The organism is Janthinobacterium sp. GW458P (assembly GCF_002127585.1).
In the GTDB taxonomy this organism is placed as follows: Bacteria; Pseudomonadota; Gammaproteobacteria; order Burkholderiales; family Burkholderiaceae_D; genus Janthinobacterium.
The window spans coordinates 1-57,671 of sequence record NZ_NEGZ01000033.1; the positions used below are offsets into that span (position 1 = coordinate 1).

Consider the following 57,671-nt stretch of genomic DNA (forward strand, 5'->3'; position numbering starts at 1 on the left):
CGGCGGCTGGCGCAGCGCGCGTTCGGCCTGCACGCCGCGCATCTGGCGCGGACCGCGCGTCGGGCGTGCTTCGGCCGGCTTGTCAGCGACAGCTTCCGGCGCAGCTTGCGCCTCGGCAACGGCGGCCTTGGCGGCGGCGCGGGCGCGCGGCGGACGAGGCGCAGGGGCGCTGGCAACTTCGGCAACCGCCTCGGCAGCCGCTTCGGCGGCATCGGCGACAGCCTTCAGGGCCGGCTTGGCGCGGGTTTTCTTGACGGCTGGCGCAGCTTCTACAGCAGAATCGGCAGCGGCGACGGGCGCGTCGGCGGCCACGTCGGCTTTCGTGCGGCGCTTCGGCTTGGCGGCGACAGCGTCGCCAGCAGTGCCTGCAGCCGCCGCGTCGGCTTCGATCTGGGCCTTGGTGCGGCGCTTGGGCTTGGCAACGATGGCTTCGTCGCTGGCGGTTACTGTCTCGGGTGTGTTCGGATTATTCATTGTTCGTTTCTTGGCTGTGCTGACCTGGCGCAGCGTCAACCGTTAGTTCTGGCGCAGGGTCGTGAGTGTAGGCTTCGTCCATGGGCGAAGCATCGGGGCCGGCATCAAGGCTTGCTGTCACATCTGTCACAGCCGTATTGCTACCTGCACCAAGCTGGGGGGCAAGCTCATTGCTTGCCTTGTCAAAATTTTCCTGCAGGGCCGCTTCCAGGGCTTCGAGCCCATTGCCCTGCATTTCGCTGATTTGCTGCAAAGGCGGCAGCTGGGACAGCGAATGCAAACCCAGGTCATCCAAAAATTGCTTGGTGGTGGCCAGCAAGGCCGGCCGTCCCACCACGTCGCGGTAGCCGATGGCATCGACCCAGCCGCGGTCTTCGAGCATCTTGATCGTCTGCGAATTGACGGCAACGCCGCGAATCTCCTCGATATCGCCGCGCGTCACCGGCTGGCGGTAGGCGATGATGGCCAGGGTTTCCAGGGTCGCCCGCGAATACTTGGGCGGCCGCTCGGGCGTCAGGCGATCCAGATACATCTTCATTTCCGGCCGGCTTTGAAAGCGCCAGCCCGAGGCGAGGCTGACGATCTCGATGCCGCGCCCCTCCCACTCATCGCGCAACTCTTCCAGCAGTTGCTTGATCGTGTCGGCGCCAACGCCGACGCCGCGCACGCGACCGTTCTCGTCCGCATCGACGAACAGCTTTTTCAGGCTGTGGATCGTCAGCGACTCACGAGCGCACAGCAACGCGGTTTCGAGGACTTTTTTAGCCTCAATTGTATTCATAGCAATTCTGTGCGGATGTGTGTTGCAATTCGTATGCAGAGAAAGAAATCAAAACGTTCATTTCAACGTAACGGATGGCAGACATCGGTGACGACGCCATGCTGGTGTTACAAGTTGAGGCTGTTTTTCCGACGCCTTGGCCGATGCGCGCAAAGCGGGACTGATGCGGATGCAGTGAAAGTCCTGCGATCCATGGTGCTGGCCTTAAATAACCAGCAATGAAACGATATCCGGAGCAGCTGCTTCTCCCGTGGCGGCGGACCAGCCAGACAGGTGAGCGACAGTCGTCGTTTCATCCAACGATGCCAATTGTACCTGATAAAAAGAGGAAAAGCGCAAAACCGGGCAAAACACGCGTTTTACCCGGTCCTGTAGCGACACATCGCCCTGCCTGCGCATCACAGGGAGGCGAGTTTCTCCGAGAGAATGGCCGATGCCCCCAGGAAAGCTGGGTATTGGGCCGTAATCACGAAAGTCGGCACTTGCGACACATAATTGGCAAAACGCCCCTTGCGCTCGAAGCGGGCGCGGAAACCGGAGCGGTCGAAGCGCTGGCCCAGGCGCGGCACGATGCCGCCGCCTATATAGATACCGCCCAGGGCGCCCAGGGTGACGGCGACGTTGCCCGCCACGGTGCCCAGCATGCAGCAGAACGCTTCGATGACGTCGTCGCACAGCGGGCATTCGCCGGCCAGCGCGCGGCGCGTGATTTCCGCCGCCGGCAAGGCTTCGGCCGGCACGCCCGCGCGGTCGGCCAGGGCGCGGTAGATCAGTTCCAGGCCATCGCCGGAAATCAGGCGCTCGGCCGAGACGTGTTCGTATTCGCGCCAGGCAAATTGCAGGATGCTCACTTCCGTTTCATTGAACGGCGCAAAGCTGACATGGCCGCCTTCGCTTTGCAGGGCGATCCAGCCGCCGTGCGACGGGATCAGGCCCGACACGCCCAGGCCCGTGCCCGCGCCGATCAGGCCGATGGCCGTGTTCGGACGGGCCGTGCCCGCGCCCACCTGGTGCTTTTGCTCGCTCGACAGCTGCGGCAAGGCGCGCGCCAGGGCCGTGAAATCGTTGACCACGTCCAGGGTCGTGAAGCCGCACTCTTCGCGCATGGCGCGGATCGAGAACGACCAGTGGTGGTTCGTCATGCTGAGGAAATCGCCGTCGACGGGGTTGGCGATGGCGATCATGGCATGGCGCACGGCTTGCCCGCCTGCGGCCGCCACGTGCGGCAGGGCCAGGTAGGCTTGCAGGGCGGCGGACAGGCTCGGGTAATCGGCACAGGGCAACACTTCCACCAGGGTGATGTGGCCGGCGGCCACTTCCAGGGCGAAACGGGCATTGGTGCCGCCCACGTCGGCCAGCAGGCGCGGTCCATCGGCGAAGGCGGAAGTCGGCAGTACGGGAGAAGACGAAGCGCTCATGATTTTAAATGATGAAGTGGGACGCATGGGACGCCAAGCTTAAAGGATGAATGCGCCCGGAGGCAAGCAAAGTTTGTAGTTTAAGTACATCAAAACAAGCCTTTATTGGTAGTTCCACTCCAAATGCAACAGGCAAGGCTAAAGTTGCTCGCAAACAATTATTTATAGTAAGTACTTGCACTCAGCAGGCACGCGAGAAGCATGCTGCATAGCAGCAGGAATCGCCCGAAAAGAAGAGTATGCCGCAGTTTGCGCAAAGCCGCTTTGTAAGGGGCGGCACAGGCGTGGCGCTGCCGTCCCGATGGCACGGCGACGGTGTTTTCGTATTATTACTACCGGTTTTTTACTGATCAGGAAGGCAAGCCTTCGCCCAGCAGGCTGGCGGGCGAAGGCTGGTCCGAGCGGTAGGCGGCGTTCCATGCGTCAAGGCCGCCATGCAGGGGCTTGGCGCGGTGAAAGCCGTGCTGGTGCAGCAGCTTGGCCACCTGCGCGGCCGTGACGTCGTTGGGACAGCTGCAATACACGATGATGTGGCGGTCCTTGTCCATGGCGATCATGGCAGGCACCGGTTCCTTGCCATTGAAGAACAARGCGCCCGGCACGGCCGGCTCCAGCGCCTGCGCCGTGGCGCTGCGCGCGTCGACCATCAGCGGCTCCTCGCCCAGCTCTATGAGTTCGAGCAATTCATCGATGCCGATGCGCTCGATCTGCAGGGCCTGGCGGAAGCGCCGGCGCTCCAGGTATTTATACAGCAGGAACAGGCCCAGCAAGGTGGCCAGCATCAGCAAGGCCGTGCTGCCCATGGTGCTGAGCAAGTCCAGCACCTGCTGCACGCTGGAATGGAAAATCACGCCGACGACGATGCCCGTGCCGCTCCACAGCAAGGCGCCCAGGCCCGCATACAGGAAGAACAGGCGCGGCGGCGTGCCCAGCGCGCCCGACATGGGCGCGGCCACCGTATTGAATCCCGGCACGAACTTGGAAACGATCAGGGCTTTCGGGCCCCAGCGCTTGAACTTGTCTTCCGTCTGGCTGACGCAGTAATCGGGCGACAGCGAGATGCGGCACAGCAGGCGCAGGATGCGCTTGCCGAAATGGCGGCCCGCGCGAAACCACGTAAAGTCGCTGATCAGGCAGGCGCCCAAGGCGGCGGCCAGCACCAGCCCCCCGTTCATGTCGCCATCGACGGCCAGCGCCCCCGCCACCACGAGGATGGGAAAGGCGGGAATCGGCAGGCCGAGCTGCTCCACCAGCACGATGCCGAAGACAATCAGGACACCGTAATGTTCGAGCAGGTAAATGAGGTTGGGCATGGCCGCTATCTTACCGTAAAAATGCCCCTACACCTGGACGCCCTTCGGTATGGCGCTCAGTAGGGTGCGCGTGTACGGATGCACGGGATTGCGGTACAGTTCGTCCGAATCGGCCAGCTCCACCACCTGTCCCTTGTGCATCACCATCACCTGGTCGGCGATGTATTTGACGACGGACAAATCGTGTGAGATGAAGATATACGACAATCCAAATTCATCCTGCAAGTCCTGCAACAGGTTCAGTACCTGCGCCTGCACCGACACGTCCAGCGCCGAGACGGACTCGTCGCAGACCAGAATTTCCGGCTGCATGGTCAGGCAGCGGGCAATGGCGATGCGCTGGCGTTGGCCGCCGGAAAACTCGTGCGGGTAGCGGTGAAAAGCCTGTTCCGGCAAGCCGACTTTATCGAGCAGCCAGTAGGCCTTGGCGATGCGTTCCTTGTCATCGGCGCCGATTTTGTGGATGCGCATCGGTTCGAGCAAAATCTGCCCCACCGTAAAGCGGGGATTCAAGGAGGCGTACGGATTCTGGAAGATGATCTGGATGCGGCGCTTGTACGGCAAATACTCCTTGTCCGGCATGGCAATCAGGTCCTTGCCGTGGAACATGGCCGTGCCGCCCGTGGCCTGATGCAGGCGCAGCAGGGTCAGGCCCACCGTCGTCTTGCCGGAACCGGATTCGCCCACCACGCCCAGCGTTTTTCCGCGTGGCAAGGTAAACGATACATCCTTGACGGCCTGGAATTCGCGCTTGCCGAACAGGCCCTCGCGCGTATAAAAGCTTTTACTGAGGTTGTTGACCACCAGCACGGGTTCGTCGCCCGGCGTGTAGCCGCGCGTGCGCTGTTTCATTTCGATACCGGGGCCCGCCTTGCCGTCCATGTAATCAGCGATCACCGGCAGGCGCCACGGGCGCTCGTCCAGCGAAGGGCGACAATGTAGCAATGCTTTGGTATACGGGTCTTGGGGGCTGTCGAACACTTGCCGCACCTCGCCCGTCTCGCGCACTTCGCCGTGGCGCATGACGATCACCTGGTCGGCGATCTCGCCCACCAGGCCCAGGTCGTGGGTAATGAAGAGCACGGACATCTGGTGCTTCTTTTGCAGCGCCGCGATCAGGTCCATGATCTGCTTCTGGATCGTCACGTCCAGCGCCGTCGTCGGTTCGTCCGCGATCAGCAGTTTCGGTTCGCAGGCAATCGCCATGGCGATCATCACGCGCTGCTGCTGGCCGCCCGACATCTGGCTCGGGTAGGCGTCGATCTTGGTGGCGGGGTCGGGTATGCCCACTTCTTCCAGCAGCGCCAAGGTGCGCGCGCGCGCCTGCTTGCGGTTCATGCCCATGTGCTGGCGCAACACTTCGGCGATCTGAAAGCCGACGGTAAACACGGGATTCAGCGACGACATCGGCTCCTGGAAGATCATCGAGATATCCTTGCCGCACATGGTGCGCCGCTCGGCGATCGACAATTTGAGTAAATCTCGCCCGCCAAAATGGATGCTCGATTGCTTGTCGATGATGGTGTTATCCGGAGGCAACAAGCCCATCACGGCCAGCGAGCTGACGGACTTGCCGCTGCCCGACTCGCCCACCAGGGCGACGGTGCTGTTGCGCGGCACGTTGAACGAGATGCCCTTGACGGCTTCGAACGTGGTCTTCTTGTCCAGGCGGAAGGTGACGCGCAGGTCGCGCACTTCCAACAGGTTATTCTGGTCCATGAGCAACTCCTATTTCACTTTGGGGTCGAGCGCATCGCGCAAGGCATCGGTAAACAGCGAGAACGCCGTCACCAGCACGGCCATCGCCGTGGCGGCGGCCGTCAGCTGCCACCATTTGCCCAGGATCAGTTCATTTTGTGCCTCGTTGAGCATGCTTCCCCACGAAACGGTGCCCACCGGCACGCCAAAGCCGAGAAAACTCAATATCACTTCCGCCTTGATGAAGCCCACGACCAGAATCGACATTTGCACCAGAGCAACGTGACTGACGTTCGGGAAGATGTGCGAAAACATCTTGCGCCAGTGCGAGGCGCCGATGGCGTCGGCCGCCATCACGTATTCGCGCGCCTTGTGCTTGATGTATTCGGCGCGGATCAGGCGGTACGGCCCCGTCCAGCCCGTCAAGCCGAGGATCAGCACGATGGTCAGCACGCCCTTCTGCTGCAGCACGGCCGCGACCGTCAAGATCATCAGAATCGATGGAATTGAGGTAAAAATGCTGTAGAACCAGTTAAAAAAGTCATCGACGATGCCGCCGAAGTAGCCGGACACGGCGCCGAACAGGGTGCCCAGCACCACGGCCAGCAAGGCCGCCACCAGGCCGACGACGATCGACGTTTCGCCGCCCTTGATGGTTTTCTGGATAATGTCGTGGCCCCACTTGTCGGCGCCGAACGGCAAGGTCGCCGCCTTGTGCGCGATCAGCTTCTTCGTCTTGCCCATGCCGGCGCGCAAGGCCGTCAAGTCCTCGGCCAGCGGGTCGGTGACGCCGTACATCTCCACGCCGGCAGAGGGGTTGCTGCCCATCTGCGCGCGCAGTTCCGCAATATCGTCGGCCAGCGGGTCGAGCACGTTGACCGGTGTCGGCGCGCTGCGCTCGTCGGACTGGGGAATGGCGCCGTCGACTGGCGCGTCGTTGTCGGCGCCGACAAAGGTGGGCGGCGCATAGCTGACGGCCACTTCGTCTTCCCAGTTCGCCGCCACCAGGCCGCTGGCCGAGGCCAGCACCAGCAGGAAAAAGGCGCCGACCACGGCCAGCGATACCATTGCAATCTTGTCGCCGCGCAAACGGCGCCACGCCAGGGCCCACAGGCCGGGCGATGTATGAGGTTTCGACATCGTCTCTTTCTACTTCAGTTGTACGCGAGGATCGACCGCCTGGTACAGCAGGTCGGTGAGCAGGTTGAAGAGCATGGTGGCGGCGGCAACATACACGGTGATCGCCTTGATCACCGGAAAGTCGCTGCGCTCGACGGCCAGGATCACTTCACGCCCGATGCCGGGGATGCCGAAGAAGCGCTCGAGCAGGAAAGCGCCGATCAGCAAGGCCGGCAAGTTCGACATCACATAGGTAATGATGGGAATGGCGGCATTGCGCAGCACGTGCACCCACATGATGCGGCCTTCCTTCAAGCCCTTGGCGCGCGCCGTGCGCACGTAATCCTGGTTGGCCTCGTCCAGCACGAAGGTGCGGAACAGGCGCAGGGTCGGCGCGATCGACACGGCCAGGCCGATCAGAATCGGCAGGGTCGAATAGCGCAAGAGGTTTTCCCAGAAGCTGTCGCCCCAGCCCTGCACGGGGAACAGGCCCAGCTTGTAGGCGAAGCCGTACTGGAAAACGATAATGTAGACGAGGATGGAAATCGACATGCCCACCGTGCAGGCGATCATCACCATGCGGTCCGTCAGCGAGCCGCGGACAAACGCGATGGCCAGCGCCAGCGCCACGCCGAAAAACGTTTCGAGCACGGTCAGCGGGATCAAGACCATCATCGACGGGCCCAGGCGCGAGGTGATGATGTGCGACACGGTTTCGCCCGTGGCCCAGCTTTGACCGAAATCAAAGGTGACGATCTGCTTGATGAAGATCCACAGCTGTACATAGTATGGCTGGTCGACGCCGAGCTGGCGGCGGATGTTGGCGATGCTTTCCGCACTGGACATCTTGCCGGCCAGGATGTAGGCAGGGTCGCCGCCCACCCAGTTAAACAAGATAAACACCAGCAGGACCACGCCCAGCATGGTGGGCAGCATCTGCCACAGGCGGCGCAGGATATAAGCAAACATAATGATTCCTTGTTTTTATAAGCGTCGCTTATTTATTCGCCGAGGCCGCAGGGGCTGGCGCCACTGGCGCGCCCGTGCTGTCGATATCCATATACGCCCATTCCTGGAACAGGATGGGGTGTTTCTTGTAGCCCAGCACCGACTTTTGCGCCAGCATGTTGCGGTAGCGCGCATAGCCGATCAGGGCGCCCGCATTGACTTCCAGGCGGCGCGCCATCTTGTGGAACAGCTCGTCGCGCTCGGGGCTGGCCGGCATGGCCTGGCTGGCCGCGTACCATTTGTCGTACTCGGGGTCCTGGTAACAGCCGTTGTTGTTCTGGTGCGTGTTCGGGCCATAGAACAGCTGCATGAAGTTGTCGCCGTCCGGATAGTCGGCCAGCCACGGCGCCGTGCGCGTCTGCATCTTGCACTGCTTTTCCGTCTTCAAAATGTCGGAAAAGATCATGCGGTCGTTTTCCATGCGGATGCCCAGCGAGTTGTACGTCTTGCGCCACATTTCCGCCTGCAGCACGCCATTGGCTTCGTTGCGCGAAGCGTAGCGGATCAGCAGCGGCTTGCCGTCCGGCAAGGTACGCCAGCCGTCGGCGCCCTTCTTGTAGCCGAACTTGTCCAGCAATTTGTTTGCCAGCACGGGATCGTATTGCAGCAGGGATTTATAGTGCGGGTCATAGCCGACGACACCAGGCGGTATCGGATAGTCGAGGCGCTTGGCCTGGCCATTCCAGATGATGCGGATTTCCTCGTCGATATTGTGCGCCATGGCAATGGCGCGGCGCAGGGCGATCTTTTCCTTGCTGAAGCCGCCCAGGGTCGGATCTTCCATGTTCCAGTAGTAATAGCTGATTTCCGGGTCCAGCAAGCGCGACAGTTGCACGCCCTTCTCCGCCAGCTCGGGCCGCAGTTTGCCGTTCAGCAATGCCTTCGGCGCCAGCGGGCCGTCGAGCCAGAACACGTCCGTGCCGCCGCTCTGGAAGGACAGCCAGCGCGACTGGTCTTCGATCATCACGGAAATTTCGATGCGGTCGATGGCGGGAATGCGTTTACCCTGCATCTGGCGCACGATGCGCTGGTCGTCCGGGTCGTCGCCGGCCATGAAGTTCCACGTTTCCGGCAAGTGCTGCGGGTTGCGGTTGAGGACGATGCGGTTGCCGCGCGTCCATTCACCGAGTGTGTAGTAGCCGGTGCCGACGGGATTCGAGCCCACTTCGCCCTTCACGTCGCCGTATTTGTCCACCACTTCGCGCGCCACGGCGGCCGTCGGCACGTAGGCGAGGATCATGGGGAAATTGAAATCGGTCTTGGTCAGCGTGATGCGCAGGGTGTAGGGGTCGAGGATTTCCAGGCCGGCCACCTTCTTGCCGTAATCGAGCTTGTTCGACTTGGCCGCCTCCTTGGCCAGCTCGTCCAGGCCCACCACCTTGCCTTCGAACAGCCAGCTGTGCGGCGACGCCAGGCGCGGGTCGAACAGCCGCTTCCACGAATACACGTAGTCGGCCATCGTCAGTTCGCGGCGCTTGCCGCCAAACGCGGCGTCGGGCGTGTACAGGATGCCTTTTTTCAGGCGGATGGTGTAGGTCTTGCCGTCGGCGGACACTTCCGGCATGGCGGCCGCCGCGCCGGGCACCACCTTCACGGGGCGCGCCAGGTAGTCATAGGTGTACAGGGTGTCGAAGACGGCCTGCGTGATGTGGTTCGAATACAGGTCGCGCGCGGTGGCCGGGTCAAAACCCGTCTCGGCGGCCGGCAGGATATAGCGCAAGGTTTTGACCGGCGCGGCCGCGGGGCCAGCGTCAACGGCAGTGGCGGCCAGCGGCAGGGCGGCCAGGCAGGCGAGCAGCGCCACGCGCCGCATCCATGGTGACTTCATGTAATACCCTTCATCTCGATTATCCGTCGCACCGTATTGGTGCGCTTGTACTGGCTTCCTCCTGGGGTACAGGAGTCCACCGCCAAAACCAGTCCATCCTCGCAAGATCTATGCCTTGTTAGCAGCCAGCCGCGCCTGTGCTTTGACGTGCTGGAAAACGCGTAACGATAACGCATATTTTGCATGCCGGGCGAAAAGCCGCAGCACTTCTGGCGTGCGCAGCAACAAGCACCCGCGCCACCTGAGAAATTTTCCGCACCGCAACATAGCGGCGCCGATGCCACGCAAAAGCGCATTGGTAGAAACCCTTACGTCCACGAATGAGCGCATTTTTTAGCGGCGGGAGGAAAACGCATAGCGCAGCGCAACATTGAAATAATTACCAATATGAAAACATCGCAACATTATAAAAAACACTGTTGTTTCCATGCTGAAAGTCCAGATGTGCGCGTTGACAAGGCTTCTCGGCAAATGATCTTATCGGTTGCGGCCACACAAAATGTGCCGGAGTACCCACAGCGATTGCCGACGCAGCAATCTTATTCAGACTAGCGACGTTGTGCCTTAAAACGGCCAACCTGGCTTTTTTCGGAGTTTCGAGAATGATGATGGAAACAGTTATATCCCGCTCCGTACGCCTGATTTTTTCGGGTAGCGTAGCAGCGCTCAGCCTTGGCATGATGGCTGCGCCGGCAATGGCGCAGGACGCCAATGTGCAGCGCGTGGAAATTACAGGATCGAGCATCAAACGGGCCACGGCCGAGACCGCATCGCCGGTACAGCTCATCACCCGGGACGACCTGATGAAATCGGGCAAGGCCACCGTCGCCGAATACCTGCAAACCCTCACCGCGGATGGCGCCGGCTCCCTGCCGACGGGCTTCGGCAACGGTTTTGCCGCCGGTTCGACCGCCATCTCGCTGCGCGGCCTGGGCGCCACCTCGACCCTGGTCTTGCTCAATGGCCGCCGCATGGCGCCGTTCGCGCGCGCCGATGACGGCCAGAAGAGCTTTACCGACCTGTCCACAGTGCCGATGCAGATCGTCGAGCGCATCGAAATCCTCAAGGACGGCGCTTCGTCGACCTACGGCGCGGACGCCATCGCCGGCGTCGTCAACATCATCCTGCGCAAGGACTTCGAAGGCCTGACCCTGAAAGCCGACACGGGCATGTCCGGCGACCGCGACGCCAAACAGCACCGCGCCTCGCTGACCTTCGGCAAGGGCAACCTGGATACGGACAAATTCAACGTCGTCGTCAATGCCGAGTACAGCAAATCGGACATGCTGATGAACAGTGACCGCGCCGGCCGCAAATGGATAGGCAAGGCCGACCTGCGTCCGTACGGCTATGCGATCAACACCCAGTTCGCCGGCGGCTACATCAACAGCAACAACGACGCCAATCCCTCGCCGACGGGCCTGATCCGCGACCCCGTCACCAACAACTATGTGTCCCTGCCCGGCTGCTCCAACTTGTCCGTGTCTTCACCGCAAGATCCGAAAGGCGGCTGCCTGTGGCACCATGACCAGTTCCGCTCGATGCAGCCGAAGATCGAATCGATCAACCTGTACACGCGCGGCACCTGGCAAGTCAATGCCGATACCCAGGTGTATGCGGAAGCGGGCTACTCGAAACGCGATACGGCCTTCACCATGATCCCGCCATCGGTCACGCCCACCGTCGCCTTCCCGCCGAACGCCGGCAACAAGGCCGGTGTCATCAACTACGCCAGCGGCACCGGCACCAGCATCGTGCTGGCGGCCAACCATCCGCAAAATCCCTATGGCGTGCCGGTGCGCGTGCGCTACCAGGCTTTCGACGTCGGCCCCAGCACGCGCCAGGCCAACAACGAGTTCAACCGCATCGTGCTCGGCGTCAAGGGCAATGCCATGGGCTGGGACTACGATGCCGGCTACACGCATTCGGAATCGAAACTGCACCTCGATTACAGCAACATGCTGAACATGGCCGTCGTCAGGGATGCCCTGGGCGATTCCAGCCCACAGAGCAAATATTTCCCCTACTACATCGGTGCACAGGCAAGCAAGAATCCCGCCTCGCTGTACGCGGCCATGGTCACCAACGCCACTTCCGATTCGACGACCAAACTCGACATTATCGACGTCAAGGCGACGCGCGAGCTGATGCAGTTGCCAGGCGGCGCCCTGGGCCTGGCCGTGGGCGCGGAACACCGTCGCGACAAGCTCGACAATCCTTCGCTGTCGGGCACGCAAGACGGCTCCATCAACGCCAGTTACGTGGCGGCCAAGGGCGACAGCAAGGTCTCGGCCGTGTTCCTGGAAGTGCTGGCGCCCGTCATCAAGACGGTGGAACTGTCGGGCGCCCTGCGTTACGACAAATACGACCGTTTCTCGTCGACCACGCCGAAACTGGGCGCCAAATGGACGCCGCTGAAAACCTTCGCCGTGCGCGGCACGTACTCGGAAGGCTTCCGCGCGCCGGGCCCGGCCGAAAGCAATGCCGATTCGCAATCAACGGGCACCTCGACCGTGACCGACCCCGTGCGCTGCCCGGGCGGCACCCGTTTGCCGGGCGCCAATGCCAGCGACTGCGAACTGCAGGTGGCGGCCGTCAAGGTAGGCGACCCGAGCCTCAAGCCGGAAAAGTCCAAGGGCTACACCCTGGGCATCGTGTGGGATCCGTTCAACGATACCAGCCTGTCGCTCGATGGCTGGAAAATCAAGCGCGAAAACGAGATCAATCCGCTGCCGTACAACGAAGCGGCCGCCCTGCCGACGGCCATCCGTTCCGACAACAACCTGACCATCAATGGCGTGGTGGTGCCGAACACGGGCACCTTGCTGATCACCAAGGCGCCGTACCGCAACTCCAGCTACACGGAGATCAAGGGTATCGACCTGGACGTCAAGCAGCGCGTGCGCCTGGGCGAATACGGCCGCGCCACGTTCGGCCTGACGTGGACGCATATCGCCTCGTGGGTGCGCGCCGAATCGGCCGCCGTGCGCTACCAGTTCGCCGGCACGCACGGCAATTGCGATACGTCAAACTGCGCCGGCACGCCGAAGGACAAGATCAATCTGACCGGCTCGTGGGACCTGGGCAACTGGAACGTCAGCGGCGTTGTGAACTACCGTTCGGACATGAAAAATATCAAGTTTGAGGGCGACCCGTGCGCCTCCAAGCTGGCCAACGGCACGCCGGCGCCGAACGGCTGCAAGCTGGCCTCGTTCACCACGCTCGACCTGTCGACCCGCTGGAACGTCAGCAAGCAGCTGCAGCTGTTTGCCTCGATCAACAACGTGACCGACAAGATCGCGCCGCTCGACCCCCTGACCTACGGCGGCATGAGCTACAACCCGATGGACGCCAGCGGCGCCATCGGCCGCTACTTCAAACTGGGCGCCAGCTACAAGTTCTTCTAAGCCGACACCCGCATCCTGACGCCAGGCGGTGAGCAATCACCGCCTTTTTTTTCGTCGGCGACTGTGGCCCAACGTCGCTCATCCGCACGTCTATTGCGCCAGCGCAAACCTGACCTCCCGCCCGCCTGTAAAACTCCCTTGCAGGCCATTTGGCCGTGACCACGCCACAGGAGTGTCAGATGACGCACACCCGCAGTCCCTCCCCTACCTTGCGCCTGCTGTGCGCAGCCCTGCTCGGCGCGTATGGCCATGCGGCCATGGCGCAGGATACCGGCGCCGCCGGCGCGCCGCCCGCCATGCAGCGGGTCGAAGTCACCGGTTCCTCCATCAAGCGCCTCGTGTCGGAAACGGCCACGCCGCTGTCCGTCTTCAAGGCCGAAGATTTTGCCAAACAGGGCCTGACGACGGCCCAGGAAGTACTCAGCAAGATACCCGCGAATGCCTCCAGCATGGGCAGCGGCAATGCCGTCGGCGGCAACACCAGCGGCTTGCCCACGGGCGGCCAGGCCAGCGCCGACCTGCGCGGCCTGGGCGGTGACAAGACCCTGGTGCTGCTCAATGGCCGGCGCATCGCCAACCACCCGTATGACGGCGCCAGCGTCGACCTGAACATCATCCCCATCGCCGCCCTGGAGCGCGTCGAAGTGCTGCGCGACGGCGCCTCGGCCATCTACGGCACGGACGCCATCGGCGGCGTCATCAACTTCATCACCAAGCGCTCCGTCAACGTCACGAACATCACGGCCGAAGTCATCGCTCCCCAGCACAAGGGCGCGGGCGAGCACCGCCTCAACCTGTCGACGGGCTTCGGCAAGCTCGACGCGGATGGCTACAATCTGTTCGGCGTGCTCGACTACCACAAGCAAAATATGCTGACTTCGCAAGACCGCGACTTCTCGGCAACCGGCATCATCCCCTCGCGCGGCCTGTCCATTACCAGCGGCACTACCTTCCCTGGCAACTATTTTGATGCGGCAGCCAACGGCGGCAAGGGCCTGGCCGGCAATCCGTATGCGGCCAGCGGCTGCCTGCCGCCGCTGTCGGTGCCGGCCGTGCCGGCGAACGGCACCTGCCGCCAGGACTACACGCGGCAGATCGACGACTTGCCGGCGCAGGAGCAAGTCGCCTTCTTCGGCAAGGGCGCTTTCAAACTGGGCGGCGGCCACCTGGCCACCGTGGAATACCTGCATTCGGAAAACAAGGTCAAGGCACGCACGGCGCCGCCGCCGCAAACGGGATTGATCTTGCCCAATACCAGCAAATACTATCCGGGCAATGCGGGCGGCGTGCCGGCCCAGCCGGGGCTGTCGGGGCAGCCCCTGAGCGTCAACTGGCGCCCCGTGGAGGCGGGCCAGCGACAGATCGATTCCGACGGCAAGGCCGACCGCCAGGTGCTGGCGCTGGAGGGGGAGCTGGCGGGCTGGGATTACAAGACTGGGCTGAGTCATGCCATCAGCAAATCGTCGGAAAAATTTACCAACGGTTACGTGCAGGACGCCTCGTTTGCCGCCGGCGTGCTCAACGGCGTCCTGAACCCGTTTGGCGAGCAGGATGCGGCCGGCAAGACCTACCTGGCCAGCACGGCGCTGCGCGGCGAAGTCCAGAACGCCAGGGTCACCACCACGGGTTTCGACGTCAAGGGCAGCCGCGACCTGACGCAGCTGGCCGGCGGCCCGCTGGCCATCGCTTTGGGCGGCGAAGTACGGCGCGAAAAGGCCGACTTCAACGTGAACCGCGACATCGCCGGCCAGGCTGCCAGTTCCGGCCTGTCCGGTTCGCTCTCGAAGAGCGGCGGGCGCACGATCCAGGCCGTCTTCGGCGAAGTCAACTTGCCGCTGATCAAGGACCTGGAAGTGCAGCTGGCGGCCCGCTTCGACCATTACAGCGACGTGGGCAGCACCACCAATCCGAAGCTGGCCCTGCGCTACCAGGCCAGCAGCGCGCTGGTGCTGCGCGGCTCGGCCAGCACGGGCTTCCGCGCCCCGACCCTGTTTGAAAAGAACGCGCCGCCATCGAAGAATGATACCAACGATACCTACAACGACCCCATCCTGTGCCCGGGCGGCGTGCCCCAGCCGGGCGCCAATCCCCTGCGCGACTGCGACCTGCAGCAGTTCAAGCTGCAAGGCGGCAACGAGAAGCTGAAACCGGAAAAATCCACCACGTTTGCCGTGGGCGTGGTGCTCGAACCGGTCAAGGAAGTCACCGTCGCCATCGACTACTGGAACATCCATTTGAAGGACAAGATTTCTTCCCTGCCCGAACAATCGATCTACGGCAACTACGAGAAATACAAGGCCTTGTTCCTGCGCAATCCCGACGGTTCGCCATTCGCCATTCTCGACATGAACGACAACATCGGCGAAGTGAAGACGGACGGCATCGACGTCAGCCTGAATGCCCGCCTGGGACGCGGCGCCTACGGCGACTTCAGCGTGTCGGCGGACGGCACCTGGACCCACAAGTACGACTACCAGAACGAGCGCGACGGCCCGTTCATCGCCAACGTGGGCCGCTATGCGGACAACAATCCCGTGTTCCGCTGGAAGCATACGGCCGCGCTGAACTGGCGCATGGGCAACTGGGGCGCCACCGTGTCGCAATCGTTCAAGTCCGGCTATACGGACCAGAACAATGTTGCTGACCAATACAAGCACGATGTGCCGTCATACAGCCTGCTCAATGTGTCGGGCAGCTACGCATGGAAGGGCCTGCTGCTGACGGCCGGCGTGAAGAACCTGCTGGACAAGGAGCCGCCGTTCTCGAACCAGGGCACCTTGTTCCAGAAAGGCTATGACCCACGCTACACGGACCCGGTCGGGCGCGCCTGGTACTTGCGCGGCAGCTATACGTTTTAAGGGGGGTTTTCAGATCACTAGATAAAACAGGCAGCGCTGGCAACAGCGTGCCAGCAACAGAAGAGCGGCGCCATCAGCGATGATGTGCGCCGTTTTATTTTACGCATCTGAGCACGGCTGACAAGGGTCCACGATATTTTATTCCTGAAGCAATGCAAAAAAAATAGCAATATGTTGCATTTCGTCCAAAAAGTCTGCACGAAATTGACAATCTGAATCATGAATGTTTTGATGAGGGCCCGGAAAATTTACAGAATTTTCATTGGTGGATTTTCAAAAAGGCAAATAAATTGTTGGTAAGCAACAAGTTATTTCAAAATAATTGCCGCCTTTATCACAATAACAAGGAATTTCAGATGATGATAGAAAATGTAATATCGCGGTCGCTGCGCCTGATGTTTACTGGCAGTTTGGCCCTGGGCATGCACGCCGCGTACGCACAAGAAACAACAGAGGGCACCATGCAGCGCGTGGAAGTCACGGGTTCGAGCATCAAGCGCCTGGCATCGGAGACAGCGCTGCCGATCACCTCGATCAAGGCTGACGATTTCGCCAAGCAAGGCTTGACGACGGCGCAGGAAGTCCTGTCCACCATTTCCATGAATCAGAGCTCGCAAAGCAGCTCGCAATCGGTCGGTTCGGGAACGGGCGGCCAGTCCGTCGCCGACCTGCGCGGCATCGGCGGCGACAAGACCCTGGTCCTGCTGAACGGCCGCCGTATCGCCAGCCACCCGTTCAACGGTTCGTCCGTCGACCTGAACATCATCCCAATTTCTGCCCTGGAACGTGTCGAAGTGCTGCGTGACGGCGCCTCCGCGATCTACGGCACGGACGCCATCGGCGGCGTGATCAACTTCATCACCAAGCGTTCCGTCAAAGGCGGTTCCGTCACGGTCGAACATTACGAGCCACAGAAAGCGGGCGGCGGCGACGAGTCGCGCCTGAACCTGTCCGGCGGCTATGGCGACCTGAACAAAGATGGCTTCAACGTCTTCGGCGTTGTCGACGTGCATCGCCAGTCGGCGCTGAGCACGGCCGACCGTTCCTTCTCGAAGAGCGGCTACATCCCGAGCAAGGGCGTGGATAACCTGAGCGGCACCACCTTCCCGGCCAACTTCTACGATACGGGCAATGGCCTGATCGGTAACCCGGCCTTCGCCGGCGGTTGCGTGGGCGAGAACCTGTACAAGAATACCTCGGGCAAGAGCACGTGCGCCATGGATGTCACGCCATTCATCCAGGCCATTCCGAAAACCCAGCAGGAATCCTTCCTGGGCAAAGCCAGCTTCAAGCTGAACCAGGATCACCTGGCCACCATCGAATACCTGCACTCGCGCAGCACCAACGAAGCACGCATCTCGCCGCCGCCGATGTCGAACATCGGCATCCTCATGTCGTCGAGCTCGCCTTACTACCCAGGCGGCAGCGGCGGCGTGCCGGCCGTGGCAGGCCTGTCGGGCGAGCCGCTGGACATCAGCTGGCGTCCAGTGGCGTCGGGCCAGCGCAGCGGCTTCGACACCAGCACCTCGGACCGCCTGGTACTGGCTTCCGAAGGCGTTCTGGGCGCATGGGACTACAACGTCGGCCTGAGCTACTCCGTCAGCAAGGCCACCAGCGCCTTCACGGGCGGCTACCTGAATGACCAGCGCATCATCGACGGCATTGGCAATGGCATCCTGAACCCGTTCGGCGAACAGAGCACCGCCGGCGCGGCATACCTGAAGGATTCCGTCCTGAAAGGCGAGTACCTGAGCGCGAAGATGACCAGTACCGCGGTCGACGCGAAGATCAGCCGCGAGCTGTTCAACTTGCCGGCTGGCGCCGTCGGTTTCGCCGTCGGTACGGAATTCCGCAACGACAAGGCGGAATACAACGTGAACCGCGACCTGGCCGGCCAGGCATCGAGCTCCGGCTACGCCGAAGCGCAGAACCAGTCGGGCAGCCGCAACATCTCCGCCATCTTCTCGGAACTGAGCATTCCTGTCGTGAAAGACCTGGAACTGTCGCTGGCAGCCCGTTATGACCACTACAACGACGTCGGCGGCAGCTTCAACCCGAAAGTCGGCGTACGCTGGCAGCCAACGAGCCAGGTGCTGCTGCGCAGCTCCTACAACACAGGTTTCCGCGCGCCAACGCTGTATGATCTGCATGGTCCGCAAACCAAGACCTTCACGGCCAACAAGTACGACGATCCACGCCTGTGCCCAGGCGGCGTACCAATTCCTGGCGCCAACAGCAACGTGGCCTGCGGCGCGCAGCAATACATCCGTTCGGGCGGCAATCCGGACGTCGGCCCGGAAAAATCGAAAACCTTCAGCGCCGGTATCGTCATCGAGCCAACCAAATCGCTGACCGTCTCGCTCGATTACTTCCAGATCAAGCTGCGCGACAAGATCGGCACCGTGGCCGAACAGACCCTGTTCGACAACTATGCCAAGTATCAAAGCAACTTCATCTACACCGCTGACGGCAAGCTCGATTACGTGCTCGCCACCCTGGGCAACCTGGGCGAAATGCACACCTCGGGCATCGACCTGGGCCTGAACTGGAAATTGCCACGCAGCCAGTATGGCAACTTCACGTTCAACTTCGATGGCACCTGGGTGCAGAAGTATGAGTACCAGAACGAACGCGGCGGCGAATTCTTGCAAAACGTGGGCGTGTATGGCGACAAGGCACCAGTATTCCGCTGGAGACATAATGCATCGCTGCAATGGAATCTGGACAAATGGAACGCCACGCTGTCGAACAAGTACATGAGCGGCTACCGCGACCAGAACTATGTCGATCCGCAATTCGAGCAAAGCGTCAAGGCTTACTCGGTATGGTCGCTGTCGGGCGCGTACTCGGGCTTCAAGAACACCGAAGTCACCGTGGGCGTGAAAAACCTGCTGAACGAAGATCCACCGTTCAGTAACCAGATCGGCACCTTCCAGTCTGGCTACGATCCGCGTTACGCCGATCCGCTGGGCCGTACTTTCTACGTGCGCGCCACGTACAAGTTCTAAGCCCGATAGGCGCTGAAAACTGAAAAGCCCGGAAAGCTTAGCTTTCCGGGCTTTTTTTCATGCTGCGCGCCACCCTATTCCGCGTCGCCCTGCAAGCGGCGCTGCTTCACGGCCGCCGCCAGGTTTTCCAGCACGGCCACGCTGGCGCTCCAGTCGATGCAGCCGTCCGTGACGGATTGGCCATAGATCAATTCCTTGCCCGGGATCAAATCCTGGCGCCCTGCCACCAGGTGCGACTCCACCATCACGCCAACGATGCGGCCATCGCCGCCCGCCACCTGGCTGGCGATGTCGGCGCACACGGGGATCTGGTTTTCCGGTTTTTTCGAGCTGTTCGCGTGCGAGGCGTCGATCATCAGGCGCGCCGCCAGGCCCTGCGCCGCGATGGCCTTGCAGGCCTCGTCCACGCTGGCCGCGTCATAGTTCGGCGTTTTGCCGCCGCGCAAGATGATATGGCAATCCTCGTTGCCGTTGGTCGACACGATGGCCGAATGGCCGCCCTTCGTGACGGAGAGGAAATGGTGCGGCTGCGAAGCGGCCTTGATGGCTTCCACGGCAATTTTGACATTGCCATCCGTGCCATTCTTGAAGCCGACCGGGCACGACAGTCCCGATGCCAGCTCGCGGTGCACCTGCGATTCCGTCGTGCGCGCGCCGATGGCGCCCCAGCTGATCAGGTCGGCGATGTATTGCGGGCTGATCACGTCGAGGAACTCGGTGCCGGCCGGCAAGCCCAGCTCATTGATATCGCGCAACAGTTCGCGCGCCATGCGCAAGCCGTCGTTGATGCGGAAGCTGTTGTCCATGTACGGATCGTTGATCAGGCCCTTCCAGCCCACCGTGGTGCGCGGCTTCTCGAAGTAGACGCGCATGACGATTTCCAGTTCGCCCGCAAAACGCGCGCGTTCCTTGACCAGCAGGCGCGCATATTCCATGGCCGCCTTGGTGTCGTGGATCGAGCAAGGCCCGATCACCACCATCAGGCGGTCATCCTGGCCGTGCAGGATGCGATGCAGGGCGATACGGGCGCTGGCGGCGGTCTGTTCGGCTTGCTCCGAGCAGGCAAATTCGCGGATCAGGTGGGACGGCGGAGTCAATTCCTTCATTTCGCGAATACGCAAATCATCTGTGCGGGGCATCATTTTCTCCAAAATTTAAGGAAGGGTAAAACATCTGGGTAAAAAAAAACCGCCATCAGTGGCGGTTTTTCAGAATTTGCTGGGATCTCGTTTTGCTGCTACGTGAACCGACCGCTACTCCACCGCCTTTGGGTTGGAATTGCTAAAGTAAAAATACGCGGTAAAAAAGTGGCGAGCGAACATGCGATTCATCCGTAAGTGATGAACGACTATAAACCTAAATTGCAAGGGTTGGCAAGCATATTTGTCGGCAAAGCCGCATGCCGCTGCCGTTTTACACTGCAAAGTGGGGAAAAAAGCATAAAAAGTTGCGCGCCGTTTATCCCGCAAGCGTGCGCCAGCGCTGTGTCCGTCGTGGCGCACGCGCCACGCAAGCCCCTTTGCGGCGGCGGCAAGCGACACACTACTGATCAAGATCTAATCCCGGGCAGACCGGACGGACAAGACTCAAGAGTGCATCGACGACCTTTGTGTGCTTGACCTTTCCGGAGAACAACATGACCCCTAGACCTTCCTTACACCCCGCCGCCTTTGCGCCGCCACGCCTGGGCCTGGCCCTGGCGGGCGCACTGCTGAGCCTGCCCGTGCTGGCGCAGGACGCCGCCCCGATTGCCCGCGTGGAAATCACCGGCTCCAACATCCGCCGCGCGCAGGCGGAAACGGCATCGGCCGTGCAAACCCTGAACGCGGCCGACATTGAAAAATCGGGCAAGTCCAGCGTGGCCGAACTGCTGCAGACCCTGGCCGTCGACAACCAGGGCTCCGTCCCCACCACCTTCGGCAACGGCTTTGCCGCCGGTGCTTCCGGCGTGTCGCTGCGCGGCTTGGGCACGGCCTCGACCCTGGTGCTGCTCAATGGCCGCCGCGTGGCGCCGTACGGCCTGGCCGACGACGGCCAGAAGGTGTTCGCCGACCTGAACATCATTCCCCTGGAAGCGGTGGAACGGGTGGAAATCCTCAAGGATGGCGCCTCGGCCATCTACGGCTCGGACGCCATCGCCGGCGTGGTCAACGTGATCCTGCGGCGCGACTACCAGGGCACGGCCATCAAGGGCAACTACGGCAAGACCAAGGACTGGGACGGGCGCGACGCGCGCGCGGCCATCACGCATGGCTTCGGCAACATCGACAGCGACCGCTACAACGTGCTGCTGAACCTCGAATACAGCGAAAAGGCCGCCATCTGGAACCGCGACCGGGCCGGACGGGGCGCCGTCGGCCGCAGCGACTTGCGCGACCTGGGTTTCAGCGCGCAGGAGTCCCTGAGCGGCGCCGGCGCCATCACCACCAACAACGCGGCCGGCAGCGCCGTCAACGGCAACGTGCGCAACCCCGACACGCTCGACTACTACAACCGCGGCAACCTGGCCGGCGTGGGTTTTACGCGCACCTTTCCCGGCGCCGCCTGCGGCAACTTCACCAGCCATCCGCAAGGCGACCCGGGCGGCGGCTGCCTGACCGATGCAGCGCAGCAATACGGCCAGATCCAGCCCAAGCAAAAAAACATCAACTTCTTTGGCCGCGGCGCGTGGCAGCTGACGCCGGCCCTGCAGACGTACGCCGAGCTGAATCTGTATCACAGTGAATCGAACTCGGCCACCACGCCATCGACCGTCAGCGGCTCGGTGGGTTTCCCTGGCGGTCCCGTCAGCAACGCCGGCGTGGCGCTGGGCGCCGAGCATCCGGACAACCCGTATTTCGGCACGGCGGCGCGGCTGCGCTACCTGGCGGCCGATGTGGGGCCGCGCCTGTCCGAGGTCGATTCCACCTTCACGCGTTTTGTCGCCGGCATCAAGGGCACCGTGGCGGGCTGGGATATCGACAGCGCGCTGCTGTACTCGCAAAACAAGGTTTCGAACAAGCTCGACGGCTACCTGCAGCGCGACGTGGCCTTCGCCCTGCTCAACCCCACCGCCGCCAATGTGGCGGCCGCCAGCGCAAATCCCGCCTATGCCGCCCTGCCCGCCGGCAGCCTGTGGCGCATCGCGGAAAACGCCAGCCTCAATTCAGCGGCCCTGTACGCGGCCCTGTCGCCGCGCATCTCCAACGACGCCAGGACGCACATTGCGCAGATCGACTTCAAGGCCAACCGCGAAATGGGCAAGCTCGAGGGCGGCGCACTGGGCGTGGCCGTGGGCGTCGAACTGCGCCACGAAGCGACGGAACTCAAGCCCACCACGGGCACGGAGCGGGGCAATATCATCGGCCTCGGCTACTCGGCCTACAAGGGCAGCCGCGACGCCTCGGCCATTTATGCGGAAGTGCTGGCGCCCGTGCTGAAGACCCTGGAACTGTCGGGCGCCCTGCGCGCCGACCATTTCACCGACGTGGGCAACTCCTACACGCCGAAAGTGGGCGTGAAATGGACGCCCGTGCGCGAACTGGCCCTGCGCGGCACCTTCGCCAAGGGTTTCCGCGCCCCCAGCGCGGCGGAAAACGGCGTCGGCGGCCTGGCCGCATTTTCCACCGCCAGCGATCCCCTGCGCTGTGCGCTGGGCGTGGAAGCGGCCTGCGATCCCGCGCCGATCGCCGTCATCACCTCGCCCAATCCGCGCCTCTCGCCCGAGCGCTCGCGCAGCTATTCCGTGGGCGCCGTGTGGGACCCGCTGCCGCGCACCAGCATTTCCCTTGATCTGTGGCAAATCCGTCGCAAGAATGAAATCAACCAGGAGCAAACGGACGCGGCCATTGCTGCCGGCAGCGTGGCGCGCGACCCGTCGACGGCCACCGCCATCCCCGGCGATCCGGGCGCCATCACGGCCGTGCTGGCCAGCTATGTGAATTCCGCGCAAACGACGGTGCGCGGCCTCGACGTCGACGCCCGCCAGCGCTTCAACCTGGGCAGCGACTATGGCAACCTGGTGTTCGACCTGAAGTGGACGCATTTGTACAAATGGCTGCGCACGGAACAGGATGGCACGCAGCGCGATTTTGCCGGCACGCATGGCAATTGCGATGTATCAAACTGCATGGGCACGCCGGCCGACCGCATCAACCTGGGCGCCACCTGGGAGCGCCAGAACTGGCGCGTGTCGCTCAACGTCAACTACCGCGCCCACCTCGACAACGTGCTGTTCAAGCATGACCCGGACGGCTGCGCCACGCACTTTGCCGACGGCACGGACGCGCCGCGTGGCTGCCGCATCGCTTCGTTCACCTCGATGGACCTGACGGCCCGCTGGCTGGCCACGCCCAAGCTGGAAGTATTTGCTACAGTGCAAAATCTGTTCGACAAGATCGCCCCGCTCGACCCGCTCACGTATGGTGCGACGGGCTACAACCCGCTCGATTACGCGGGCGCGGCGGGGCGCTTCATCAGTGCGGGGGTGAAATACAAATTCTGAGAAATCCAGCAGCTTTGTCGGCACGGCCGCTGGTCTTGGCGTGCTGGTGGTGTCGGGTTACGCGCTTTGCGCTAACCCGACCTAGGCGAGCGCCTTCTTAGAAAAAAGTAGGTCGGATGAGCCCTGAGGGCGTCATCCGACAATCGCGTTGGCCTCACAGTGCCCAAAAAATCAGGCCGTGCCGCCGACCGTGATGCCATCAAGGCGCAAGGTCGGCTGCCCCACGCCCACGGGCACGCTTTGTCCCTCCTTGCCGCACACGCCCACGCCCGAATCGAGGCGCATGTCGTTGCCGATCATGGAGACGCGGTTGAGCACGTCCGGGCCATTGCCGATCAGGGTCGCGCCCTTCACCGGGTAACTGAGCCTGCCATTTTCGATCATGTACGCCTCGCTGGCCGAGAAGACGAACTTGCCGTTGGTAATGTCGACCTGGCCGCCGCCGAAGTTGACGGCATACAAGCCATTTTTCACGGAAGCAAGAATTTCACCCGGGTCCCTGTCGCCGCCCAGCATATACGTGTTCGTCATGCGCGGCATGGGCAGGTGGGCGAACGATTCGCGGCGCGCATTGCCCGTCACGGGCATCTTCATCAGGCGCGCATTCATGGTGTCCTGGATGTAACCCTTGAGAATACCGTCCTCGATCAGGGTCGTGCACTGCGTGGGGTTGCCCTCGTCATCGATATTCAGCGAGCCGCGGCGGCCCGCCAGGGTGCCGTCGTCGACCACGGTGACGCCCCTGGCGGCCACGCGCTCGCCGATGCGCCCCGAAAACGCGGACGAGCCCTTGCGGTTGAAATCGCCCTCCAGGCCGTGGCCGATGGCTTCATGCAGCAGGATGCCGGGCCAGCCCGGCCCCAGCACGATGGTCATGGGGCCGGCCGGCGCCGGGCGCGCTTCCAGGTTGACCAGCGCCGAATTGACGGCGTCCGCCGCATATTGTTCCAGCACGGCATCGCTGAAATAGTCATAGCTGAAACGCCCGCCGCCGCCGGCCGAGCCCGTTTCGCGGCGGCCGTTCTGCTCGGCGATGACCGTCACCGACACGCGCACCAGCGGACGGATGTCGGCCGCCAGCACGCCGTCGCTGCGCAGCACCAGCACCACGTCGTATTCGCCGGCCAGGCCCGCCATCACCTGCACCACGCGCGGATCTTTCGCGCGGGCCATCTTTTCCACGCGTTCGAGCAATTGCACCTTGGCCGTGGCGTCCAGCGAGGCGAGCGGGTCATCGGGCAGGTACAGCGAGCGCCCGCCCTGCGCAAGCGTCCGGCCCGCCACCTTGACCTTGCCGGCGCCCATGCGCGCGATGCTGCGCGTGGCGGCCGCCGCTTCCAGCAGGGCCCGCTCTGAAATATCGTCGGAATAGGCAAAGGCCGTCTTGTCGCCGGACACGGCGCGCACGCCTACGCCCTGGTCGATGGAAAAACTGCCGGTCTTGACGATGCCCTCTTCCAGGCTCCAGCCTTCGCTCCTGGTCGACTGGAAGTACAGATCGGCATAATCGACCTTGTGCGTAAACATCGTGCCCAGCGCTTTCAACAGCTTGTCTTCGTCCAGGCCGAACGGCGTGAGCAGGATGTCGCGCGCCACGGCCAGGCTGGACAGATTGGGTTCAAATGGAATCATGGCTATCTTTTCTCAACATTCAATTTACATCGTCCGATGGCTTAGCGCTGGCAGCGATTCGCGCACGCCGGCCAAAAACACCAGGTCGATCCCGCCGCTGACCACGCCCTCGCCTTCGGGCAGCACGGCCTTCACTTCGCCCCAGGGGTCGATCAGCATGCTGTGGCCCCAGGTGCGGCGGCCGTTCGGATGCAGGCCGCCCTGCGCCGAGGCCAGCACATAGCACTGGTTTTCGATGGCGCGCGCGCGCAGCAGCACTTCCCAGTGGGCGCTGCCCGTCGTGTGGGTAAACGCGGCCGGCACGACGATCAATGCGCAATCGCCCATGGCGCGGTACAGTTCCGGGAAGCGCAAGTCGTAGCAGACGGACAGGCCGACGCGGCCGAACGGCGTCTCGATGGCGCGCACTTGCGCACCCGCCACGATGGTGCGCGATTCATTGTAGGATTCGGCGCCGCGCGTAAAGCCGAACAGGTGGATCTTGTCGTAGCGGCCGGCCGGCTGGCCTTGCGGGTCGTACACGAGCGTGGTGTTGAGCACTTTGCCTTCCTGGTCAGAGCTCAGGGGCAAGGTGCCGCCGATCAGCCAGATGCCGTGCTGGCGCGCCATCCGCGCCATGCCATCCTGGATGGGGCCGCTTCCGGGCTGTTCCGCGTGGGCCAGCTTGTCCGTTTCCTGCCTGCCCATGATGGCCCAGTATTCGGGCAACACAACCAGTTCGGCCCCGCCGGCGGCCGCCTGCGCCACCAGGCGCTGCGCCGTGGCCAGGTTGTCCGCCACGGAAGGCGAGGAAATCATTTGTATTGCTGCAACTGTATGCATCATTTCACCTCTTGTACATTCGACCTTGCCGAATGGCACTTATTTCGCCACGGCATCGCTCGCCGCCGCTGCAGGCATGGCGACAGGCTCCAATTTACCACCATCGAGCTTGGTCACCACGGGCGCCTTCCACGGCCCCGCGATCCGCATGTGGTAAGTGAGCGCCTTCATCACGGGCGCGCGCAGGAACAGCTGCGCCAGGAAGCTGCCCAGGCCGATGACGGGGTTGACGGCCAGTGCATACACGAGGGGTCCCGTGCCCAGGTTGAATTCGGGGATCACCACCACATGCAGATTCGTCGTTTCATTGGCGATATCGGCCGTGCCATCCATCAGCACGGTGGCCGCCACGCCGTGCATTTTCAGGTTATCGGTAGTTACCACGCCGCGCTTGATGCTGGCATTGGCCGTGATGCCGTCGAAGGCCAGGCCTTCCGAAAACACGTCGTGGAAATCGAGTTTCAGCAAGCGGGGCAAGGCTTGCAGGCTCAGCACGCCCAGCAGCTTGGCCGCGCCCGGATCCTGCTTGAGGAACTGGCCCGACTCCACGTTCATTTCGATCTGTCCCGACAAGGTGGGGATGTCCAGCGAATACGGCAAGCCATTCCAGGCGATATCGCCGCTCAGGCGGCCCTTGCCGCGACGCACCGTATCGGCAAAGCCGAAGCGGTCCAGCAACTTGCCCGCGTCGACGATGTCGAGGCCGAATCGCAGGCTGGTCGTGCTTTGCCCATCCTTGATGACCCATTTGCCGCTGCCGCTCAGGGCGCCGTCGGCGTTCGATAATTGCAGCTTGCCCACGCGCCACTCGCGCCCGGCGGCCGCCATGGTGTTATAGGCCTGCAACTCCAGCCGGCCGATCTTCTTGTTGAACAGCTCGAACTGCTCGGCGACGATATCGAGCGAAGGGATGGACTGGGCGCCGCTCTTGCCTTCGAGCAGATTTTTCACGTCATTGGCGGCCGATTCCGGAATGATCAGCGATGACAGTCTGGCCGTCATCTTGCCCAGGCCGGACGGCGTTTCCAGCCATGTCACATAGCCCGACACTTGTTTCGCATCAATATTGGCTTGCCACACATCCTTCTGGTGGGTGGCGCCCACGACCACGTTTTCCAGCTTGCGCTCACCCAGCATCAGTTCGCTGGCACGGGCCGCCATCATGTCCGGCACCACGTATTGCGCGATATCGGGCGCCTCGTCGGCGCCGCCGTCGGCGGACGCCGCGCCGCTGCCGGCGATTTCGCTGCCGGCAGCGATCCAGCTGTCCACGTCCAGCGTCTTCATATTCACGTTGAGCATCATGCCACTGTCGGGCTCGGGCGCCGGCGCGTTCACGCCGATGCCGCCGCGCACCAGGCGCCACGCGTCCTTGCCCTGCTTCTGGCGCTGGTAGCGGGCGGCGATGCCGGCACCGAGCGCGATGCGGATATCGTCCGTGCGCAGGCCCGCGCCATTGGCCGCGTTGCCCGTCAGGGTAAATTTCACGGGCAGGCTGTCGGCCGCCGGTTTTTTCAGGGGGGCGGGGAAATCCAGGCCCAGCCCCGTCAACGGCGACTCCACATTGACGACCACCTGGTGGTCGCGCGCCGTGATCAGGCCGTTGTAGCGGGCGCCGCCGCTCAAATGTTTCGCCAGGCGCTGCAGCACGGGCGCCGGATACGTCTTGCGCAAGCCGTCGACGGTCATGTTGCCGGCGATTTTCACCTGGATGGAATTGTCGGGCTGGCTGCCGCCCGAAATGGCCAGCGGCCCGCCCAGCAGGCTGCCATTCAAGCCATTCAGGTTGACGCCCTTTTCATTGAACTCGATCTTGCCCTGCGTGCCCAGCACGGGCGGCATGTCGTGGAACAGCACCACGTCGTTGCCCGCCAGTTGCAGGCTGCCCTGCACGGTCGCTTCCAGCATGCGCTCGATGGGCAAATGCAATTTCAGCGCCAGCCTGGCGTTGCCCGTGGCTGTCGTTTCATCGGTGAAATGCTCGATCCAGCCCAGCACGGGGCTGGCCGTCACGTACTTGAGGAATTCCTGCATGGGGCCGGCAGCGCTGCCCTCGATATCGAGCAGGGTGTCGAAGACGGTCAGGTCGGGGATCACGGCTTTGACATTCGTCAATGCCACGCCGCCCGTGGTAGCCGTGTCGCCGCGGATTTCCATGCGCGCCCGCTCGAAGACGAAGCTGCCCTTGATCTTTTCCGCCTGCGGCCACAGCGGCGCCTTGCCCGCCTGCGGCCCGTTTTCCGCGAATTCGCCGGGAGCGTAGTTCAGCTTGCCATTCTCGAGCTTGCCGGCCACGCGGAATTCGCCGCGGCTGCGCTGGGCCGGAGTATCGGCCTTGAACGGAAAATGTTCGAGTTCGCCCCGCAAGCGCAGGCTGGCGTCGCGCGCCACGCCGCCTTCCAGCGCGCCCGTCAGCCAGTGGCGCAGGTGCTCGGGCGTCTGCACGGGCAGGTAGCGGCCGATGGTGTTGATTTCAAAATTGTCGATGGACCCCGTCAAGTCCACCTGCCCCAGGTTCTTGCCGTCGAGCGGCATGCGGTGCGTGCCGTGCAAGGCCACGCGCAAGCCCTGTTGATTGAAATCAAGCTTGTCCAGCGCGACCTGCAGCATATTGTCCGCTTCGAAGGTCCAGCGCGCCTGCATCGCGAATTGCTCGAATGGCAAGGCCGGTTCGCTCAGGTAGGAAGGGAACTGCAGCACCAGGTCTTGCGCATCGATATAGATGCTGCCGCCCTTGTCGCTGGCGTCGATGCTGCCGCTCAAGTGGTCGAAACCGGGGATGGCGGGGGCGGCGGCCTGCGCGGGGCTGGTCGCCGTCTTCGCCACGGCCAGGCGCGCCGGCTGGGCATCGAGACCCAGTTCGATGAGCTTGCCGCGCAGGCGGTAGCTGGCGGGCGTCGCCATGTCTCCCTCCCATTGCGCGGAAAAATCCTGCAGGCGGCCGCGCGGCGCCAGGGCGTCGAGGCGCTGGCGCTGCTGCGCGCCCAAGGGCAATTTGTCGGCCAGTGCGGCCAGGGTCTGCAAATCGAGGGACTGGGCCGTGACTTCCGTCTGCGCCGGCTTGCGCCTGGTGGCGGCGACATAGCGTTCGGACAGCGTCGTCGGCGGCAGGCTGAGGCCATCGCGTGTTTCCAGCGCGAAATTCGTCAACGCCACCTGATGGCCGTTCGCGCCAAACGTCGGCTTGCCGGACGGCACCTCCACCGACAGGTCTTCTTTCGCGGAAATACGCCCGCTGACCGTCAGCAGGTCGAGCGGGGCGATATGTGCACCCAGCTGCGCCTGCACATCGGTCAGGCTCACGTCGGCCGTGAAGCCGGCCAGGCGCGCATGATCCAGGCTCAGCCAGGCACGCAGGGCGCCCTTGCCCTGGCTCAATTCAAATGGATAGTCGAGATAGCTGCGCCAGGCGGCCAGGTCGGCGTTTTTCAGGTCCGCATACAGCTCGCCCCGCCACATCGACACGTCCGAGATGCGCGTGCTGAAAGGCGGATGCATGAAGTGAGCGCGCACATCGATGGGCGCGGCCAGGCTGGCCGGCGGCGTCGCCTGCAAACCCAGGCGGTGGCTGCGCCAGCGATTGCGCAGCAGGAGGTTGACCTGTGTCAAAGCAAGCTCGGGTGTGCCGCGCGCCTCGTCCGTCCAGCGCACCTTGCCGTCGCGGATGACGATGTCGTGCTGCGACAGCAGCCAGTCGGCGCCCTTGCCATCGCTGCCTTGCGTGTTGTCGACCAGCACGCCGGCCACGTACAGCTTGCCATCCTTGCTGCGCCGCACATCGAGGTCGGGCCGCGTGATTTCCAGCGATTCGAAACGCACGGAACCGAGCACGCTCCACCACGACACGGTGGCCGACACGCTCGGCAGGCTCAGCGCCTGGCGGCCCGCCTGGTCGCGCAGGGTCACGTCGCCGAGGAACAGATTCGGCCGCACGCCGTGCCAGGAGGCGTAAATGCGCGCGATACTGACGGGATTGCCCAGCGCGCGGCTGGCCGCCCGTTCGATATCGCCCTTGTAGTAATCGATATTCGGCAGGATGGCGTAGCGCAGGAACAGGAACAGGACGGCGAAGACGAAATACGCGAGCAGCACGCCTTTGATGGCAAAGCCCAGCACGTGGTGGGTGGCCAGGTTGGCCAGGCGATAGGCGGCACGCAGCCGCTGCCAGCGCAGAGCCAATGGCACATGTTCTGTCACGCTTGCTTCTGGCGGTTTTTGCATCAATACGCTAATAAACTGGCCCGGCACCAAATAATGGCAAAAATCGTCTGAATTCGTGGGGTAGCGGCGCGTCCGAATCGTGCGCGCCTGCATCCTTGCGCTTGCGTCTGAACAAAGCCTCCCTTACCATCGTCCGGGAGGTCGCGCAAACTGCCAGGCAGCATTATCGCCTGCAGCACAATTTTACCGCATCCCCCGCCGTTCGCATCCAAGTTAAACAAGAACCATGCACGCAGCATCCACGAGACACTGACCGACACCATGAGCCAAACGCCTTTGATTTCCGCCTCCCGTTTCTACCAGCGCTGGCTGGACGCCGCCCCCGAGCGCGCCGCGCAGGTAGCGCAACTGGTGCGCGCGCCGCTGGACGGGCTCGACTTTGCCGCCGAGTTGGCCGCCCAGGCGCACGCCGCCACGCCGCCGCTGCCCGCGGAACGGGCCATGCGCCGCCTGCGCAACCTGCTCGTCTGCGGCCTGATCGCGCGCGATCTGGCAGGCCAGGCGGACTTGAACGAAGTCGTCACGGCCATGACGGGCTTCGCCGATTTCGCCATCCGCACGCATGTGGACGCCATCATGGCCGAGATGGTGGCCCTGCACGGCGTGCCTGTCGGCGAGGAATCGGGCCAGGAACAGGCATTGATGGTGTTGGCGATGGGCAAGCAAGGCGGCGGCGAGCTCAACGTCTCGTCCGACATCGACCTGATCTTCGTCTACCCGGAAGACGGCGACACGCGCGTGAGCGAGCCGGGTCAGCGCAGCCTGTCCAACCATGAATTTTTCATTCGCATGGGCAAGAAGCTGATAGCCGCCCTGGCCGAGATCACGCAGGACGGTTTTACTTTCCGCGTCGACATGGCTTTGCGGCCGAACGGCAACTCGGGGCCGCTGGCCGCCAGCCTGGGCATGGTCGAGCAATACCTGATCGTGCAGGGCCGCGAATGGGAGCGCTACGCCTGGGTCAAGGCGCGCGCCGTGACGGGCAAGCCCGAGGACATCGCCGCGCTCGACGCCATCGTGCGCCCTTTCGTCTTCCGCCGCTACCTCGATTTCGGCGTCATCGACGCCATCCGCACCATGCACGGCCAGATCCGCGCCGAGGTCAACCGCCAGGAGCGGCTGCACCCGGACCGCAGCAACAACGTCAAGCTGGGCCGCGGCGGCATCCGCGAAATCGAATTTCTCGCGCAAGTGTTTCAATTGATACGCGGCGGGCGCGACGCCGAGCTGCGCGACCGTTCCACGCGCGCCACCCTGCGCACGGTGGCGGACAAGGGCTTGCTGGAAGGGGCCATCGTGGAACAGTTGCTCAATTCATACACTTTCCTGCGCAACCTGGAACATCGGCTGCAGTATCTTGATGATGCGCAAACCCACACCCTGCCCGCCAGCGACGCCGACCGCCTGACCGTGGCGCAGATGATGGGCTTGCCCGACACGGCCACCCTGCTGGCCCGGCTGGAAGCGCACCGCGTGTTTGTCGCCGCTCAATTCGACGAAATGTTCAGCGACAAGAGCAACGGCGCGCCGCCGGCCGACACGGGCATCGACCCGCAAACCTCGAACGACTGCGCCGCCTCGGACCAGCAGGAAGCCATCGAAGCCCGCTTTGCCGCGCTGGGCTTTGACGAGCCGGCCGCCTGCGCGCGGCGCTTGCTGGCCACGTGGCAGGCGCCGCGCCTGCAATCGCTGCCCGAGGCAAGCCGCACGCGCCTGGTGGCCCTCGTCAATTCCGCCCTGCCCCTGATCGCCGACTGCTCCGTCACCTCAGGCAAGGCCAGCCAGCTGGCCACGCTGGGACGCCTGCTCGATTTCCTGGAAGCCATCGCGCGGCGCTCGGCCTATCTGTCATTATTGACAGAATATCCACACACGCTGGAACGCGTCGTGCGCATGGTGTGCGCCAGCGGCTGGGCCGCCACCTTCCTCACGCAGCACCCTATCCTGCTCGACGAATTGTTAGACGAGCGCATCCGCAACACGGTGCCCGATCCGGCCGCGCTGGCGCTGGACCTGCAGCGCCAGCTCGACGACGCGCCCGGCGACACGGAGCGGCAGATGGATATCCTGCGCGAAATGCACCACGCGCAACTGTTCCAGTGCCTGGCGCAAGACCTGGCGGGCGACCTCAGCGTGGAAAAACTGGCCGACTACCTGTCGCAACTGGCCGACATCATCGTCGCCGCCACCGTGCAAGCCGTCTGGCAAACGTTGCCGACACGCCACCGCGACGTGCCGAAATTCGCCGTCATCGCGTATGGCAAGCTGGGCGGCAAGGAACTCGGCTATGTCTCCGACCTGGACGTCATCTTCCTGTTCGACGACGACGATCAGGACGCGCCGGGCCTGTATGCCAAGCTGGCGCAGCGTTTCATTACCTGGATGACCTCGCACACCTCGGCCGGCATCCTGTTCGACATCGACATCGCCCTGCGCCCCGACGGCGCCTCGGGCATGCTCGTTTCCAGCGTACAGGCGTTCGAGCGCTACCAGGGCAGCGCGGCCTGGGTATGGGAACACCAGGCGCTCACGCGCGCGCGCTTCTGCGCGGGCGACGTCAGCATCGGCAAGCACTTCGAGCGCATCCGCGACACGATCTTGCGCAAGGAAAGACCGGAAAACGGCCCGCTCAAGGGTGAAGTCGTGGCCATGCGCAAGAAGATGCTCGACGCCCATCCGCCCCGCCCCGACAGCTTTGATCTGAAACAAGATCCGGGCGGCATGATCGACATCGAATTCATGGTGCAATACCTGGTGCTGCAGCATGCGGCGCAATATCCGCAGCTGACGGCCAACTCGGGCAATATCGCCCTGCTGCGCCTGTGCGGCGAACTGGGGCTGATCGACGCGCAACTGGCGGCCCTGGTCGCCGATGCCTACCGCGCCTTGCGCAAGCTCCAGCATCAATTGCGCCTGCAGGGCCAGGACCTGGCCCGGGTGGCGCCGGAGCGCGTGCGCGCGCATGCGGACAATGTGATGCGCCTGTGGCACACGATCTTTCCCGCAACGATTGCATAAGCCCGGCGGCGGCGTATGATACGTACAGGCAACTCCACTTCCGAGTAGTGCCGTAGAACAGGCCGCGCCGGGGTTGCCTATCATCCCAGGAGACAGCGTATGAAGACTAGTGTAAAAACGGGCATCAATGCCCTCGTTGCCAGTTTCATCATCTGCGCCATGCCGGCAGCGGCATGGGCCGCCCCCAGAGGCAGCGCGGACGAAGCCATCGCCATGACCAAGCGCGCCGTGGCCATGATCAAGGCCGATGGCAAGGAAAAAGCCTTTGCCGCCATTGCCGATCCCGCCAACACCAGCTTCCATGACCGCGACCTGTACATTTATGTGTACGACATGAACGGCGTCACCCTGGCGCACGGCAACAATCCCAAGATGGTCGGCAAGAACCTGATCGACCTGAAGGACAATGAAGGCAAGGCCGTCATCAAGTCGCTGATCGCCACGGCCAGCACGCCGGCCGGACGCGGCTGGGTAGACTTCAAGTGGCCCAATCCGCTGACCAAGGTGGTCGAACAAAAATCCGGCTACATCGAACGGGTCGACAATATGATCGTCGGTTCCGGCATCTATAAATAAGCCACGGCAAGAGAAAACCGCACCCGCATGCCGCTCCACTACCTGTCCCGCCTGAGCGGATCGGCGCGCGATACGCAAGCCAACCTGCAGCTGGGCTGCGTGCTGGCGCTGGTGGCCGGCGCCGTCAACGCGGGCGGTTTTCTCGCCATCGGCGGCTATACCTCGCACATGACGGGCATCGTCTCGGGCATGGCCGACGACCTGGCACTGGGCAACGTGACCGTGGCGCTGGCCGCGCTGGGCGCCTGGCTGGCCTTCGTCAGCGGCGCGGCCGTCACGGCCATCATGGTGAACTGGGGCAAGCGGCGGCGCCTGCACAGCCAGTTCGCCGCCAGCCTGCTGCTGGAAGCGGCCCTGTTATTGCTGTTCGGCCTGGCGGGCAACTACCTGGCCGCCATGCCGGACGTGCTGGGTCCCGTCACCATCTTGCTGCTATGCTTTGTGATGGGTTTGCAAAACGCCATCATCACCAAGATTTCCGGCGCCGTCATCCGCACCACCCACGTCACGGGCCTGTCGACCGACATCGGCATCGAACTGGGCAAGATGGCGTATTACAACCGCAGGCAATTGCCGGACCGCGTGGTGAAGGTCAACCGGGGCAAGCTGAGGACGCACTGCCTCTTGATCAGCTGCTTCTTCATCGGCGGCGTCAGCGGCGCGCTGGCTTTCAAGCATATCGGCTTTCCCGCCGCCACCATCATTCTCGCCGGCGTGCTGTCCCTGCTGTCCGGCGTGCCCGTGCTGCGCGACTTGCGCCTGCTGTGGCGCTTCTACCGGCGCCGGCTGCGCATCTTGCGTTAGTGAAAATATTTTTCTTTGTAGCAACAATCGACCGGCTTTAGTGCTAATATTTTTCTGCGCCTGGCCGGTTCACCATGCCTGCCCTGGCGGCCTTTTGATACGACACCCTACCGTTGTCCAATTCTGAAAGCGAGAAAAATGACTTCCATCAAAAAAGCCCTGTTTGTCTTTGCCGCCGCCGTCGGCATCGCCGCCTCGTTCTCCAGCAGCGCCGCCGTGCGCGCGTGGATTCCGTCGGAAAACTGCGACTACATTCTCAGCATGTGCCACCAGGGCGTCGAGGCGTCGTGCGAGCAATGGCGCAACCAGTGCGAACCTAAAGAGTAAGCGCAGGCAACAGACGAAAAAAAACGCCCAGGCAACTACCTGGGCGTTTTTCTTATGCGGTCAACAATTACTTGGCCGACATCAGTGCAACGGTGGTGTCCAGCATGCGGTTCGAGAAACCCCACTCGTTGTCATACCACGACGATACTTTCACCAGGCGGCCCGACACTTTGGTCAGGGTCGAATCGAAGTTCGACGAAGCCGGGTTGTGGTTGAAGTCGATCGATACCAGCGGTTCGGTCTGGTACGTCAGGATGCCTTCCAGCGCGCCTTCCGACGCCGCTTTCATCAGCGCGTTGACTTCTTCCACGGTGGTGTCGCGCTTGGCGATGAAGGACAGGTCGACCAGCGACACGTTGATGGTCGGCACGCGGATGGCGAAGCCGTCCAGCTTGCCATTCAGCTCAGGCAGCACCAGGCCCACGGCGGCAGCGGCGCCCGTCTTGGTCGGGATCATGCTCATGGTGGCCGAACGGGCGCGGCGCAGGTCTTCATGCATCACGTCGGACAGCACCTGGTCGTTGGTGTAGGCGTGCACGGTGGTCATCAGGCCCGTTTCGATGCCAATGGCGTCGTTCAGTGGCTTGACCAGCGGTGCCAGGCAGTTGGTGGTGCACGAAGCGTTCGAGATGACGGTGTCGGTCGATTTCAGCACCGAGTGGTTGACGCCGAACACGACGGTCGCGTCGACGTCCTTGCCGCCTGGCGCCGAGATGATGACTTTTTTCGCGCCGCCCTTCAAGTGAGCCGAAGCTTTCTCTTTGGTGGTGAAGAAGCCCGTGCATTCCAGCACGACGTCCACGCCCAGCTCGCCCCATGGGATTTCAGCCGGATTGCGCTGTGCAAATACGCGGATCGGATCGCCATTGACGATCATGTTGTCGCCTTCGACGGTGACCGTGCCCGGGAACTTGCCGTGCGCGGTGTCGTAGCGGGTCAGGTGGGCATTCGACTTGGCGTCGCCCAGGTCGTTGATGGCAACGATCTGGATATCCTGTTTCTTGCCGCCTTCGTAGAAAGCGCGCAACACATTACGGCCGATGCGGCCGTAGCCATTGATTGCAACTTTGATCGTCATACTCTGCTCCTGATTAAAAAAAAAGGTATCAGCACAGCCCCCCGGCATTACCTTGCCGGGGTCTGCTCAAAATCAATATTAGCCAGCGATAACGGCTTTAACCTTGGCTACGACGTTCTCGACCGTGAAGCCGAAGTGCTTGAACAGTACGCCGGCCGGGGCCGATTCGCCGAAGGTATCGATACCGACGACGGCGCCTTCCAGGCCCACATACTTGTACCAGAAGCTGGTCACGCCCGCCTCGATGGCCACGCGCGGCACGCCCTTCGTCAGCACGCTGGCCTTGTAGGCGGCGTCCTGGCGGTCATACACGTCGGTCGACGGCATCGACACGACGCGCACATTGATGCCTTCCGAGGCCAGCGCGCTGGCGGCGGCGACGGCCAGTTCCACTTCGGAACCGGTGGCGATCAGGATCGCCTTGGCATCGGCCACGTCGTTCAGCACATAGCCGCCGCGGAAGATGTTGTCGATCTGTTCGGCGCTACGCTCCTGGTACGGCAGGTTCTGGCGCGAGAAGATCAGGGTCGACGGGCCATCCTTGCGGCGCACGGCGGCACCCCAGGCTGCAGCCGACTCGACGGTGTCGCATGGACGCCAGTTGTCCAGGTTCGGGATCAGGCGCATCGACGAGACGTGCTCGACCGATTGGTGCGTCGGGCCGTCTTCGCCCAGGCCGATCGAATCGTGGGTAAACACGAAGATCGAACGCAGCTTCATCAGGGCGGCCATGCGCAGCGCATTGCGGCTGTAGTCGGAAAACGTCAGGAACGTGGCGCCGAACGGGATGTAGCCGCCGTGCAAGGTGATGCCGTTCATGATGGCGCTCATGCCGAATTCGCGCACGCCGTAGTTGATATGATTGCCAGGCTGGCCCGAACGCACGGCCACGCATTCTTTCCAGTTGGTCAGGTTCGAACCGGTCAGGTCGGCCGAGCCGCCGAGGAATTCCGGCAGGGATGAAGCCAGCGCCTGGATGGCGTTCTGGCTGGCCTTGCGGGTGGCGATGTTTTCTTTCTTTTCCACGCAGGAAGCGATGGCGGCGCTCAGGGCCGCTTCGAATGCCTGTGGCAGTTCGCCCTGCATGCGGCGCGACAGTTCAGCGGCTTGCTGCGGGAATTCGCGGCCGTAGGCGACGAAACGCTCGTTCCAGTCCGCTTCCAGCAGGGCGCCCTGTTTCTTGGCGTCCCACGCGGCGTACACGTCGGCCGGCATCTCGAACGGCGCGGCGTCCCAGCCGATGTATTCGCGCACGGCGGCGATTTCCTTGTCGCCCAGCGCGGCGCCGTGGACCTTGTCGCCGCCCTGCAGGTTCGGCGAACCCTTGCCGATGATGGTCTTGCAGCAGATCAAGGTTGGCTTGCTGGCGGTCTTGGCGGCGGCGATGGCGGCAGCCACGGCGGCCACGTCATGGCCGTCGACGGCGCGGATGACGTTCCAGCCGTACGCTTCGAAGCGCGCCGGGGTGTCGTCCGTGAACCAGCCTTCCACTTTACCGTCGATGGAAATGCCGTTGTCATCGTACAGGGCGATCAGCTTGTTCAAGCCCAGGGTGCCGGCCAGCGCGCACACCTCGTGCGAAATACCTTCCATCAGGCAACCATCGCCGACGAAGGCGTAGGTGTAATGGTTGACGATGTCGTGGCCAGGCTTGTTGAATTCAGCGGCCAGCAATTGCTCCGACAGGGCCATGCCGACGGCGTTGGCGATGCCCTGGCCCAGCGGGCCGGTGGTCGTTTCCACGCCTGGCGTGACATCGACTTCCGGGTGGCCCGGGGTTTTCGAATGCATCTGGCGGAAGGCCTTGATGTCATCCATCGACAGGTCGTAGCCGGTCAGGTGCAGCAGCGCATAGTGCAGCATGGAGCCGTGGCCGTTCGACAACAGGAAACGGTCGCGGTTCTGCCATTTCGGGTTCGCGGGATTGTGGCGATAGTGACCACTCCACAGGGCGACTGCGATCTCGGCCATGCCCATCGGCATGCCTGGATGGCCGGAATTGGCCTTTTGTACAGCGTCCATTGCCAGTGCGCGGATCGCATTGGCCATTTTGGTAGTCGGGAGCGTAGTTGTCATGATGGTGTGGGTCAGTCGCGAGTTTGGAATTCGTTTGCAGCGCAGCTGGGCGCAGTCAGAGCTATGTATTTTACCAGACCAACAAGGGGAAAAATCAAACCGCGCAACGCCGCCGCAGCAGCTTGTGCCACTTGCGCCCGGCAGGGGCGAAAAAAAACCGGGCCAGGCCCGGTTTTTCGCGACGTACGCCGCTGCGGAGCGCGCCGCAAATCGGCCCGCCCCACCCGTCAATCTACCCTCACGTCATTTGAAGGAGTACGACGCCGACACGTAGATGTAGCGGCCACGCGGATTGCCGTAGGCGGTATCGTAGCCGATGTTCGACGATGGATCGAACGCCGGCGCACGGTCGAACACGTTATTGACGCCGCCACGCAGCACCAGGTTCTTGAAGCCGCTGTAGGACAGCGAGGCGTCAACCAGGGTCGCGCTCGGGATCATCAGGCCGTTCGCGTACTCATCGTAGTAAAGGTTGATCGTCGCCGACGGTGTCCGGTCCACGTGGTAATGCGAGGTGAAGTTGGCGCTCGTCGTCGCCGCCCAGGCACCGCGGTCCCAATTGACACCCAGCTTGGCCAGCAGCTTAGGATAGCCGTATTCACCGGCCTCGCAGGCCGTGTTGTTGGCGCAATTGATCGCCGGATCGTCAGGCAGCAGCGTGCGGTTGTAGGACAGTGTGTAGCTCGCCTCGCCGAACACCTTGAAACGCCCCATCTCGGCCGTGCGCAGCGTGTACGACGCTTCGGCATCCAGACCGTCGGTGACGACCTTGCTGCGGTTGATCAGGCCAACCTGCAGCTGCTTCAGGCGGCCTACCAACGGACCCAGCGTCGCGCGCTGGGCGGCGCTCAGCGCGTTGTATTTTTCTTGGTCTTCCGCCGTCACGGCGTAGCGCGTGACGGCGTCCTTGTACTGACCATCCTCGCCCGCCAACACGGTTTCGTTGTCAAGATTCTCGACCCGATCGTTCCACTTGATGTTCCAGTAGGTTAAACCCAGCGTCAGGTTCTTGATCGGTTCGGCGACCACGCCCAGGTTGAACTGCTTCGATTTTTCGGGCTTCAAATCCTTCGTGCCGGACAGCAGAGACAGCGCCGAACCGCTGCAAGCGATGTCAAAATACGCGTCACCGACGATGCAACGCTTCGGATCCTTGGTCGCGACGAAACCGCCGCGGCCTTCGTTAAAGCGCTGCGACAGCGTCGGCGCGCGGAAACCGGTGCTGTAGCTGGTGCGGAACATCAAGGTCGGCAAGGCGGTCCAGCGCAGGCCAAGCTTCGGGTTGGTGGTACCGCCAGCCAACTGGTAGCGATCATAGCGGACGGCCGCCTGCGCTTCCAGGTTTTTCAGCAGCGGCAAGGCCAACTCGCCGAACACGGCGCCGAGCGACTCAGAACCGTCGATGCCGCGCAGGGTCGAATAGATGCCGATCGCGCCATCGCGCCAGGCCTGCGACGGATCGTAGCTGAGCTTCTCGCGCTTGTACTCGGCACCGACGGCCACACCGATCTTGCCACCGGGCAATTGGCCAAATTCGCTGGAAGCAGTCACCTTGGCAAAGTCCGTCGAGGACTTGGTCTTGGTGTACTGGTCGGCCGTCAGTTCGTTGATGATCTGCTCCGAATTATGATTGCCGCCGAAGGGGTTGAACTTGCCCTGCGCCAGGTAACTCTGCAATTTATCGTGCATGAAGGAGCCGTACACGCGCGTTTCGCCCTTCTCCTGGCTGTGGCCCACAGACACGGTCCAATCCCAGTTGGCTGCGCGGCCGGTGGCGCCGCCGACCAGCCAGGTGGTGTCAACATTGGTGCCCGTCCCCCCCTCGGCGGCAGGGAAGAGGCGGCGGATCGTGACCGGCACGCCGTAGGTGTTGAAGGGGTTGTTCGCCGCCACACGCAGCACGCTGGAGCGGTCGGCATTTTGGATCCAGGCCGGCGAACCCTGGATGCGCGTGTCGAAGTGGTTGTAAAACAGATTGGCGAACAGCGACACATCCGGCGTCAAATCCCAGTTCGCCGTGACCGCGCCGCCGTAGCGCGTGGACGGGCGCACCAGGTCGATCGACTCAGCGGCGGCATACATGCAGGAGCTGCGATTCGGCGCAGCCACCCATTCCGGCGCATCCGGATAGGGCTTGCTGTGGGCCGCGTCGCACTCCGGATCGGGCATGCGCTGCGAACCGCCCAGCGATATGGTGCCTGGATCGCGGCCCTTGGCGCCGTACACGCCCCCCTGATACAGGCCGCCCTTGTGGCCGGTGAAATCGGTACTGTTCGCCCAATCGCGGTCGACGCCGTGGATGGCCTTGGTTTTTTCGTACGAGGCCGAATAAGTCACGTTGAATTTCTGTGCGTCACGGTCGCCGAAGCCGCCGGACACGGACACCTTATGGTTTTGCCCGTCACCATAGGTAGTCGAACCGGTGCTGGCGTCGAGGGTCAAGCCCTGGTAATCCTTGCGCAGGATGAAGTTGATGACGCCGCCGACGGCATCGGTGCCGTAGATGGCCGAGGCGCCGTCCTTGAGCACATCGATGCGCTCGATGGCCGACAGCGGAATGGCGTTCAGATCGACCGAGGTCTGGCCGCTGTACTCGTCCGAACCGGACGCCGGCAGGCGATAGCCGTTCAACAGGATGAGGGTCGGCAGACCGCGCAGCGAGACGCTGGTGGCGCCGTTTCGGAAGGAACCCGATGTCGCCAGCTCACCGCCGTTACCGCCCGCAGAAGTCAGGTTGCGCATCAGATCCAGCACCGACGTCGCGCCCGAACGGGCAATCGATTCGCGCGTCATCACGGTGATCGGGGAAATACCTTCGGCTTCGATGCGTTTGATACTCGAACCGGTGATTTCGACGCGCTGCACCTTAGGCACCGGCGCATCGACCGCGTCCTGCGCGTGCACGCTCATCGTTGCGACGCCAGCGAACGCGGCCAACGCCAATCTCACCACCTGCACACTCTTTTTTTCGCGAAACATCATAACTTATTCCTTTTCGTGATCCCTGATAAGCGATTAGTTTGTATTTTTATAATCACTTAAATCTCGCGTGGTCTTGCGAAAAACTGCAAGACCCCTCCCGTTACAGCGACAGTGCCATGCTGTTTCAACCAATTTAAGCTGGCCGCAACGCGCCCAGGGTCATAGGCCCAGGCATTGAAACGTGCGGCGTCTCCCCATACCATACCGGATCACATCACGGACGATATTGCCGGAAACAATTGATGTCGTTCAACACAACTTGTATAGTCATCAAACCACGCTAAAAGTATCACTGTCAATAATGCAATGATTTACGAAATCAAAAAACAACATTTCGTTTTTAGTCAGCTTGTTATCGTCAGCTTGTTATCGTCAGCTTGTTATCTCCACGCAATTTCCCGCCCCGGATGCGCCGCGCGCAGGCCCGGCGGCAAGAATTTCACCCGGCCGCGCGCAGCGGCACTAAAATTGCACCCTCGAGTCGCAGCCGCGCGCGCCCTACCCGCGCGCGGCGCGACACCTCCCATTGATTCTCTCCGCCAGGATGTTGCATGCCGCGTTTTTTCTGTCCCCAGCCACTCGCCATAGGCGCCACCATCGCTCTGCCCGACGCCGTCGCCCACCACGTCCATGTGGTGCGCCTTATGCCGGGCGAGGCCATCACCGTCTTCAACGGCGAGGGCGGCGAGTACGCGGCTGTCTTGTGCAACGTCGAGAAAAAACGCGCCAGCGCCGAACTGAAGTCCCACACGGCGCGCGAAGCGGAACTGCCCTACGCCGTGACTCTGGCGCAGGCGCTGCCGGAAGCATCCAAAATGGACTGGATCATCGAAAAAGCCATCGAGCTGGGCGCGGCCGGCATCGTGCCGCTGGCGGCGCAGCGCTGCGTGGTGCGCCTGTCCGCCGAGCGGGCGGAGAAGAAACTGGCCCATTGGCAAGCGATCATCGTGTCCGCCTCGGAACAATGCGGGCGCAACCGCCTGGCGCAGCTGGCGCCGTTGCAAGAGTTTAATAGCTGGAGCAAACAACAGGATTTACATAAGCGCATCATTTTGACGCCGCGCGCGGAGCAGTCGCTGGCCGACTGGGCGCGTCACCAGCCGCCGCAGGCGATCACCGTGATGGTGGGGCCGGAAGGCGGATTTTCGGAGGCGGAAGAAAAAGCGGCCCTGGCCGCCGGCGCCATCGGCCTGTCCATGGGGCCGCGCATCCTGCGCACGGAAACGGCGGGCCTGACGGCGCTGGCCACGCTGGCTGCCCTGTGGGGCGGGATGTAATACGCACACAATAAAAAAGCGCAGGGCGGTTACCCGCACTGCGCCAGAGCTTGCGCGTAGCAGCTACGCGCAAGCAAGTCATCAGGCGGCCCGTTCCGGCGCCGCCCTGCTCTTTCCTATTAGAACGTGTACTCGGCACCCAGTTTCAGGGTACGTGGACGCATGGCGTAGCCGTCACGCACGTTGATAGGACGCGGCTGATCGAAGACGTTGTTGATATTCGCCAGCAAACGCAGGTTTTTGAAGCCCGTGTATGCAAAGTTCAGATCCGTACGTACATCGCTGGCCACCTCGCATGGCAGATCGGCACCCTTGAGTGCGGCACGGCAACCAGCCTCGCCCCAGCTTGTGGCTTCGGTGGCGGTCTCGTTCTTGATCAGTTCCTGCTTCGAGATATAGTTCACGCGCACGCCGGCAGTCAACGGACCCTTGCGCCATGCGGCACTCAGTACCGACACCACGCGCGGGTTGCCCAGCTTGCCAACCTGGTTAGGACGGTATTTATTGGCATCGATATCCCAGGAACGCAGTTTCAACGCAACAGTCGTAGCCAGGCCCAGGCTGACAGTACCGTACTCGCCAGCCGAAACACGGCCGTTGACGTCGATATCGACGCCTTGCGAATCGGTCTTGCCGAAGTTTTCATAGCTCATCAGCATGGATTGCAGCGAACCTGCGGTCCAGTCCAGGCCGGTGGCGCCAGGGGCCAGTTGCTTGGCGCGGGTGCTAAAGCGGCGATCGGCGTCGCTGATGCTGTTGCGCACCATCTTGTCCGCATAGCCCGCAGCGCCTTCGCGTTCGAGCACATACGATACATCGCGCGTGCTGATTTCATCCTTGCGTTCGATCTTGAAGTAATCGACAGCCACGCTCAAGTTCTTGATCGGTTCGGCCACGAAACCCAAGGTCAGGCTGCGCGAGGTTTCCGGCTTCAGGTCCGGGTTCGAGGAAATCATGACAGGGATCGATACCGAGCAGCCAGCGTTATAGGCCGTTGCCGCATCGAGCTTGTCAGTGGCATTGCCGGTTTTCAAGACATCGCGCAGCGCGGTAGCCGTGGCACAACGCTTCGGATCGATCTGACGGTTGTAGAAACCGGTCAGGCCCACTTTACCCAGCGTCTCTGGAATGTTCGGGGCACGGAAACCACCAGCGATAGTACCGCGCAGCAATAACTTAGGTGTGATCGTCCAGCGCGCGCCCAGTTTAGGCGAGACGTGGGCCGAGAAATTCGGCGCCTTATCCATGCGCAAGGCACCGTTCAGCTCCAGGCCTTTCAGCACTGGCGCGTTCACTTCCATGAACGCGGCGCTCAGGTTGCGCTGACCATCGATCCACAGCGAACCAAGACCGATGATTTCCGCGTTCATCACATTGTCAAGCGACTTGATGGACATTTTTTCCTGGCGCAACTCAGCACCGAATGCGAAACCCATGGGGCCGCCTGGCAGTTGCATGATTTCGCCGCTCAATTTTGCATCGATGAAATTGGTCGACAGGTCGGCATCCGTGCCGACCTCCGGGAACATGCTTGCCAACAGCGCGTCGCTGTTGCCGCCACCGAGCTTGTATTCGCCGCTGACGATAGCCGCTGGCATGCGGTCGCGGTGTGCGCCGCGGTTGCGCGATTTGCCGTCGCCGCCGGTGCGGCCGACCGTGGCTTCCCAGTCATAGGTGCCGACCGTCCCTTCCAGGCCCGCCATGACGCGGTACTGGCTCGCTTTCGATGGCGCGGACCAGTCCAGGTTGTCATCCATGAAGCGGTAGTCAATGCCAACCGGGAAGTTATACGGATTGTAGGCGGAATTGGCCGGCAGCTTGGGTTTTTGCACCGTCTGCGATTTCTTGGCATTGCCGTCGAACCAGCTCCACGGCGAACCTGCGGCCATACCGAACGGCAATGGATGGTAATCGGTGCGGGTTTGCGAATACGACACTTCGGCGTAGCCACGCGTGGTCTCGTTCAGCTTGAAATGCAGCGCGCTGTACAGATTGAGACGTTCGGAAGGATCGGACTGCTGGTTGATGCCATTCAGATCGCTGGCGCACAAGCCAGTGGCGTTGAGCGTGGTACAACCCTTCACGGCCTGGCGGATGCCCTTGGTCGATTCGTTCAGATTGCCAGGGAAGGAGGTCAGGCTTGGATCGCCAAACGCTGTATTGGAAATCTGCTTGTGCCAAGCCGGATATTCATTGAGGACGTCACGCAGATTGTAACCCTGGCGCTTGTAGCCTTCGACGTTGAAGAAGACGTTGTAGCGGTCCTTTTCCAGGTCGCCATAGCCGGCCAGCAAGCCAACAGTTTGCTGTTTGCCAATGTTCGGATCGATGCCTTGCTGGTAATTGGCGCTGACGCTCACGCCTTGATAGCTCTTGCGGGTAATAATATTGATAACGCCGGCCAGTGCATCGGAACCGTAAATGGCGGAGGCGCCGTCCTTGAGCACTTCGACGCGGTCGATCACGTCGGCGGGAATCGAGTCAACGTTGACAAAGGTATCCTTGCCGCCGTCGGCGAACGCATAGTTGGAAATACGGCGGCCGTTCAGCAACACCAGGGTCGCGCCCGTTCCCAGGCCACGCATCGATGCGCCGGACGCGCCACGGGCAAAGCTGTTGGTATTGCCGTCATCCTTGATCGCGCTCGTGTCGAACGAGGTCAGCGTATCGAGAATCTGGCGCACGGTATTGGCGCCAGTCGCCTTGATTTCATCACGGCGCAATACGGTCACTGGCGAGGCAGTCTCGGTATCCATGCGCTTGATGTTCGAACCAGTCACTTCCACACGTTGCATGACCGGCTCTGCGGCAGCTACCGTGTTTTGTGCGTGGGCGGAGGCAGCAATGGCGCTCAAAGCAAAAAACACCGCCTTACTGATAGGGCTTAATTTTGGTTTACTCTGCATCATGTTTAGCAATCTCAACTTGTAATTTTTTTAATGAACACCAAGCGACTGGATCACAGTGACTCACGTGGCACTTTATGCATCAAAATTTTTGACACAAGTAAGTATCTGTAACAAGAGAAACATTGTCAATTAACATGGCCCATTCCTTAATGCATTAACGAAAAAACTGTGGGTTTTTTCCTTTTTGTTGTTTTTTGACATTACAATTCGGAAACATTTTTGTATTTTTATAACGTTTTACCCTATCCCGCCTCGATTCACGCGCACTGCCACGGCAGCTCGCCGGCGACCAGTTGCGGCAGCCCCATCGCCTATTTCCCCTATGAGAAGCGCAAAAAGACATGGTGCGGACGTGGTGCGGCGGCGCCGCGCCGCCGCTGCGCCGCCGCGCCAAAAAATGTAAAAAAATAGCGCATTGATGTAGAACAAGATTTTTGCCGGATAAAGGAGAGACTATCAAAATGAAATGCTGTTCGCGCCAGATTTTCCGTCAAAAGATCCGTATCTGGAAAGTGAATTGTTAAATCGCCCGCCTGCCGCAAGCTCCCCGGCCTTGCCAGTCAGCGCGGACCGGCAAGAAGATTATTGACTGGGTGCAACATCGCTTCAGCTTTGCAACAGGGGCATCTGCATGGCGGCGCCGGATACCCGGCGCCGGGCGCATCCGTGCTCCAGAACATAATTGAAAGCAACGCTGAGAGCGCTCCCACTGCTGGCGCTGACATAACCCAAAAAAAATGCCCCGCAAGCTATGCAGCTTGCGGGGCACCAGACCGGCATGGACTGGCCGGTCTGTGCATTCCAGCTTCCGCCAGTTGACTATCGTCAACCGGCGAAGGCAGAGTCACATCAGAACTTGTGGCTGTACTGGGCCGACAAGCGCACGGTACGGGGGCTCGAGTAGGAATTGATCATGCCGGCGGTTGGGCTGACAACGGTGCCAGCGGCAGTCGTGTTGTAGGCTTCATCGATCGATTGCGCCACCTGACGGTTGGTGGCATTGAGTACGTCGACTTTAAACACGATGCCCTTGATCTGCTCTGGCTTGTAGATGAAGTTCAAGTCCAGGCGCATTTCCGTAGGCAAGGTGCCGTAAGCGCCACGGCCGTTCGGACCGGTTGGGCACAGGAAGAAGATCGAGCCGTATTGGAACAAACTCAGGCCCTGGTTATCCATTGCCGCCGGGATATTGCAGGTACGCGACATCGGACGGCCCGTCGCCACCAGCAAGTTGCCGCCAACGCCAAACTGGCTCGTGAACTCGTAGTAGCCGTAGGTTTTCAACTGATGCGTACGGTTGTTCGGCAACAAGCCACTGCCGTTGATCATCGTTTCCGGGAAGTCCCAGCTCGAGCTGAAGCCCACGTCGGCCTGGCCGTTATCCGACTTGGTCTGGCCTTCCTGATTGCCTTCGCTGCGCGACCAGGTGTAGTTCATCTTGCCATACCAGCCATTGCGCATCGGATGTTCCAGCATGAATTCCAGCGACGTATAGGTACGCTTGGCTTGCTCCGGGAAACCGGCATCGGCAGCCGTAATCGTCACCGCGCGCTGCGCGCCGTTCGGTCCCACCGGGATCATGAAGGTATTGTCCTTGCCTGGATTGAACAGGGCGCCGTTCCAGCCATGATCATCGAAGTAGGCTTTTTCAGCGCCCGTCAGCTTGGCGGAAATGGCGCGCGGATCCGAGTAGTCATCGATCGTGTTTTTCAGCTTGCGATACGTGAACTTGACGCCGCCGTTGAAATCAGGCGTCAGCGCCTTCTCGAAGCCCAGGTTGATCTCATCCTGGAAGTGGGCCTTCAAGTTGGTCGAAGCCAGTTCATTGGCGCGTTTTTCCTGGCCAAATTCATTATTCGCCGAAAGCACATTGCTGATCGGGCTCAAACCCAGCGGTGCACCGGTGGTCGGATCAACGCCGGTATAGGTATAGAAGCGGTCCGTATTGAGCGAAGCGCCGGCAAAACGCACGGCCATATTGGCCGGCAATTGCATGAAGTAGCGGCCAGCCGTACCAAAGACTTTCAGGGAACCGTCGCCATACACATTCCAGGCCGCATTCAAGCGCGGCGCCAGCATGTTTTTCTGCTCCACGAAGGTTTCGCCGATGCCGTTCATGTTCTTGAACGATTCATTGCGCAAGCCCAGGGTCACGACCAGGTTTTCGGTGGCTTGGTAACGGTCCTCGATGTACTGCGCCGATTGCACGACGGACGGGGTCGAACCGCCGCGTTGCAGGTTTTCACGCACGTAGTAACCTTGCGTACCGTAACCGCCGCCGGCCGCAGGGGAAATATTATGTCCTGCCATGACGGTATTGGGGCTGGCCGCCTTGTCGATTCTCAGATAGGTCCAGGTACCGCCGCCGGCCGCTTCCGTGCCGTTCAGGGCATTGATCTTGTTATGGTCAAGACCGCCGCGTATCGTATGCTGCTTGGCCAGTTTGTATTCCAGGTCCAGGCGATAGCCGCGGTTGGTGTCTTGCGCGCCGTCGCGCAGCAGCGCCGAGCTGAAGCCCTGCACCTGGCTAGGCGAATAATTCACGCCTGGCGCCCGGTTTTCTTCAATGGCAACGATTGGGCGCAAGCCGGGAATGTAGCCGAACGGGTTCTGCTCGCGCTGGGTCTTCGCCTGTCCAACCAGGGCCTGCACGGTCAGATCATCGTTCACATAGCTGGTCAGCTTGAGGATATCGATGTTGGAACCCTGGGCTGCCGCCAGCGCGGCGCCAGTGGCGTTGAGGAACAGCACGCCCGCCGAATAGTTCTTGAATTTGGCGCCGCCCTGCTGCACATAGCCACGCTGCTTGGTGGCATAGTCAAAGCTGTAGTACTGATCGTCGACATTCGACTCGTCCGAGATGTGCGTGTATTCGAGGCGGTTGTTGTCGGTGATATTCCAGTCGATCTTGGCGATATAACGCGGCACGTCGGATTTCTGTACCAGCCAGCCGGTCTGCTTGTTCACCGTGCTGCTCGATCCCAGGCGCGCCGTTTCGCGGTCCATCTTGGTAAATTCGCCACCCAGATAGATGAACAGCTTGTCCTTGATCAGCGGGCCGCTGACATAGGCGTTGTAGACTTTCTCGGTCAGCTTGTCGCCTTCACGGTAGTTGAAGATCGTGCCGTCCGTCTTATTGGCGCCCGTGTTCGGGAACATGATGTTCTTGGCCTTGCCGCGCAGCGAATCAGGCGCATAGGTAAAGCCGGCGCCGAACTCCCAGTTATTCGTGCCGCTCTTGGTGGTGATATTGACCACGCCGCCCGTCGAGCGACCGAATTCGGCGCCGTAGCCGCCGGTGATGATTTGCGCTTCAGCAATCGAGCCGAAAGGCAAGGAAGAGTAGCCAACCTGGTACAGGCTGTTGGTGACAGGGAAACCGTTGATATACGCCGCATTTTCCGACGCGCTCGAGCCGCCGAAGCTGGCGGCGTTGTTGCCGTAGCGCGAGTCAGCGCGCGTGGTGCCGCCTGCCAATTGCACGATGTTGGCAACCGTAGGCGCCAGTGGCAGGGTAGCCAGCTCGCGCGAATTGAAGGAAGAACCGGAGTTGGAACTGGTGACATCGATCGCGCGGCGGCGGCTCGTCACGTTCACGGTTTGCACCTGCTGCAGCGCCACTTCGCTTTCCTGGCCGATGCGCACTTCCACGTCCTGCGTGCTGACGACGGAAGAACCCTTCATCAGAGTCACTTTGTAGTTGCCGACCGGCAGCGAGGTGATACGGAAAGCGCCGCTTGCATCCGGTGAAATAGTCCGTTTCAGACCATTGTCTGCACCGACGATCGACACCGAGGCACTGGCATCAGGCGCAATCTTGCCGATGATGTTGCCGGTGGCGTTCGACTGTGCCATTACCGCTGGAACAATCGCAACGCTCAATACCGATGCGCTGAACGCTATCGTTAATGCGCGTGCTATTACAGTTTTTCTCAACATGTCATTCCCTATTATTTATATGAGCGCAGTATTACTGCTTTGGTAAAGGAGTTTTTCACTCACGCTTATGCGTTTTTAAACGCTTTCTACTCTCATCGCCTTGCTATCCCACCACACAAGACATCCTCTCGGTCTCCATTTTGCATACGCAAAATAAAACAGAATGGCACATCGGAACATATTGAATCGGGCTGGTCAATAAAATTAGAGAAACTGTTATGTTGACGCAACACTTCAATTAAACAAACAAACAGGCGCAAAAAATCCCGCCCCGGCTAAATAAAAACATTCGCGGGCGACAAGGACATTGCTTGAAATAGCTGCAAACGCTGGCTTCAGGCCAATGAAAGCAAAAAATACCGGATGGGAATAGCGTCTTGAGAACGATTAACAGGAAGAGCCGGAAAATAAATGACAGACAAGAAAAACTATTTCTCCATGAGAGGCAACATATATGGCAAAGCTACTGCGCAACAGATTAACAGCACTTCATTTCAGAAATGCGGTCTTATTAAAATAAAATCCTCGACATGAGTAAAAACAAAACCCCTTCCTCCATTGAGACATTCACAGGTGACAAAAGACAACGCTGCTCACTTCCCAAAATGGATGCGGGAGAAAGATACACAATTGCATCTGCAAGAAGCAAAATGCTATCAAATCACACGCAATGGCAAGGCGTCAACAAAATCAGGTGACCACAACAAAAAAGCAACACAAATTCGCCTGAAAAATGAGGCCCGGATTGGCGCGCCCCTACATGGACAGGCAAACGCACCAGCAGCGCGCCGATGTGCACCACTATGGGGCGGCAGGAAAGCGCCTCTGCGCCGCCACCGTGGCGCGGTGGCGAGAAGGTTCGCCAGGCGGCCTTGCCGCCGCTTGCATCCCGAAGACCGCTCAGGCAAGCGATACGGTGAGCCATGTGGAGGTAAAATAGCGGCCTGATGCCCTCACGCGGCACGACACACTCTCCGCTAGATACGGAGCCCGGCAATTTTTAAAAAATACACACCATGTTGCGACTCAACGAAGTAAAACTCCCCCTCGAACACGACGAAGCGGCCCTGCCCGCCGCCATCCTGGCGCGCCTCGGCATCGCTGCTGCCGACCTGCTCGGCTTTACCGTCTTCAAGCGCAGCTATGACGCGCGCAAGCGCAGCGCCGTGGTGTTGATTTACTCGCTGCATGTTGAAGTAAAGAACGAAGCGGCCGTGCTGGCGCGCCTGCGGCACGATGTGCACCTGATGCCCGCGCCCGATACCGAGTACAAATTCGTCGCCGGCGGCGAACAGCTGGCCGGCCACACCAGTGAGCCGCGCCCCATCGTCATCGGCACGGGGCCCTGCGGCCTGTTCGTGGCATTGATCCTGGCGCAGATGGGCTTGCGCCCCCTCATCCTGGAGCGCGGCAAGCAGGTGCGCGAACGCACGGTCGACACCTTCGGTTTCTGGCGCAAGCGCGAACTGAACCCGGAATCGAACGTCCAGTTCGGCGAAGGCGGCGCCGGCACCTTTTCGGACGGCAAACTGTACAGCCAGATCAAGGACCCGAAACACTACGGCCGCAAGGTGCTGACGGAATTCGTCAAGGCCGGCGCGCCGGAAGAAATCATGTACGTGAGCAAGCCCCACATCGGCACCTTCCGCCTCGTCAAGATGGTGGAAGAAATGCGCGCCAATATCGAGCAGCTGGGCGGCGAATACCGCTTCGAGAGCAAAGTGGTCGATCTCGACATCGCGCCCGGCCCGGACGGCGGCCAGGTGCGCGGCGTGGTGCTGGCCAATGGCGAAACCATCGCCAGCAACCACGTCGTGCTGGCCATCGGCCACAGCGCGCGCGACACCTTTGAAATGCTGCACAAGCGCGGCGTGTACATCGAAGCGAAACCGTTCTCGATCGGTTTCCGCGTGGAACATCCACAATCGCTGATCGACAGCTGCCGCTTCGGCCCCAGCGCCGGCCACCCGATTCTGGGTGCGGCCGACTACAAGCTCGTGCACCACGCCAGCAATGGCCGATCCGTCTACAGCTTCTGCATGTGCCCGGGCGGCACCGTGGTGGCGGCCGCCTCCGAACCGGGCCGCCTGGTGACGAACGGCATGAGCCAGTACTCGCGCAACGAGCGCAACGCCAACAGCGCCATCGTTGTCGGCATCACGCCGGCCGACTACCCGGGCGACCCGCTGGCCGGCATCGCGCTGCAGCGCGAACTGGAAGAACGCGCCTTCGCCCTGGGCGGCGGCAACTATGATGCTCCAGGGCAATTGGTCGGCGATTTCGTCGCGGGCCGCGCCTCGACCGAGTTCGGCAGCGTGATTCCATCCTACAAGCCTGCCGTGCATCTGACGGACCTGGCGCCGTCCCTGCCTGAGTACGCAATCACGGCGCTGCGGGAGGCGTTTCCTGCGTTCAACAAGCAGATCAAGGGCTATTACAAGGCCGACGCCGTGCTGACGGGCGTGGAAACGCGCACCTCGTCGCCGATCCGCATCAAGCGCCGCGACGACGACCTGCAAAGCCTGAACACGCGGGGCCTGTTCCCCGCCGGCGAAGGGGCCGGCTATGCGGGCGGCATCCTGTCGGCGGCCGTTGACGGCATCAAGGTGGCCGAAGCGGTTGCCCTGTCGATGGCGGCGCGCGGCTAAGCAGCCAGGCGCCGCGCCGGCACATAAAAAAACCGGCACAGCGTGCCGGTTTTTTTGCGGCTGCGCAAGACGCAGCCATATTTCCCGTTTAAAACTTGTACGAGGCGTTCAGATAACCCGTACGGCCGCGCGGATCATAGTAGCGGTCGTCATACCCGAATTGCTGGCCACGGTTGGCGCCGGACGTCGATGGCACGAATGGAGGGCTCTTGTCGGTCAGGTTCAGCACGCCTGCGGTAAGCACCCAGCTCTTGCTCGGCGTCCACACCGTTTGCCAGTCGAGCGTCGAATAGAAGCCGACACGCATGCGGATATCTTCCTGGCCCGTCACGGCGCCGGAGGAGTCGAGCACATCGACCGTCGTTTTCTGGTCCTTGTAGCCGGACACGAAGTTGACCGTCAGCGAATTGGCCCAGTTGCCCGTTTTCAGAGTATTCGTCCACTGGCCGCGCGTGCGGAAGGTAACGGTACCGAGCTCGGCGAAGTTACCCAGCGCCGAATAATAGTTGCCGTTGCGTTCCAGCTGGATATCTTCGCGCAGCATCTGCGTCGCGTTCAGCTGCGAGGTGAACAGGCCGATACCCGAGCGGTAACGGGCGCTGACGTCGATATCGACACCGGTGGCGAACGACTTGCCCAGGTTCTGGTTGTCGGCCAGGAAGGCCAGATAGGTCTTGCCCGTGCCCACGTCCGTGTTGACGCTCCACGCTTTCGGATAGGCGGCGGGATTGGCGAACACCAGCTGCTCGGTCAGCTGGCCGAAAGAATCGCGGATTTGCACATGCCACAGGTCGGCGCCCAGGGTAATGGCGCTGATCGGCTCGTAGCGGAAGCCTATGGTTGCCTGTTTCGACTTTTCAGGCTGCAAATTGCGATTACCGCCTGCCAGCTGGTCGTACTGGTGGTTGCCTGGCTGGCATTGCGCGTTGAGGCGCGTGGCGATGGCTTGCAGGGCCGGCGTACAGGTGTACTTGTCGCTGGTGACGCCATAGCCGCGCTGCAGGGCATTGACTTGCGGTACCGTTGGCGCATGGAAGCCATTGCCGACGGAACCGCGGATCAGCAAGGTGGGGGCTGGCGTCCACTTGAAGCTGGCCTTGGCCGTGGTGGCGCCGCCAAAGTCCGAGAACTCGTCGAAACGCAGGGCCGCGCCCAGTTCCAGCTCTTTCAGCACGGGCGCGATGACTTCGCCAAAGATGCCCTTCGAGGTGCGGCTGGCGCTGTACGGCTTGCTGCTGGCCGCATCACCGAAACGCTGGTCGCACTCCAAGCCGGTCGTGCCGCCGCACAAGGTACCCTTCACGGGGTCGGCCAGGATGCCTTGCGCAAACGGGCTCGGTTTCGAAGAAAATTCCTCGCGGTTGATGTTGGCGCCCACGCCCAGCATCATCGCACCGCCCGCCAGGCGCCGCAGTTCCGTCGAACCGTTCAGGTTGATGGTTTGCAGGCGCGAGGTGCCGCCGTCCCAATAGCCGGTAAAGGTGGCCGCCTTGATGGCGTCCTGCGCCGCGGTGGACTGCTTGCCTGGTCCGACGAAGGGGTCGAGCAAACCGCTCGCGGTGAGGTTGCTGACGGCAATCGCGCCAGGATAACCGGAAATACTGCCTTTTACACGGCTTTCCGAGAAGTTATAGGATGCGTTGTAATCCCAGCCGGCAGCCACGCCGCGCGTGCCTACCACCACGCTGGCGAAGTCCGCCGTATCCTTCGAGGTGCGCTGGCCCATGTCGAACAGACGATAGGCCGCCAGGCTGCCGCCAGTAATACCGATTGGCAACAAATACTTGTCGTGCAGCGGCGTCCCCGCGTCAATGGCGATCTCGCCCGGCACGGGGGCGATACGCGACGTTTGCTTGGTGCGCGACAGGAGCACATCGGCATACACCTCGTGGCCGGCGATCTTGAAGGTGCCCGACGCCATGAAATTGTCGCGCTTGCGTTCCGGATAGATTTCCAGGTCCTTGACGAAATCATAACCGCAGTAATCATTCAAGCGCGGGGTGCCGTCCAGATCTTCATACGGTTCCAGCACGCGGAAAGTCTTGGCGGGACAGGAGCCAGTGGTTTTTTGATATGGACTGATCAGTTGGCCATTGTCATCGATGGCATTGGCGGGAATCGGGCTGACGGAAAACTGCTGTTTCTGATAGCGCTTGCCATTGGCCGAGAACTGTACCTGGCCCGTGCTGGCGAATTTGCGGTCAACCGAAGTCAGCTTGTCGCGCTCGTCGTGGCCAAAGGTCAGCACCACGTTGTAGCCATCGTCGTCCAGGTTGCCGAAGCCCTTGGTGGCGCTGAGACGTTTCTCGCGTGCACCATTTTTCGGCGCGGAATAGCCGATGCTCACATCGCCCATCGTCGTATCATGCTTGGTGATGAAGTTGACCACGCCGGCGATGGCGTCGGCGCCGTACAGGGCGGAGGCGCCGTCGGTCAGCAGCTCCACACGCTCGATGGCCGAGATGGGAATGGAATTCAAATCGAAGCCGGCCGCAAAACCTGTCAGCGTCTGGCCGCCGAACTGGGCCAGGCGCTTACCGTTCAGCAAGACCAAAGTGCGCGTCTCACCCACGTTGTGCACGGAAATACCGGAAAAACCAAAGGTGCTGCCACCTACTGAAGAGCTTTCCGTCGTGGCCCCCTGGGCGGAAGACAGTTTTTTGACCAGGTCGGTGACCGAGGTCGCGCCCGACGTGCGGATGGCTTCGGCGGTCAGCACGGTGACAGGCAAGGCGCCTTCGGCGGCGATGCGCTTGATCGACGAGCCGGTCACTTCCACGCGCTGTATCGGCGCATCTTGTGCCACTGCGGACTGCGAAGCGACGGACAAGGCCGCTACCATGCCGCCGGCGCAGACAATGCGAACGGCACGGGAGATGACGGTTTCTTTAAGCATGGTAAACCCTTTTCAATTGTACTTTTATTAAGTTACGGATCGACTATCCGGACTTCAATCGTTCATTTCAAGGTATTGCACTGCAGGTTCTAAGGTTGGACGTCCAGAAATGGCGCTGCGATGCTTGCATGGCAAAAAGACGGATGCCAGCCAACTGAAAGTTAGCTAGACAACTACATAGAATCACGGGGACATTCTTGATGTCAACAGAACTCACGATGTGTATGGTGTACATACAACGTTGTGAAAATAAAAAGAGCGCCCGGGAGAACGCACTCCGCCGAAGACGGCGCCGTCAGTGTGTCAGCGGCAAGCGGATATGAATGTGGCAGCCGGGCGTGGCATCGATGGCGCTGACCTGGCCGCCCAGTTGCTGCACGATGGTGTAGACGATATGCATGCCCAGGCCGGAGCCGCCCTGGCCCCGCTTGGTGGTAAAAAACGGTTCAAACATATGCTCGCGCACGGCGGGCGCCAGGCCGACGCCGTCGTCGGAAAACTCCAGCAGCAGCCATGGCGCCCCCGCATCGGCCGCCTCGATGCGCGCGCGTATCGTGATGCGCCCCGGCCCGCCATGCGGATAGCCGTGGCGCGCACTGTTCATCAAGAGGTTCGAGAGGATTTGCGACAGCTTGCCGGCCGCCAGGCGCACCTGGCAATCGGGCGCGATGTCGAGCTCCACGCCCAGCGCCGCCTTGCGCAGTTCCGGGCTGTGCGCCGACACCAGGCCGTGCACATAGTCATGCAGCGCCAGGTCGGCCACGTATTCGCTGACCTGGTCGACGGCCAGCTGCTTGAAATTGCCGATCAGGTCGGCGGCACGCGCCAGGTTGCGCTCGATCAAGGCCGCCGCGCCCTTGAGCGCCTCGGCAATGTCGACCAGTTCGGTGCGGCTGACCTTGGCGCCGCCCAGCAGGTGCACCAGCTGGTCGGCATAGCTGCCCATGCTCGACGCCGCAGTCAGGGCCACGCCGATGGGCGTATTGACCTCATGCGACACGCCGGCCACCAGCGAGCCGAGCGCCGCCATCTGCTCCTGCTCGATCAGGTTGGCCTGCGCCGCCAGCAGCGACTCGGTGCGCACGCGCACGATTTCTTCCAGTTGCTGCGTGCGTTCCTGGTGCTGCAGCTCGGCCGCGCTGCGGGCCGAGAAGATCGACAGCAGCAGCAAGGCCAGCAAACGCTTGTTTTCGTCGATGGGACGCGTGTCGATGGCCGACAGGATGCCCAGGGTGCGGCCTTCGGTATCGATCAGCGGCATGCCGACATAGCTTTCCGCGTGCATGTCGACGAGGAGGGTATCGAATGGAAAGCGACGCTGGATATCACTGCCATGAAAACACATGCTCTGGCACGTCACATCCTGGCAAGGCGTGTGCTGCAGGCTGTATTCGATGTTGGGCTGGTAGCTGTCGCCGCCCCACAGGGCCAGGGTGCGGATGCCTTCGCTGCCGTCGTCCATGCTGATCAGGCGTCCGGCGATCACGTATTTGACGTCGAGCGCTTCGGCCAGGTCCTTGACGAGGATGCGCAGGAAGTCGTCGCCGCGGGCGCGCGCCGTCGAGGCGGTAATCGAGCGCAGGGCCGCTTCCGCCAGCGTACGCCGCTGCTCGGGATCGAACAGGGGTTCTTGCGAATTCACATCAAACAACGGAATACTCATGAATGCTCCTGCGCAGCACGGAAAGCGCAGGCACGGCTGCCGGCGCGGCGATCCTCAGCAAAAGCCCGTGTCAACGGACTTGCCGCGATTGTACCCCTGGCTATTGTTTAATAATACAGATCTGTGGAAATTTTTATAGCCAGCCCGAGCGCTTGAACAGGTAATACATGTAGCCGCAGACGCAACTCATCAATCCCACGGCCACGGGATAGCCGTATTGCCAGTCCAGTTCCGGCATGAACTTGAAGTTCATGCCCCACACACCGGCAAACGCCGTGAAGACGGCGAAGATAGCCGCCCAGGCCGCCAATTGCTTGTTCACTTCGCTCTCGTCGATGGCCACCATCGACAGATTCACCTGGATGGCCGTGCTGATGGTGTCGCGGATGGTGTCGAGCGTGCCGTTGATGCGCGCCAAATGGTCGTGCACGTCGCGGAAATACTCCTGGGTATCGTGGCACAGGGGCGGCACCCGGCCGCCGTGCAGCTTGCCCACCGCTTCCATCAGAGGCGCCACCACATGGCGCAAGACCATGACCTTGCGTTTCAGCTGGTACAGGCGTTCGATATTGTCGCGCTCGGTGCCGCGGTCGAAGATGCGGTCTTCGATCAGTTCCAGCTCCGATTCCAGCGCGTCGAGCACGGGGAAATAACGGTCGACGACGGCATCCATCAGCGCGTACAGCACAAAGGCGGAGCCCTGGCGCAGCAAGTGTGGTTCGCGCTCGGCGCGCGCGCGCACGCCAAGAAAACCCTGCGAGCTGTTGCTGCGCGACGAGAGCACGTAATTGGCGCCAACGAAAATATCGACTTCGCCCAGCACCAGTTCGTTCTCGACCATTTCCACGGTTTTCACGACGGCAAACAGGGAATCGCCATATTCCTCGATTTTCGGGCGCTGGTGGCCCCGCTGCGCATCCTCGACGGCCAGTTCGTGCAGGCAAAACTCGTGCTGCATCTGTTTCAGCTCGTCCGGCGTGGCGTCGAGCAGGGCGACCCAGACGAAGCAGTCGGGCCGCTCCACGTAATCGCTGATATCGTCAATCGGCAAGTCGGCCAGTTTTTTGCCATCCTGGTAGGCCACGCAGTTAATCAGCATACAGTTCCACAATGAAAGTTAAAACCGGACGAAACCATCCGGCAAGCGCCAGCTTACCTGATTGCCCCCCTTCATTGTGTTTTGTCGCGTGCAACAGACGCCGCGCGGGAACGGAAGGAAAAGCGGCCGGGGCGGCCGCCCCGTCCGCAGGATCGATCAATCGTCCTTGGCGCCGTCGATGCCCAGTTCGGAAATCTTGCGCGTGATGGTGTTGCGGCCGATGCCCAGGCGCACGGCCGCGTCATTCTTGCGCCCATGCGTATGCTTGAGCGCCGTCTTGATCAGGGCCGACTCGAATTGCCGGCCCAG

Annotated in this window: 30 protein-coding genes and 1 pseudogene (1 of these 31 running past the window's edge); 10 read left to right on the forward strand and 21 right to left on the reverse strand. The window is 61.8% G+C overall.

What is annotated here, in order from left to right:
• The 8 genes and pseudogenes from CBW50_RS17980 to CBW50_RS18015 all read right to left on the reverse strand — a co-directional run.
• Positions 1-474: pseudogene (locus CBW50_RS17980) on the reverse strand (23S rRNA pseudouridylate synthase B); the annotation flags it as partial.
• Positions 467-1,255: an SMC-Scp complex subunit ScpB gene (gene scpB / locus CBW50_RS17985; protein ID WP_086146826.1), complete on the reverse strand. Its 789-nt coding sequence runs from the start codon at positions 1,253-1,255 to the stop codon at positions 467-469. The pseudogene CBW50_RS17980 and the gene scpB, both read right to left, overlap by 8 nt.
• A 398-nt stretch (positions 1,256-1,653) precedes the next feature.
• Positions 1,654-2,673 (reverse strand): glucokinase, encoded by a 1,020-nt coding sequence (locus CBW50_RS17990; protein ID WP_086146827.1) that lies wholly within the window; start codon positions 2,671-2,673, stop codon positions 1,654-1,656.
• A 350-nt stretch (positions 2,674-3,023) separates the two neighbouring features.
• Complete coding sequence (locus tag CBW50_RS17995) at positions 3,024-3,986, reverse strand: VTT domain-containing protein (protein ID WP_086146828.1); 963 nt, start codon at positions 3,984-3,986, stop codon at positions 3,024-3,026.
• A gap of 27 nt (positions 3,987-4,013) precedes the next feature.
• Positions 4,014-5,705 (reverse strand): ABC transporter ATP-binding protein, encoded by a 1,692-nt coding sequence (locus CBW50_RS18000; RefSeq protein ID WP_086146829.1) that lies wholly within the window; start codon positions 5,703-5,705, stop codon positions 4,014-4,016.
• Positions 5,706-5,714: 9 nt separating this feature from the next.
• A complete protein-coding gene (locus CBW50_RS18005; protein ID WP_086146830.1) occupies positions 5,715-6,824 on the reverse strand; it encodes an ABC transporter permease in 1,110 nt (369 codons plus the stop codon).
• Positions 6,825-6,833: 9 nt separating this feature from the next.
• On the reverse strand, positions 6,834-7,772 hold the full coding sequence (locus CBW50_RS18010) for an ABC transporter permease (protein WP_076569117.1): 939 nt from the start codon (positions 7,770-7,772) through the stop codon (positions 6,834-6,836).
• Between the two features lie 28 nt (positions 7,773-7,800).
• Positions 7,801-9,639: an ABC transporter substrate-binding protein gene (locus CBW50_RS18015; protein ID WP_226936066.1), complete on the reverse strand. Its 1,839-nt coding sequence runs from the start codon at positions 9,637-9,639 to the stop codon at positions 7,801-7,803.
• Positions 9,640-10,316: 677 nt separating this feature from the next.
• Between CBW50_RS18015 and CBW50_RS18020 the strand changes: the two genes are divergently transcribed.
• The 3 genes from CBW50_RS18020 (at position 10,317) to CBW50_RS18030 (ending at position 18,912) form a co-directional block, all read left to right on the forward strand.
• Positions 10,317-13,046: a TonB-dependent receptor gene (locus CBW50_RS18020; RefSeq protein ID WP_226936064.1), complete on the forward strand. Its 2,730-nt coding sequence runs from the start codon at positions 10,317-10,319 to the stop codon at positions 13,044-13,046.
• Positions 13,047-13,225: 179 nt separating this feature from the next.
• Positions 13,226-15,904 carry a TonB-dependent receptor gene (locus tag CBW50_RS18025; protein ID WP_086146832.1) on the forward strand — a complete coding sequence of 893 codons (2,679 nt, stop codon included), beginning with the start codon at positions 13,226-13,228 and terminating at the stop codon, positions 15,902-15,904.
• 356 nt (positions 15,905-16,260) lie between these two features.
• Complete coding sequence (locus CBW50_RS18030) at positions 16,261-18,912, forward strand: TonB-dependent receptor (protein WP_172404802.1); 2,652 nt, start codon at positions 16,261-16,263, stop codon at positions 18,910-18,912.
• Between the two features lie 74 nt (positions 18,913-18,986).
• Here CBW50_RS18030 and aroG read toward each other — a convergent pair whose 3' ends face one another.
• Complete coding sequence (gene aroG, locus CBW50_RS18035; protein ID WP_086146852.1) at positions 18,987-20,051, reverse strand: 3-deoxy-7-phosphoheptulonate synthase AroG; 1,065 nt, start codon at positions 20,049-20,051, stop codon at positions 18,987-18,989.
• A gap of 497 nt (positions 20,052-20,548) precedes the next feature.
• Here aroG and CBW50_RS18040 point away from each other — a divergent pair, with 497 nt between their 5' ends.
• Positions 20,549-23,395, forward strand: coding sequence for a TonB-dependent receptor (locus CBW50_RS18040; protein ID WP_086146833.1), 2,847 nt, complete (start codon positions 20,549-20,551; stop codon positions 23,393-23,395).
• A gap of 171 nt (positions 23,396-23,566) precedes the next feature.
• Here the strand turns inward: CBW50_RS18040 and tldD are convergent, their stop codons facing one another.
• The 3 genes from tldD to CBW50_RS18055 are packed head-to-tail and all read right to left on the reverse strand — an operon-like array spanning position 23,567 to position 30,046.
• Positions 23,567-25,027, reverse strand: coding sequence for a metalloprotease TldD (gene tldD / locus CBW50_RS18045; RefSeq protein ID WP_086146834.1), 1,461 nt, complete (start codon positions 25,025-25,027; stop codon positions 23,567-23,569).
• 24 nt (positions 25,028-25,051) lie between these two features.
• Positions 25,052-25,852: a carbon-nitrogen hydrolase family protein gene (locus CBW50_RS18050; protein ID WP_086146835.1), complete on the reverse strand. Its 801-nt coding sequence runs from the start codon at positions 25,850-25,852 to the stop codon at positions 25,052-25,054.
• Between the two features lie 36 nt (positions 25,853-25,888).
• Positions 25,889-30,046, reverse strand: a complete 4,158-nt coding sequence (locus tag CBW50_RS18055) for a YhdP family protein (RefSeq protein ID WP_319017195.1) — start codon at positions 30,044-30,046, stop codon at positions 25,889-25,891.
• 285 nt (positions 30,047-30,331) lie between these two features.
• Here CBW50_RS18055 and glnE point away from each other — a divergent pair, with 285 nt between their 5' ends.
• The 4 genes from glnE (at position 30,332) to CBW50_RS18075 (ending at position 34,795) form a co-directional block, all read left to right on the forward strand.
• Positions 30,332-33,088 (forward strand): bifunctional [glutamate--ammonia ligase]-adenylyl-L-tyrosine phosphorylase/[glutamate--ammonia-ligase] adenylyltransferase, encoded by a 2,757-nt coding sequence (gene glnE / locus CBW50_RS18060; RefSeq protein ID WP_086146836.1) that lies wholly within the window; start codon positions 30,332-30,334, stop codon positions 33,086-33,088.
• Positions 33,089-33,187: 99 nt separating this feature from the next.
• On the forward strand, positions 33,188-33,664 hold the full coding sequence (locus CBW50_RS18065) for a cache domain-containing protein (protein ID WP_086146837.1): 477 nt from the start codon (positions 33,188-33,190) through the stop codon (positions 33,662-33,664).
• A 27-nt stretch (positions 33,665-33,691) separates the two neighbouring features.
• The gene (locus tag CBW50_RS18070) at positions 33,692-34,468 is read left to right on the forward strand and encodes a YoaK family protein (protein ID WP_086146838.1); all 777 of its coding nucleotides are present in this window, start codon (positions 33,692-33,694) and stop codon (positions 34,466-34,468) included.
• A gap of 138 nt (positions 34,469-34,606) precedes the next feature.
• Entirely contained in the window at positions 34,607-34,795 is a 189-nt protein-coding gene (locus CBW50_RS18075) for a hypothetical protein (RefSeq protein ID WP_086146839.1), read from the forward strand.
• 67 nt (positions 34,796-34,862) lie between these two features.
• Here the strand turns inward: CBW50_RS18075 and gap are convergent, their stop codons facing one another.
• From gap to CBW50_RS18090, 3 genes are all read right to left on the reverse strand, one after another.
• Positions 34,863-35,873 carry a type I glyceraldehyde-3-phosphate dehydrogenase gene (gene gap, locus CBW50_RS18080; protein ID WP_010395244.1) on the reverse strand — a complete coding sequence of 337 codons (1,011 nt, stop codon included), beginning with the start codon at positions 35,871-35,873 and terminating at the stop codon, positions 34,863-34,865.
• 78 nt (positions 35,874-35,951) lie between these two features.
• The gene (tkt, locus tag CBW50_RS18085; protein WP_086146840.1) at positions 35,952-37,949 is read right to left on the reverse strand and encodes a transketolase; all 1,998 of its coding nucleotides are present in this window, start codon (positions 37,947-37,949) and stop codon (positions 35,952-35,954) included.
• Positions 37,950-38,192: 243 nt separating this feature from the next.
• Positions 38,193-40,931 carry a TonB-dependent receptor gene (locus CBW50_RS18090; protein ID WP_086146841.1) on the reverse strand — a complete coding sequence of 913 codons (2,739 nt, stop codon included), beginning with the start codon at positions 40,929-40,931 and terminating at the stop codon, positions 38,193-38,195.
• 551 nt (positions 40,932-41,482) lie between these two features.
• On the opposite strand from CBW50_RS18090, the gene CBW50_RS18095 reads away from it, so the two are divergent.
• Positions 41,483-42,208 carry a 16S rRNA (uracil(1498)-N(3))-methyltransferase gene (locus CBW50_RS18095; protein ID WP_086146842.1) on the forward strand — a complete coding sequence of 242 codons (726 nt, stop codon included), beginning with the start codon at positions 41,483-41,485 and terminating at the stop codon, positions 42,206-42,208.
• Positions 42,209-42,327: 119 nt separating this feature from the next.
• On the opposite strand, the gene CBW50_RS18100 is transcribed toward CBW50_RS18095, so the two are convergent.
• Positions 42,328-45,003 (reverse strand): TonB-dependent receptor, encoded by a 2,676-nt coding sequence (locus CBW50_RS18100; RefSeq protein ID WP_172404804.1) that lies wholly within the window; start codon positions 45,001-45,003, stop codon positions 42,328-42,330.
• Between the two features lie 963 nt (positions 45,004-45,966).
• Positions 45,967-48,972, reverse strand: a complete 3,006-nt coding sequence (locus CBW50_RS18105; RefSeq protein ID WP_157792381.1) for a TonB-dependent receptor — start codon at positions 48,970-48,972, stop codon at positions 45,967-45,969.
• A gap of 1,100 nt (positions 48,973-50,072) precedes the next feature.
• Between CBW50_RS18105 and CBW50_RS18110 the strand changes: the two genes are divergently transcribed.
• Positions 50,073-51,704 (forward strand): NAD(P)/FAD-dependent oxidoreductase, encoded by a 1,632-nt coding sequence (locus tag CBW50_RS18110; RefSeq protein ID WP_086146845.1) that lies wholly within the window; start codon positions 50,073-50,075, stop codon positions 51,702-51,704.
• An 88-nt stretch (positions 51,705-51,792) separates the two neighbouring features.
• On the opposite strand, the gene CBW50_RS18115 is transcribed toward CBW50_RS18110, so the two are convergent.
• The 4 genes from CBW50_RS18115 to ntrC form a co-directional block, all read right to left on the reverse strand.
• On the reverse strand, positions 51,793-54,600 hold the full coding sequence (locus CBW50_RS18115) for a TonB-dependent siderophore receptor (protein WP_226936062.1): 2,808 nt from the start codon (positions 54,598-54,600) through the stop codon (positions 51,793-51,795).
• Between the two features lie 295 nt (positions 54,601-54,895).
• Positions 54,896-56,263, reverse strand: coding sequence for a GAF domain-containing sensor histidine kinase (locus CBW50_RS18120; RefSeq protein ID WP_086146846.1), 1,368 nt, complete (start codon positions 56,261-56,263; stop codon positions 54,896-54,898).
• Between the two features lie 133 nt (positions 56,264-56,396).
• Positions 56,397-57,362: a magnesium/cobalt transporter CorA gene (corA, locus tag CBW50_RS18125; protein WP_086146847.1), complete on the reverse strand. Its 966-nt coding sequence runs from the start codon at positions 57,360-57,362 to the stop codon at positions 56,397-56,399.
• Between the two features lie 156 nt (positions 57,363-57,518).
• Positions 57,519-57,671, reverse strand: partial view of a nitrogen regulation protein NR(I) gene (ntrC, locus tag CBW50_RS18130; protein WP_086146848.1) — the final stretch only. 1,338 nt of this gene lie beyond the right edge of the window; the window shows 153 of its 1,491 coding nt (coding positions 1,339-1,491); its start codon lies beyond the right edge, outside the window — the gene reads right to left on this strand; its stop codon occupies positions 57,519-57,521.

Coding starts and splice junctions, on each gene's coding strand:
- tkt (WP_086146840.1), bottom strand. CDS start 37,949: ATGACAACTACGCTCCCGACTACCAAAATGGCCAATGCGATCCGCGCA.
- scpB (WP_086146826.1), bottom strand. CDS start 1,255: ATGAATACAATTGAGGCTAAAAAAGTCCTCGAAACCGCGTTGCTGTGC.
- CBW50_RS18075 (WP_086146839.1), top strand. CDS start 34,607: ATGACTTCCATCAAAAAAGCCCTGTTTGTCTTTGCCGCCGCCGTCGGC.
- CBW50_RS18070 (WP_086146838.1), top strand. CDS start 33,692: ATGCCGCTCCACTACCTGTCCCGCCTGAGCGGATCGGCGCGCGATACG.
- gap (WP_010395244.1), bottom strand. CDS start 35,873: ATGACGATCAAAGTTGCAATCAATGGCTACGGCCGCATCGGCCGTAAT.
- CBW50_RS18040 (WP_086146833.1), top strand. CDS start 20,549: ATGACCCCTAGACCTTCCTTACACCCCGCCGCCTTTGCGCCGCCACGC.
- CBW50_RS18015 (WP_226936066.1), bottom strand. CDS start 9,639: ATGAAGTCACCATGGATGCGGCGCGTGGCGCTGCTCGCCTGCCTGGCC.
- CBW50_RS18110 (WP_086146845.1), top strand. CDS start 50,073: ATGTTGCGACTCAACGAAGTAAAACTCCCCCTCGAACACGACGAAGCG.
- CBW50_RS18000 (WP_086146829.1), bottom strand. CDS start 5,705: ATGGACCAGAATAACCTGTTGGAAGTGCGCGACCTGCGCGTCACCTTC.
- corA (WP_086146847.1), bottom strand. CDS start 57,362: ATGCTGATTAACTGCGTGGCCTACCAGGATGGCAAAAAACTGGCCGAC.
- CBW50_RS18010 (WP_076569117.1), bottom strand. CDS start 7,772: ATGTTTGCTTATATCCTGCGCCGCCTGTGGCAGATGCTGCCCACCATG.
- CBW50_RS18100 (WP_172404804.1), bottom strand. CDS start 45,003: ATGCAACGTGTGGAAGTGACTGGTTCGAACATCAAGCGCATGGATACC.
- CBW50_RS18105 (WP_157792381.1), bottom strand. CDS start 48,972: ATGGCACAGTCGAACGCCACCGGCAACATCATCGGCAAGATTGCGCCT.
- CBW50_RS18115 (WP_226936062.1), bottom strand. CDS start 54,600: ATGCTTAAAGAAACCGTCATCTCCCGTGCCGTTCGCATTGTCTGCGCC.
- CBW50_RS17990 (WP_086146827.1), bottom strand. CDS start 2,673: ATGAGCGCTTCGTCTTCTCCCGTACTGCCGACTTCCGCCTTCGCCGAT.
- aroG (WP_086146852.1), bottom strand. CDS start 20,051: ATGCCCCGCACAGATGATTTGCGTATTCGCGAAATGAAGGAATTGACT.
- CBW50_RS18120 (WP_086146846.1), bottom strand. CDS start 56,263: ATGAGTATTCCGTTGTTTGATGTGAATTCGCAAGAACCCCTGTTCGAT.
- CBW50_RS18050 (WP_086146835.1), bottom strand. CDS start 25,852: ATGATGCATACAGTTGCAGCAATACAAATGATTTCCTCGCCTTCCGTG.
- CBW50_RS18020 (WP_226936064.1), top strand. CDS start 10,317: ATGATGGCTGCGCCGGCAATGGCGCAGGACGCCAATGTGCAGCGCGTG.
- CBW50_RS18090 (WP_086146841.1), bottom strand. CDS start 40,931: ATGATGTTTCGCGAAAAAAAGAGTGTGCAGGTGGTGAGATTGGCGTTG.
- CBW50_RS18025 (WP_086146832.1), top strand. CDS start 13,226: ATGACGCACACCCGCAGTCCCTCCCCTACCTTGCGCCTGCTGTGCGCA.
- CBW50_RS18065 (WP_086146837.1), top strand. CDS start 33,188: ATGAAGACTAGTGTAAAAACGGGCATCAATGCCCTCGTTGCCAGTTTC.
- glnE (WP_086146836.1), top strand. CDS start 30,332: ATGAGCCAAACGCCTTTGATTTCCGCCTCCCGTTTCTACCAGCGCTGG.
- tldD (WP_086146834.1), bottom strand. CDS start 25,027: ATGATTCCATTTGAACCCAATCTGTCCAGCCTGGCCGTGGCGCGCGAC.
- CBW50_RS18095 (WP_086146842.1), top strand. CDS start 41,483: ATGCCGCGTTTTTTCTGTCCCCAGCCACTCGCCATAGGCGCCACCATC.
- CBW50_RS18005 (WP_086146830.1), bottom strand. CDS start 6,824: ATGTCGAAACCTCATACATCGCCCGGCCTGTGGGCCCTGGCGTGGCGC.
- CBW50_RS18030 (WP_172404802.1), top strand. CDS start 16,261: ATGATGATAGAAAATGTAATATCGCGGTCGCTGCGCCTGATGTTTACT.